Origin of the sequence: Ureibacillus sp. FSL E2-3493 (assembly GCF_038077515.1) — a bacterium.
Taxonomy (GTDB): Bacteria; Bacillota; Bacilli; order Bacillales_A; family Planococcaceae; genus Ureibacillus; species Ureibacillus halotolerans.
The window spans coordinates 3,303,700-3,361,370 of the sequence record NZ_JBBOPK010000001.1 but is presented as its reverse complement, the minus strand read 5'-3'; the positions used below and the strand labels follow the sequence as shown (position 1 = coordinate 3,361,370).

General features: G+C 34.8%; 57 protein-coding genes and 1 pseudogene (2 of these 58 only partly in view). 43 read left to right on the top strand and 15 right to left on the bottom strand.

The genetic code is table 11. From position 1 onward, the window contains the following. From MHH69_RS17255 to MHH69_RS17195, 12 genes and pseudogenes are all read left to right on the top strand, one after another. Positions 1-201, top strand: partial view of a hypothetical protein gene (locus MHH69_RS17255; RefSeq protein ID WP_341362835.1) — the 3' portion only. 360 nt of this gene lie to the left of the window's left edge; 201 of the gene's 561 nt are visible here — the last part of the coding sequence; its start codon lies beyond the left edge, outside the window; its stop codon occupies positions 199-201. Between the two features lie 154 nt (positions 202-355). Then, the gene (locus MHH69_RS17250; RefSeq protein ID WP_341362834.1) at positions 356-1,612 is read left to right on the top strand and encodes a cytochrome P450; all 1,257 of its coding nucleotides are present in this window, start codon (positions 356-358) and stop codon (positions 1,610-1,612) included. Between the two features lie 99 nt (positions 1,613-1,711). Beyond that, positions 1,712-2,140, top strand: coding sequence for a hypothetical protein (locus MHH69_RS17245; RefSeq protein ID WP_341362833.1), 429 nt, complete (start codon positions 1,712-1,714; stop codon positions 2,138-2,140). 73 nt (positions 2,141-2,213) lie between these two features. Next, entirely contained in the window at positions 2,214-2,690 is a 477-nt protein-coding gene (locus MHH69_RS17240) for a DinB family protein (protein ID WP_341362832.1), read from the top strand. A 30-nt stretch (positions 2,691-2,720) separates the two neighbouring features. Beyond that, positions 2,721-3,383 (top strand): type 1 glutamine amidotransferase, encoded by a 663-nt coding sequence (locus tag MHH69_RS17235; RefSeq protein ID WP_341362831.1) that lies wholly within the window; start codon positions 2,721-2,723, stop codon positions 3,381-3,383. A 43-nt stretch (positions 3,384-3,426) separates the two neighbouring features. Continuing rightward, the gene (locus MHH69_RS17230; RefSeq protein WP_341362830.1) at positions 3,427-3,945 is read left to right on the top strand and encodes a YfiT family bacillithiol transferase; all 519 of its coding nucleotides are present in this window, start codon (positions 3,427-3,429) and stop codon (positions 3,943-3,945) included. A gap of 67 nt (positions 3,946-4,012) precedes the next feature. Further along, the gene (locus tag MHH69_RS17225) at positions 4,013-4,420 is read left to right on the top strand and encodes a VOC family protein (protein WP_341362829.1); all 408 of its coding nucleotides are present in this window, start codon (positions 4,013-4,015) and stop codon (positions 4,418-4,420) included. Positions 4,421-4,438: 18 nt separating this feature from the next. Beyond that, the gene (locus tag MHH69_RS17220; RefSeq protein ID WP_341362828.1) at positions 4,439-4,879 is read left to right on the top strand and encodes a VOC family protein; all 441 of its coding nucleotides are present in this window, start codon (positions 4,439-4,441) and stop codon (positions 4,877-4,879) included. A 357-nt stretch (positions 4,880-5,236) separates the two neighbouring features. After that, positions 5,237-6,871 (top strand): ribosomal protection-like ABC-F family protein, encoded by a 1,635-nt coding sequence (gene abc-f, locus MHH69_RS17215; protein WP_341362827.1) that lies wholly within the window; start codon positions 5,237-5,239, stop codon positions 6,869-6,871. 53 nt (positions 6,872-6,924) lie between these two features. Then, positions 6,925-8,631 (top strand): spore germination protein, encoded by a 1,707-nt coding sequence (locus tag MHH69_RS17210; RefSeq protein WP_341362826.1) that lies wholly within the window; start codon positions 6,925-6,927, stop codon positions 8,629-8,631. Continuing rightward, a pseudogene (locus tag MHH69_RS19365) lies at positions 8,621-9,720 on the top strand (GerAB/ArcD/ProY family transporter). Before MHH69_RS17210 ends, MHH69_RS19365 begins: the two are co-directional and overlap by 11 nt. Further along, on the top strand, positions 9,717-10,790 hold the full coding sequence (locus MHH69_RS17195; protein WP_341362824.1) for a Ger(x)C family spore germination protein: 1,074 nt from the start codon (positions 9,717-9,719) through the stop codon (positions 10,788-10,790). Before MHH69_RS19365 ends, MHH69_RS17195 begins: the two are co-directional and overlap by 4 nt. 17 nt (positions 10,791-10,807) lie before the next feature. Here MHH69_RS17195 and MHH69_RS17190 read toward each other — a convergent pair. Next, positions 10,808-11,955 (bottom strand): IS3 family transposase gene (locus MHH69_RS17190; protein ID WP_341361749.1). Its coding sequence is split into 2 segments (ribosomal slippage): positions 10,808-11,682 and positions 11,682-11,955, totalling 1,149 coding nucleotides; the frame shifts between segments, so codons are not numbered across the junction. A 66-nt stretch (positions 11,956-12,021) separates the two neighbouring features. Here MHH69_RS17190 and MHH69_RS17185 point away from each other — a divergent pair. Beyond that, complete coding sequence (locus MHH69_RS17185; protein WP_341362823.1) at positions 12,022-12,198, top strand: Ger(x)C family spore germination C-terminal domain-containing protein; 177 nt, start codon at positions 12,022-12,024, stop codon at positions 12,196-12,198. 145 nt (positions 12,199-12,343) lie between these two features. Here MHH69_RS17185 and MHH69_RS17180 read toward each other — a convergent pair whose 3' ends face one another. Further along, a complete protein-coding gene (locus MHH69_RS17180; RefSeq protein ID WP_341362822.1) occupies positions 12,344-13,114 on the bottom strand; it encodes a TSUP family transporter in 771 nt (256 codons plus the stop codon). Positions 13,115-13,292: 178 nt separating this feature from the next. Between MHH69_RS17180 and MHH69_RS17175 the strand changes: the two genes are divergently transcribed. From MHH69_RS17175 to MHH69_RS17110, 14 genes are all read left to right on the top strand, one after another. Beyond that, positions 13,293-13,640, top strand: a complete 348-nt coding sequence (locus tag MHH69_RS17175) for a PadR family transcriptional regulator (RefSeq protein ID WP_341362821.1) — start codon at positions 13,293-13,295, stop codon at positions 13,638-13,640. Beyond that, a complete protein-coding gene (locus MHH69_RS17170; RefSeq protein ID WP_341362820.1) occupies positions 13,627-14,622 on the top strand; it encodes an HAAS signaling domain-containing protein in 996 nt (331 codons plus the stop codon). The genes MHH69_RS17175 and MHH69_RS17170 overlap by 14 nt, the downstream gene beginning before the upstream one ends. Positions 14,623-15,164: 542 nt before the next feature. Further along, entirely contained in the window at positions 15,165-16,784 is a 1,620-nt protein-coding gene (locus MHH69_RS17165; protein ID WP_341362995.1) for a peptide ABC transporter substrate-binding protein, read from the top strand. 98 nt (positions 16,785-16,882) lie between these two features. Then, positions 16,883-17,812, top strand: a complete 930-nt coding sequence (locus MHH69_RS17160) for an ABC transporter permease (protein WP_341362819.1) — start codon at positions 16,883-16,885, stop codon at positions 17,810-17,812. After that, positions 17,812-18,747, top strand: coding sequence for an ABC transporter permease (locus MHH69_RS17155; protein WP_341362818.1), 936 nt, complete (start codon positions 17,812-17,814; stop codon positions 18,745-18,747). Before MHH69_RS17160 ends, MHH69_RS17155 begins: the two co-directional genes overlap by 1 nt. 15 nt (positions 18,748-18,762) lie before the next feature. After that, complete coding sequence (locus MHH69_RS17150; RefSeq protein WP_341362817.1) at positions 18,763-19,818, top strand: ABC transporter ATP-binding protein; 1,056 nt, start codon at positions 18,763-18,765, stop codon at positions 19,816-19,818. Beyond that, positions 19,808-20,722 (top strand): ABC transporter ATP-binding protein, encoded by a 915-nt coding sequence (locus MHH69_RS17145; RefSeq protein ID WP_341362816.1) that lies wholly within the window; start codon positions 19,808-19,810, stop codon positions 20,720-20,722. The genes MHH69_RS17150 and MHH69_RS17145 overlap by 11 nt, the downstream gene beginning before the upstream one ends. A 570-nt stretch (positions 20,723-21,292) precedes the next feature. After that, entirely contained in the window at positions 21,293-22,915 is a 1,623-nt protein-coding gene (locus MHH69_RS17140) for a peptide ABC transporter substrate-binding protein (RefSeq protein ID WP_341362815.1), read from the top strand. A gap of 124 nt (positions 22,916-23,039) precedes the next feature. Then, positions 23,040-23,969, top strand: coding sequence for an ABC transporter permease (locus tag MHH69_RS17135; RefSeq protein ID WP_341362814.1), 930 nt, complete (start codon positions 23,040-23,042; stop codon positions 23,967-23,969). After that, positions 23,969-24,904 (top strand): ABC transporter permease, encoded by a 936-nt coding sequence (locus MHH69_RS17130; protein ID WP_341362813.1) that lies wholly within the window; start codon positions 23,969-23,971, stop codon positions 24,902-24,904. Before MHH69_RS17135 ends, MHH69_RS17130 begins: the two co-directional genes overlap by 1 nt. A gap of 15 nt (positions 24,905-24,919) precedes the next feature. Beyond that, positions 24,920-25,978 (top strand): ABC transporter ATP-binding protein, encoded by a 1,059-nt coding sequence (locus MHH69_RS17125; protein WP_341362812.1) that lies wholly within the window; start codon positions 24,920-24,922, stop codon positions 25,976-25,978. Next, entirely contained in the window at positions 25,968-26,876 is a 909-nt protein-coding gene (locus MHH69_RS17120; protein ID WP_341362811.1) for an ABC transporter ATP-binding protein, read from the top strand. The genes MHH69_RS17125 and MHH69_RS17120 overlap by 11 nt, the downstream gene beginning before the upstream one ends. A 360-nt stretch (positions 26,877-27,236) precedes the next feature. Next, positions 27,237-28,307: a ribosome small subunit-dependent GTPase A gene (gene rsgA, locus MHH69_RS17115; protein ID WP_341362810.1), complete on the top strand. Its 1,071-nt coding sequence runs from the start codon at positions 27,237-27,239 to the stop codon at positions 28,305-28,307. Positions 28,308-28,510: 203 nt separating this feature from the next. After that, a complete protein-coding gene (locus tag MHH69_RS17110; RefSeq protein WP_122972144.1) occupies positions 28,511-29,119 on the top strand; it encodes a DedA family protein in 609 nt (202 codons plus the stop codon). A 40-nt stretch (positions 29,120-29,159) separates the two neighbouring features. Here MHH69_RS17110 and MHH69_RS17105 read toward each other — a convergent pair whose 3' ends face one another. Then, positions 29,160-30,368, bottom strand: a complete 1,209-nt coding sequence (locus MHH69_RS17105) for an MFS transporter (RefSeq protein WP_122972143.1) — start codon at positions 30,366-30,368, stop codon at positions 29,160-29,162. Between the two features lie 428 nt (positions 30,369-30,796). On the opposite strand from MHH69_RS17105, the gene MHH69_RS17100 reads away from it, so the two are divergent. Further along, entirely contained in the window at positions 30,797-32,026 is a 1,230-nt protein-coding gene (locus tag MHH69_RS17100) for an MFS transporter (protein WP_341362809.1), read from the top strand. Between the two features lie 55 nt (positions 32,027-32,081). Here MHH69_RS17100 and MHH69_RS17095 read toward each other — a convergent pair whose 3' ends face one another. The 5 genes from MHH69_RS17095 to MHH69_RS17075 all read right to left on the bottom strand — a co-directional run bounded on the left by MHH69_RS17095 (position 32,082) and on the right by MHH69_RS17075 (position 36,721). Continuing rightward, a complete protein-coding gene (locus MHH69_RS17095; protein WP_122972141.1) occupies positions 32,082-33,266 on the bottom strand; it encodes an NAD(P)/FAD-dependent oxidoreductase in 1,185 nt (394 codons plus the stop codon). Between the two features lie 37 nt (positions 33,267-33,303). Beyond that, positions 33,304-33,726 carry a DUF1641 domain-containing protein gene (locus MHH69_RS17090; protein WP_122972140.1) on the bottom strand — a complete coding sequence of 141 codons (423 nt, stop codon included), beginning with the start codon at positions 33,724-33,726 and terminating at the stop codon, positions 33,304-33,306. A gap of 401 nt (positions 33,727-34,127) precedes the next feature. Beyond that, the gene (locus MHH69_RS17085) at positions 34,128-34,643 is read right to left on the bottom strand and encodes an isoprenylcysteine carboxyl methyltransferase family protein (RefSeq protein ID WP_241559312.1); all 516 of its coding nucleotides are present in this window, start codon (positions 34,641-34,643) and stop codon (positions 34,128-34,130) included. A gap of 55 nt (positions 34,644-34,698) precedes the next feature. Continuing rightward, positions 34,699-35,781 carry a type III polyketide synthase gene (locus MHH69_RS17080; RefSeq protein WP_341362808.1) on the bottom strand — a complete coding sequence of 361 codons (1,083 nt, stop codon included), beginning with the start codon at positions 35,779-35,781 and terminating at the stop codon, positions 34,699-34,701. Between the two features lie 175 nt (positions 35,782-35,956). Next, positions 35,957-36,721: a MerR family transcriptional regulator gene (locus MHH69_RS17075; RefSeq protein ID WP_341362807.1), complete on the bottom strand. Its 765-nt coding sequence runs from the start codon at positions 36,719-36,721 to the stop codon at positions 35,957-35,959. A 182-nt stretch (positions 36,722-36,903) separates the two neighbouring features. Here MHH69_RS17075 and MHH69_RS17070 point away from each other — a divergent pair, with 182 nt between their 5' ends. The 5 genes from MHH69_RS17070 to MHH69_RS17050 all read left to right on the top strand — a co-directional run bounded on the left by MHH69_RS17070 (position 36,904) and on the right by MHH69_RS17050 (position 41,744). Then, positions 36,904-37,536, top strand: a complete 633-nt coding sequence (locus MHH69_RS17070) for a TrkA C-terminal domain-containing protein (protein WP_122972137.1) — start codon at positions 36,904-36,906, stop codon at positions 37,534-37,536. A gap of 179 nt (positions 37,537-37,715) precedes the next feature. Further along, entirely contained in the window at positions 37,716-38,915 is a 1,200-nt protein-coding gene (locus MHH69_RS17065; RefSeq protein WP_122972136.1) for a quaternary amine ABC transporter ATP-binding protein, read from the top strand. Then, entirely contained in the window at positions 38,908-39,759 is an 852-nt protein-coding gene (locus tag MHH69_RS17060; protein ID WP_122972135.1) for an ABC transporter permease, read from the top strand. The genes MHH69_RS17065 and MHH69_RS17060 overlap by 8 nt, the downstream gene beginning before the upstream one ends. 13 nt (positions 39,760-39,772) lie before the next feature. Continuing rightward, positions 39,773-40,666 carry a glycine betaine ABC transporter substrate-binding protein gene (locus MHH69_RS17055; protein WP_122972134.1) on the top strand — a complete coding sequence of 298 codons (894 nt, stop codon included), beginning with the start codon at positions 39,773-39,775 and terminating at the stop codon, positions 40,664-40,666. A gap of 157 nt (positions 40,667-40,823) precedes the next feature. After that, entirely contained in the window at positions 40,824-41,744 is a 921-nt protein-coding gene (locus MHH69_RS17050) for a glycine betaine ABC transporter substrate-binding protein (protein WP_341362806.1), read from the top strand. 61 nt (positions 41,745-41,805) lie between these two features. Here the strand turns inward: MHH69_RS17050 and MHH69_RS17045 are convergent, their stop codons facing one another. Continuing rightward, positions 41,806-42,792: a YeiH family protein gene (locus tag MHH69_RS17045; RefSeq protein WP_341362805.1), complete on the bottom strand. Its 987-nt coding sequence runs from the start codon at positions 42,790-42,792 to the stop codon at positions 41,806-41,808. Between the two features lie 106 nt (positions 42,793-42,898). On the opposite strand from MHH69_RS17045, the gene MHH69_RS17040 reads away from it, so the two are divergent. Continuing rightward, positions 42,899-43,771 carry a LysR family transcriptional regulator gene (locus tag MHH69_RS17040; protein ID WP_341362804.1) on the top strand — a complete coding sequence of 291 codons (873 nt, stop codon included), beginning with the start codon at positions 42,899-42,901 and terminating at the stop codon, positions 43,769-43,771. 15 nt (positions 43,772-43,786) lie between these two features. Here MHH69_RS17040 and MHH69_RS17035 read toward each other — a convergent pair whose 3' ends face one another. From MHH69_RS17035 to MHH69_RS17010, 6 genes are all read right to left on the bottom strand, one after another. After that, positions 43,787-44,236 (bottom strand): hypothetical protein, encoded by a 450-nt coding sequence (locus tag MHH69_RS17035; RefSeq protein WP_122972130.1) that lies wholly within the window; start codon positions 44,234-44,236, stop codon positions 43,787-43,789. A gap of 323 nt (positions 44,237-44,559) precedes the next feature. Further along, positions 44,560-44,802: a hypothetical protein gene (locus MHH69_RS17030; RefSeq protein ID WP_341362803.1), complete on the bottom strand. Its 243-nt coding sequence runs from the start codon at positions 44,800-44,802 to the stop codon at positions 44,560-44,562. 89 nt (positions 44,803-44,891) lie between these two features. Beyond that, positions 44,892-45,260 carry a hypothetical protein gene (locus MHH69_RS17025; protein WP_341362802.1) on the bottom strand — a complete coding sequence of 123 codons (369 nt, stop codon included), beginning with the start codon at positions 45,258-45,260 and terminating at the stop codon, positions 44,892-44,894. Next, the gene (locus MHH69_RS17020) at positions 45,257-46,105 is read right to left on the bottom strand and encodes an ABC transporter ATP-binding protein (protein ID WP_122972128.1); all 849 of its coding nucleotides are present in this window, start codon (positions 46,103-46,105) and stop codon (positions 45,257-45,259) included. Before MHH69_RS17020 ends, MHH69_RS17025 begins: the two co-directional genes overlap by 4 nt. Positions 46,106-46,251: 146 nt before the next feature. Continuing rightward, a complete protein-coding gene (locus tag MHH69_RS17015) occupies positions 46,252-47,202 on the bottom strand; it encodes a LytTR family transcriptional regulator DNA-binding domain-containing protein (protein ID WP_341362801.1) in 951 nt (316 codons plus the stop codon). 137 nt (positions 47,203-47,339) lie between these two features. Then, entirely contained in the window at positions 47,340-48,206 is an 867-nt protein-coding gene (locus MHH69_RS17010) for an AraC family transcriptional regulator (RefSeq protein ID WP_341362800.1), read from the bottom strand. 180 nt (positions 48,207-48,386) lie between these two features. Here MHH69_RS17010 and MHH69_RS17005 point away from each other — a divergent pair, with 180 nt between their 5' ends. The 9 genes from MHH69_RS17005 to MHH69_RS16965 all read left to right on the top strand — a co-directional run. Continuing rightward, the gene (locus tag MHH69_RS17005) at positions 48,387-49,640 is read left to right on the top strand and encodes an MFS transporter (RefSeq protein WP_341362799.1); all 1,254 of its coding nucleotides are present in this window, start codon (positions 48,387-48,389) and stop codon (positions 49,638-49,640) included. Positions 49,641-49,701: 61 nt separating this feature from the next. Next, a complete protein-coding gene (locus MHH69_RS17000; RefSeq protein WP_122972124.1) occupies positions 49,702-50,541 on the top strand; it encodes a putative RNA methyltransferase in 840 nt (279 codons plus the stop codon). Between the two features lie 77 nt (positions 50,542-50,618). Beyond that, entirely contained in the window at positions 50,619-51,173 is a 555-nt protein-coding gene (locus tag MHH69_RS16995) for a lysophospholipid acyltransferase family protein (protein ID WP_122972149.1), read from the top strand. 52 nt (positions 51,174-51,225) lie between these two features. After that, entirely contained in the window at positions 51,226-51,684 is a 459-nt protein-coding gene (locus MHH69_RS16990) for a low molecular weight protein-tyrosine-phosphatase (protein WP_122972123.1), read from the top strand. A 125-nt stretch (positions 51,685-51,809) separates the two neighbouring features. Further along, the gene (locus MHH69_RS16985) at positions 51,810-52,529 is read left to right on the top strand and encodes a YebC/PmpR family DNA-binding transcriptional regulator (RefSeq protein ID WP_122972122.1); all 720 of its coding nucleotides are present in this window, start codon (positions 51,810-51,812) and stop codon (positions 52,527-52,529) included. Positions 52,530-52,697: 168 nt separating this feature from the next. Further along, positions 52,698-54,446, top strand: coding sequence for a methyl-accepting chemotaxis protein (locus MHH69_RS16980; protein WP_341362798.1), 1,749 nt, complete (start codon positions 52,698-52,700; stop codon positions 54,444-54,446). 162 nt (positions 54,447-54,608) lie between these two features. Further along, positions 54,609-56,306 (top strand): M3 family oligoendopeptidase, encoded by a 1,698-nt coding sequence (locus MHH69_RS16975; protein ID WP_122972120.1) that lies wholly within the window; start codon positions 54,609-54,611, stop codon positions 56,304-56,306. Between the two features lie 141 nt (positions 56,307-56,447). Next, complete coding sequence (locus MHH69_RS16970) at positions 56,448-57,527, top strand: AI-2E family transporter (RefSeq protein ID WP_122972119.1); 1,080 nt, start codon at positions 56,448-56,450, stop codon at positions 57,525-57,527. Between the two features lie 30 nt (positions 57,528-57,557). Beyond that, positions 57,558-57,671: the beginning of a hypothetical protein gene (locus MHH69_RS16965; protein ID WP_341362797.1), read on the top strand. 345 nt of this gene lie beyond the right edge of the window; the window shows 114 of its 459 coding nt (coding positions 1-114); the start codon lies at positions 57,558-57,560; its stop codon lies off the right edge, out of view.

The following is a 57,671-nucleotide window of genomic DNA, read 5'->3' as shown; positions in this document are numbered from 1 at the left end:
AGAAAGAGAGCTTACTTTTGTTCCGAGTTTGTTGCAAAAGCTTTAAATGAAGGAGAAATTATTCATTTCCATAAACCAATCTCCCTTGTTTCTCCCCATGATTTGCAATCAATAGAAAATTTACAATTAGAATTTGAAGGACAGCTACAACATTTACTTGCAAAGGATATGGTGAAAAATGCGTATCCGGCTATTTTTTAATATCCTTTATCATTCAACACCACAATTGTTTAAAAATGAAAACAGTTGATGGTGTTTTATTTTGTTTAAAAGACGTCTGAAAAGGAATAGAAGAAGTATAAACTATTTTTGTTAAGAAAGACTAATAATAGTGAAATTAAAAGAGGTGACAAAGTTGGAAAATCAAATGCCCCGAGAAGAAGGTATTGATCATAGTATTAGTTTATTAAAAGAAGGTTATCATTTTATATTAAACAGAAGTAGAAAGTTTCAATCGAACATTTTTGAGACACGAATTTTAGGTAAAAAAGCGATATGTATGATTGGAGAAGAAGCGGCAGCCGTTTTTTATGACCCAGCTAAATTTCAAAGACAAGGTGCTGCACCAAATCGAATCGTTCAAACTTTATTTGGGAAAAATAGTGTTCAAACATTAGATGATGATGAGCATAAACAAAGAAAAGAAATGATTATGTCTGTTATGACGCCGGAGCAGTTAAATGCATTGATGGAAATGACGAAGCTGCAATGGGAGCAATCTCTCGATAAATGGACTCAAATGGATCAGATTGTCTTTTATGAAGAAGTAAAAGAATTGCTATGTAAAGTGGCATTTAAGTGGATTGGCTATCCGTTACATGAAAACGATGTTAAGAAAATGACAAAAGAATTAGCGTCCATGTTCGAAACACCTGCTGCTATTGGACCTTCCCATTGGATAGGAAGAACATATCGGAATTTGGCAGAAAAGAAAATTCAAGAGCTAATACAAAACACGAGGGAACATAAAGTAAAATTTCCAGTCGATACAGTATTGCATCAATTTGCTTTTCATAAAGACAAGGACGGCCATTTACTGGACGTTGAGACAGTAACGGTGGAAGTGCTGAATATGTTAAGGCCAATTGTTGCCATTTCGATTTATATTAATTTCTCCCTTTTAGCACTTCATCAATTTCCTAAACAAAAGGAAAAATTAAAAGCCTTTAAAGATTATCCTAAAATGTTTGTGCAAGAAGTAAGAAGATATTATCCGTTCTTCCCTTTTGTAGCAGCAAAAGTGAAACAAGATTTCACATGGAAGGGTTATCAGTTTAAAGAAGGGACGTTAACCCTTTTAGATTTGTATGGTACAAATCATGATTCGAATCAGTGGGACAAACCAGAGGAATTTTACCCTGAACGATTTGCCCAGTGGAAAGGAAGTCCTTTTAGTTTTATACCTCAGGGTGGGGGAGATTACTACTTAGGACATCGTTGTGCAGGGGAACAAATTACGATTGAACTGATGAAAATTAGTTTAGACTTTTTAGTAAATCGAATGGAATATGAAATACCCGAACAAAATTTAAACTTTAATTTAGATGATATACCGAGTATTCCAGAGAGCAAAATAATCCTTGAAAAAATAGTAAGAAGTCGAAGTCACTAAGTGATTTCGGCTTTTTTATTTATGTAGGTTTGTATTTATTATTAGATAGTTGTTCGCTAAAATGAAATTTACATAACAGTTTTTTGAAGGAGTACCTATATGAATGAATTAGATTATAAAAAGGCATTGGAACTAGAACAATACAAAGAAATTAAAGCATCTAGAAGACATTATAGTAATTTAAGATTTGCCCTCTTTCCGGTTTACTTTGTCGTACAATTCGGATTAGTGCAGCTTGCTGTGAAAAAATCGTCGGATGCTCTTTTATTTGCAGAATATATTATGCCGATTTGTGGTTTATTAGTGACGTATGTCTTTTGGACAATTGAGACGAGAATTACAATATATTACAAAGATTTAGAACAAACGGGAGACTTTATTGAAGAGTATTTAGGATTTGATAATAAAGTGATGGTTAATTATAGTAAACAATCATTCCTTAGTAACACGAAATTATCTATCAAAGCCGTTTATACGATTTTCCTTTTGTACTGGATCGCTGTTCTCATAAAACAATTATTTTTTTAACGTATAAGAAGGACTTTCAACAATTCTCTCGAACATTAAATAAAAATAGTGAACGTTGTAGGAGCTGAAATTCTTGCATAAAAATAAAGAACAATTATTAATGCATTACGAAAATTCGATTGAGTGGGTAAAAACGTTGCTAAATTTATCAGAAACTCAATGGAGAACGCCTATTGCAAAAGATAAATGGACAATTGCAGAAATTATCGGGCACTTTCCAGCTTGGGATCAATTTGTATTAAAAAAACGTATTCCTTATTTTTTTACACATCAAGAATTACCAAAAGCTCCAGACGAAAATGAATTAAATGATCAATCATCTAAAGTGAGTAAAGAAAAATCAAAAGAGGAAATTATCGAAGACTTTATAGCTGAGAGAAGAAGGATGGTTATTGCTATCAATAATATTGAAGACGAATTGTGGGATCAGCAAATAAAAATTGGCGAAACGTCCTTAACGATCTCGGATTACTTACGTGGGTTTATTGAACATGATATACACCATTTTAAACAAATTGAAGAATTACTACTCGCTATAGATGGTAACTAAAAAGGAAACGTTGATAAGGGAGTTTTAAGATTGACTACATATATTATTCAACATGTCCCCTTTGAATCACCAGGAATTCTTGAGAAGATTCAAAACTACGAAATGATTAAGATGTTTGAATCATTTCAGTTTCCAAAACTAGAGGAAGTTGATTTATTAATCATTTTAGGTGGACCGATGGGGGTCTATGACGATATTGAATGGCTTCAAGAGGAAAAGCAGTTTATAAAAGCAGTCATACAACATAATCGAGCTGTCCTTGGAATTTGCTTGGGGGCTCAGTTAATTGCAGAAAGCATTGGTGGCAAAGTAATGCCAAATCCAAAGGGAAAAGAAGTTGGTTGGTGGCCTATTTACAAAAGACAAGATGTCGATGCCCTTAATTTTTTACCTGAGAAATTAGAAGTGCTTCATTGGCATGGAGATACATTTACACTTCCGGAAGAGGCAACGACTTTTTATTCAACGGAACTATGTAAAAACCAAGCATTTCTATATAAAAATAATGTTGTTGGTTTGCAATTTCACTTTGAAACAACAAAGGGTAGCTTAAAAACAATGGTGGAAGCAGATGCCTCTTATATTTCAGGAAAAGGTATGATACAGAGTAAAGAGGCGATTTTAGCTAAAACTCCTCCAGAAGAAAATGCAGATATTCTATTACAACTTATTCAGTTTATAAAAGGTAATTAATAATAAATTTCAAATTTCAAATAGAAATTGGAGGCAAGGGTTAATGGAAGAGCGATATCCGATTGGGAAATTTAGAAGTGTTGGTGGGATTACAAAGGATCAAATAAAGGAATGGATTGCAGATATTTCTTCTTACCCAACAAGGTTAAAAGATGTAGTTGCATCATTAAATGAAGAAGAACAGCAATTTACGTATCGCCATGGCTCATGGACAGTGAAACAACTTGTACACCATATAGCAGATGCCCAAGTAAACGTTTATACACGCATCAAATTAGCATTAACAGAAGATCATCCAACGATTAAACCTTTTGAAGAAAATGGATGGGCACTGTTACCGGATGTGGATCTTCCGCTATCCCAATCTTTGCAACTTATTGAAGGGTTACATAGTCGATTAGCTTATTTATTGGAACATTTAACTGACGAACAATTAAAAAGAACGTATCAGCACCCTGAAACAGGTGATCAAACAGTGGAAGGGACATTGGAATTTTGTGTATGGCATGTCAATCATCATCTTGCCCATATTCAAAATGCGTTAGCAACGAAGAATAATTAACATAAACGACCTCGTTTTGAATGCTTTCTAAAGTACAAAATGAGGTTTGTTTTTTAGGAGGGGAAAGATGTTAACAGGATTGATAAGAGTTGGGACGATTTACATTCCAGTAAAGGAAGTAGAAGTTTCTGCAAAGTGGTATGAAGAAAAAATCGATGCGGTTATATCATATATTGATACAGATAAAGCGATTGTTAACTTTGCTAATCAAAGCTTCTTTTTAGTGAAATCTAAAAATACAAATGCAAACTTCATTGATTTTGCTGGGAATGAACAGTTTTCTGTTACTTTTGAAGTAGACGGATTACAAGCCCTTCTTAGTCTACATAGCGAATTTAAAAACAAAAATATCCAGGTTGGGGACATTGAAGACCGGGGTCATGTAGGAAAGAACTTTGTTTTTACTGATATAGATGGCAACAAGTTTGATGTATGGAGTGAATTAAGCCCCCAATTTAAAGAGAAATTTTTATAAAGAAAATAGGAGGAATATATGAATCGTTTAAATTTAGTTACATTAGGTGTAAAGGATATGAAAGAGTCTCTTCGTTTTTATCGTGATGGTTTAGGCTTTGATGTTAAAGTATATGGAGATGAATCGAATCCCGAAGTTATTTTCTTTAATAACAATGGGACAAAAATTTCATTATTCCCTATTGAAAATTTAGCGAAAGATATAAATGAAGAAAATCCTCCCACTATTGGACATGGATTCGGTGGAATTACTTTAGCTTATAATGGTAAATCTAAGACTGAAGTCGATGAAGTCTTTCAATTAGCTGAAAAAGCAGGGGCGAAAATTGTTAAAAAACCGGAAACAGTTTTTTGGGGTGGTTATAGTGGCTATTTCCAAGATCCAAACGACTATTACTGGGAAGTAGCGTACGGGGAAATGTGGAAGTTTGATTCCAATGACATGTTGATAGTTGAGTGAATTTGCGATGGAATTCATGAAATGACTCCATTTATGATATAATAATTTAAATTGAAAAGAAGGGAAGATGGGTGGACGATGATTTTATAATCTTATTTTTATTTTTGAAGTACTTTTATATTTCAAGAAATTAAAATAGGATTAGTCTGCCCATTTTTCTAACATACGTGTAGTAGCTATTGATTACCAATAGTTTATTTAATCATGTGAAAATGCGACTAATCCTTCCAAAAATATTTGGGAGGATTTTTTTCTTTAAAGATTTGGCTATTATCATGGAATCGATTCCAAATATAGAGTTTGAGATCGTTACCCTTGGCCAGATAGAGTCCTCCCTTCAAGAAGGGATGAGTTTTGATGCAAGAAATTTTAAAATTACAAAATATCCAGTATGAAATTATGGAAAACGTTATTTTTGAAAGTGTAAGTTCTACGGTACATCAAGGAGATATTATAGGAATCATCGGGAAGAATGGGGTAGGGAAATCTACTCTACTCCAAATTATATCAGGTAACATAACACCAAGTAGTGGTGAGGTTTACCAATTACAAAATTTAACGATCGAATCGGTGGAACAAGAAACGGCATGTTTTACATCAAAAATGTTAGAGAAAGAAGAAGCGCTTTTACTATCAAAATGGAATGTACCTTCTAATGACTACAATCAATTAAGCGGAGGGGAAAGGTTAAAGGTAAGACTTGCAAAGGGCTTTTCAAAAAATGCCCAATTATTATTATTAGATGAACCAACTAATCATTTAGATGAAGAAAGTACTCAACTTCTCATTGAACAGATAAAGCAATTTAAAGGAACGATTATTTTAGTTTCTCACGATCGTTATTTTTTAGATAAAGTGGCAACGAAAATATGGTCTATAGAGGATAGACAGTTATTAGAACATAAAGGAAACTATACAAGTTTTATGAAAGCTCGGGAAAAACGGAGAGTTTCCCAACAACGGGAATATGAAAAGCAGCAACAAATGATTCAAAAAATTGAAAGTCAATTAAATGAACTATCGGCTTGGTCACAAAAAGCCCATGCCCAATCAACAAAACAAGAAGGCTTTAAAGAGTACCACCGAGTTAAAGCAAAGCGAACAGATGCTCAAGTTAAGTCAAAACGTAAAAGGCTTGAAAAAGAATTGGAAAAGTCCAAGGTAGAAAAAGTAAAACCTGAATATGAAGTGAAGTTTTCTTTAAAGTCGAAGGGCAAAAATGGGAAACGTTTTTTAGAAGTAAAGCATTTAACAAAGAAATTTAATGATAGAACTTTATTTAAAAATGTTCATTTTACAATGCTACATGGGGAAAAAATTGCATTAATAGGCCCTAATGGTAGTGGTAAAACAACTTTATTAAAAATAATTATGGGCGAGGAACAAGTTGAAGGAGACATCTGGATTTCTCCTTCTGCAAACATCGGCTACTTAACTCAGGAAGTATTCGATTTACCTTTAGACAAAACACCGGAACAATTATTCTACCAAGAATCTTTTGAAGAACGAGGAAAAGTACAAAATTTAATGAAACATTTAGGATTCACGACAGCGGCGTGGAAAGAGCCAATCCAACATATGAGTATGGGGGAACGGGTTAAATGTAAATTAATGAAATATATATTAGAGGATAAAGATGTTCTAATTTTAGATGAACCGACCAATCATTTAGACCTTCCATCCCGGGAACAGCTAGAAGACACTTTGCAAAAGTATGATGGAACGCTTTTAATTGTTTCCCACGATCGTTATTTCCTTGAAAAGACTACTAATTATCAATTAGTCATTAGGGATGGTGGAATCTTTAAAGAGACGAAGGAGTTGCCGAGGGAGCAAGATTCAACTAATGAATTGCTGTTGAAATTGGAGACGGAACGGCAAGAAGTACTTGGGAAGCTTAGCTTTTTAACGTCAAAAGATAGTGAATATGCTGAACTCGATTCTAAATTTAATGCACTAACGAAACAGATTAATCAATTAAAAAAGAACTAACTCATAAAGTCCTAAACGAAACAAACATTCGTTTAGGATTTTTTTATGTTGAAATGAAAAAAGAAATTTTATGTATGGAAATTATTACACATCACATACTATCTATGTATGTTTTCTTAAATTTGAAGCAAGCAGGTGATAATATGTCACCGTTCTTTAGAAAAAGGACGAAAAAAAAGAAACAAGAAAGTATTCCAACAATACCTGATAGTGAAATGATAAAAAGTAATCAAGATAAATTCATTAGTGCAAATCTTGAAGAAAATATGAGCAAAATAAATGCCATTTTTCAAAATGATATGGACTTTTCCAATCGAAGATTTAAGTTGTTTGGAACCATACCTGCTTCCCTTATTTGTTTAAAGTCACTAGTGAGCAACGAAATAATCGATAGAGATATTATAAAACCATTACAAGAATTAAGTTTGCCAAAGGGTTCTGATAATGTGGGAACCGATTTTATATTAGAACAAGTTTTATACTACTCTGATACAAAGATAATAGAAAATTATTCTAAACTACTTCAATCTTTAACTCTTGGAAAAACTATCGTTTTTATAGAAGGAATTAGTAAAGCGTTAGAATTCGATGCTGTACAAATAGATAAACGATCAATTGAACAGCCTGAAACCGAGAGGGTCGTCATCGGACCGCGGGATGGATTTATTGAGCAGATTATTACAAATATTGGACTAATAAGATATCGTCTTCCTGTTCCAGAATTCCGAATTGAACAGACAGAAGTTGGAACAAGATCCCATACAAAAGTCGCTATTTGTTATTTAGATGATATTGCAAATCCGACACTTGTCCAGGAAGTGAAAAATAGGATAGATGCGGTTGAAATAGATAGTATTTTAGATGCCGGTTATTTAGAGCAGTTTATTCAAGATAATCCTTGGTCTCCTTTTCCGCAAGTCCTTAATACGGAACGACCTGATAAAACTATTGCGAACATTTTGGAAGGAAGAGTTGCTATCTTAGTGGATGGGAGTCCCTTTGCGTTAATTGTACCTGCAACTTTTCATCAATTTTATCAAACAAATGAAGATTATAATGTGCGATGGCTTATTTCCTCTTTCATTAGAATCATTCGTTTTATAGCACTTGTTTTTTCTTTAACCTTTTCTTCTTTCTATGTAACTGCTTTATCCTTTCACCCTGAATTAATACCGGCAAGCTTTGTAGTAGCTGCTTCAAGCGGTAGACAAGGAGTACCTTTCCCTGTTTTTGTAGAAGTATTAATAATGGAAATTGCAATGGAAATACTCCGAGAAGCAAGTGTACGAATGCCGCAACAAATCGGTGGTGCCCTATCAATCGTTGGAGTGTTAGTTGTAGGACAAGCTGCTGTTCAAGCAGGGTTTGTTAGTCCTATTACAGTTTTTATAATCGCGTTATCGACCATTGGTTCCTTTGCAACACCGTCTTACAATGCAGCTAATGCCTTTCGTATGTTAAGATTTTGCCTTGTTATATTAGCTGGCATTTTTGGATTATTAGGATTAGCAATAGGAATTATTATTGTTCTTAATCATATGGTTAGCTTACGCTCCTATGGTGTTCCGTATATGGCACCAATTGCACCAGTAAACTTAAAGGCATTAAAGGATGCGATTATTCGAGCACCATTAGATTGGTTAAAGGAACGACCTAAAACTTTGAATCCTCAAAATACAAAAAGGGTTGGAAAAAGAGTGAAAGAAAAGGCTGAAAACAACTTTGTGGAAGAGGGTAGAGGAGGAGAAGATGAAACATAGTGACTCAATAACCTCTGTACAATTGGTTATTATTATTATAGGGACAGTTCTTGGTATAACGATACTGCCCATTCCTAGATTTATTATAGAAGGATCGAATACTGCTGCTCCACTAGTAACTTTAATTGGAATAGCAATCTGTATGATAGGAATTCTCGCCATTGCTGCATTAGGGAAAAAGTTTTCTAAAAGCACGTTAATTGGTTATTCACAAAAAATTATCGGTAAACATTTAGGAAATTTTTTCAATATGATTGTTATTCTTTTTTTTATTATATTAATGGGTCTTGAAACTTGACAGTTTGCGGAAGTATTAAAGGGAGGGCTTTTACCAGATACCCCAATTCAAATATCTATACTGCTAATTATTTTCATTTGTATAGCCATTCGTTTTAATAACGTATCAACATTTGCATATATACACTTTTTCTATCTTCCGTTTATCATCGTAGCTATTCTACTCGTAATAATCCCTTCTATTGGAGATGTGGAAGTATACCGTTTACTACCTATATTAGGTCATGACTTGAATTTTCAGGATTATTTAGGAAGTGCTCGTTTTGCCATACAAGCGCTCGCCAATTTCCTCGTTATTTCAATGGTTATTCCTTACATGAAAAATCCGAATAAAAGTATGAAAAGTAGTTTTTGGGGTTTACTTATTGGAGGTTTTTTTTATGGGGAATTGTTACGATGTCATTAGCAGTTTTTGGAGATAAAGAAGCGGCAAACGTTTTTTGGCCGACATTAATTTTAGCTAGGATGGTGCAAGTTCCAGGGGATGTCCTTGCAAGGATAGATGCTATTTTTATTATTGCATGGATTTTTGCAGTATTTACAACGCTTCTTTCTTATTATTTCCTGTTCGTTAGAGGGGTTGCTGAAATATTCGGTACGAAAAAATACAGACTTATTTCTTATATAGGATCACCCTTAGTATTTGTTATCGCCATCATACCTGAAGATATTTATGTATTATATGACTACATTGTAATGATTACTTTTTTTGTATCCTTTAGCACAATTGTATACCCTATCCTTTTGTTACTTATAGCAAAACTCCGGAAAATTAAAGGAGATGCGACATGAATAAGAAACTGTTGATTATTTTAATTTTGTTATTTTCTCCAATTTTAACAGCATGCTGGGATCGATATGAACTGGAAGAGCGGGCCAATATTTTAGGATTGTCTATCGATATAGCAGAACGAGAAAGTGATACGCCCGAGTTATCTTATTCAGAAGATAAATTTCCTGGTGGAGAGCAAAATGCACTTTATCGAGTTACGGCCCAATTGGCAGTACCGGGGAAAATTAAACTTGGTCCTGAAGGTGTAGGAGGGGATGGCTCGGGGCAAACGGCATGGGTACTTGAAACGGTAGGTCATACGTTAGATGATGCCATGTCAAATTTACAGCAACAATTAGCTGAAAAATTATATCTTGGTCATTTGCAAATTGTTATTGTGAACGATGAAGTGGCAAGAGAGGGAATGGATATTATAAATGATTTTTTAAAGAGGAATTACGAAGTAAGAAGAACAGCTTGGATGGTGATTAGTGAAGATGTAGCCTCAGATGTACTAGAGGCTGCTCCTCCTATTGAAACGGTTCCTGCTTTATATTTATCTGAAACATTAGAAAATGCAGCACGTTTAGGTCAGTTGCCAACGGAATATTTAGGTAAATTTTGGGTAGATTTAGAAGAAGAAGGTGTGGATGCTAAATTACCTTTAGTTAAAGTCCTTGAGAAGGAAAGAATATTAATTAACGGACTTGCTTTTTTTAATGGAGAGAAAATGGTTGGTACGATGACCCCAATTGAAATTGGTGCGTATTTAGCTATGAGGGAGAAAAATCCTGGGGGTTATCCGATTGCAGTATCTTCTAAAGACGGGGAAGTATACTTAGTAGAATCACTAAAAAGGGACTCGAAAATTAAAGTCAATGTAAAAAATGGACAACCAAAAGCTTTCATTGATGTTGAAATTGATTCGAGTATAGATGAAGAAATAGGTGCGAATGATTTAAGTAAACAAAAAGTTGATGAACTTGAACAGGAAGCTTCCCGAGTTGCTGGAGAAAGGTTTGAAGAAACATTGAAGAAGTGGCAGGAAAAGGAATCGGATATTCTAGGTGGTACTGACCATCATTTTTGAGACAATAAGAAAACACCCTACTTTACAGTTAGTTGACGGTATTTAACCGGCGATTGGCTGTTTAGTTTCGTTTGAATACGGATATTGTTATAATATTTTATATAGTTTTCGACGATTTGGATCACATGCGCATTCGTTGTGCGATTGATTCCGTCGAGATAGAACGTTTCAGACTTTAGCGAGGAGTGAAACGTTTCAATTGGAGAATTATCAGCGGGCGTGCCTTTACGAGACATGCTCATGGTAATTCTTTTTTCTTTTACTGCCTTTTGATAGTCATAGGACGTATATACAGAACCTTGATCGCTATGCAGGATACAGCCTTCAGGTAATTCTGGTAGCTGATTTAATGTATCTAAAACAAACTCTGTATCTTGAGTAAATCCGATTGTACGCGCTACAATCTCGCCATTAAAGACATCTAGAATACTTGAAAGATACATCATTGATTGACCAAAAGGCAAGTAGGTAATATCTGTTACTAACTTTTCAAATGGTGCTTCCGCTGTAAATTCACGATTTAATAAATTCGGTGCGACGTATGCTGGTTGTCCAGTGCGTTTACGTTTCTTCACTTTTACTCGACACTGCCAACCATATTTTTGCATTACTTTTTGTACTGTATTTTCACTTATCGGTTCTCCATAAATGCTTGTGATTTTTCGGTATCCGTATCGATATTTATGAAGTTTACACAACTCACCAATTCTCTTATCCCGAATGTCTTTCTTTGTTTCAACGTTATTATTCTTTTTCCAACGATAATAAGATGATCTACCTACCCCCAAGTGGTCACAGATTTCGCCAATTGTCATGACTTCTTTTAGTTCTTCTACCAATTGCACAACTATTCTTGGTACCACTTCCTTTCCCATTCTGCGTACTTTTTTAAAACTTCAATTTGTTGCTTTAAATAACGGTTCTCAGCCTTTAATTTAGCTGTTTCATTTTCATATTCTGGTCCTTTACCATAGGTATATTGCTTTCCAACTGGCTGTTCAAGGCGATGAAGTTCTCCATTTCGATACCACTTCATCCACGTTTTTAGTTGTGTATAATTTCGAATATTCAATTCTTCTAAAACTTGATTAACAGGTATTCCTGCTAATCTCATTTCGATTGCTTTCATTTTAATTTCTACTGGATAACTAACTCTTGTTCCCATAGAAAAAACACCTCCACGTTGGATTTATAGGTTTAATACCCGTTTTTCAACGAAAGGTGTTTTTATTTGTCTCATTTTTTTAAGTCAGTGCGAGGTTTAGGGGGACGAGTAAGAGCTTTTTATCCAAAGTATTGGGATGAAAATGTAAAAACAGATGAGAAATGGGCAGAAGTTTATAAAAAAATGACAATTAAAGTGAATGTAAAATATCGTATTAAACATGCGGGGATGCAATGGGAATAGATGATATTAACATAACAAATTGAAAAGTAACTAGATAATACGAGAAAATTCACTGTTCCACTTTATGTACCTTGAATATTTGGTTCCGTATTAGAAGGGAATTGAAAAAAATCGAGATTGCCTAATAGCAGTCTCGATTTTTTTGTCAATTAGCGAAATAATCATATGTATTTTTAGTAAGCAAAAGAACAGTTACAACGATAAAGAGTATACGTACATATCCACTGCCTTGTTTAATGGCAAATTTAGAACCACAAATGGCGCCAATAATTTGAGCAATTCCCATAACTAGACCGTAGGCAAAATTAATCTGCCCTAAGAATAGGAACATTACAAGGGCACCGATATTACTAGCGAAATTTAGTAGCTTTGAATTTCCTGCCGCTTTTAAAAAGTCAAAACCAATTAAAAGAAATGCGAAAATGAGAAAAGATCCTGTTCCAGGACCTAAAAATCCATCATAAAACCCAATCGCGGCTACTAGGAATATAAAGCCTATGTATTTTTTAGGGGAAAGTTTTTTATAGGTTGAAATACTACCCCAATCTTTTTTAAAGAAAGTATAGATAGCAACTGCGGCTAACATGACAAGCATTAATGGTTTTAAAACATTGGGATCCATTAAATGGACCGTCCATGCTCCAAACATCGATGCAATAAATACAATAGGAAATATTTTTGCTATAGGTTTTAAGTCAATATTTCCTGAACGATAAAAAGTAATTGTACTCGTTAAAGAACCTAAAGTACCAGCCAATTTATTTGTTGCCACTGCAGCTGATGGGCTTAGTCCTGTAAACATTAGGGCTGGTAGTGAAATGATTCCCCCACCACCAACTACTGAATCAATAAAGGCGGCTAAAAATCCAAAAAGAAATAAAATGACAATGAGTGATAAATCTAAATCAAATAGCATGAACTAAACCTTCTTTCTCTTTACAACAGAAATCGTATAAGAAAATCAAGAGGAAGTAAATAGCTAAACGTTCAAAATTTCTAAAACATTTCCAAAAATTGAAATAATAATGTTCGCGTTATAATACAGTATCATATATACTGTATGTTACATAGTATAAGAGGGAGGAGGTGTTCCGTTGAACAATATACTGGATTCATTAAGCACAGAATTAAGAAGAGGTACATTGACTTTGGCCGTTTTAAGTCAATTGCAAACGCAGCAGTATGGTTATTCGTTAGTCCAGTTACTGGAAGACTCGGGGATAACAATTGAACAAAGTACGTTATATCCATTACTTCGTCGATTAGAAAAACAGGAACTTGTTGAAAGCAGTTGGGACACGACAGAATCAAGACCAAGGAAATATTATATATTAACAGATTACGGGTTGAAAATTTATAAGGAATTAAAAGAAGAGTGGCTGACGAATTCTAAACAATTGTATAAATTGCTGAAAGGGGATGGTTTAAATGAATTTGATTGATAGTTACATTCATGAAGTAACGCGAAGGTTACCTCAAAAAAGTCGTGAAGATATTGGGCTAGAGTTAAAATCTACTATAGAAGATATGCTACCACTGGAATATACGGAAAAGGATGTAAAACAAGTATTGCAACAACTGGGGAATCCGGTTTCTTTAGCAAGTAGTTATAATGACAGACCAATGCATCTTATCGGTCCAAAGTATTTTGATTTATATGTTTCATTTTTGAAAATGATTGTTCCTATTGCAGCTGTAATTGCGTTTATTTCCGTAGCAGCTATTCAAATTATTGAGTTTGAACAAGGGGAAACGGTTTTGACAACCGGTTTAAATATTTTAACTCAAAGTATTTGGAACATTGTTAGCATCTTTATTCAAGTATTCTTTTGGCTAACATTAATTTTTGCTATAGTGGAGCGGATCGATGGGATAAAGGATAATCAGCCCCGTACGATGAGTCTCAATGAATGGACGCCAGACGACTTAAAAAATATACCTTTTATTCCAAAGAAGAGAGCTATTTCAAAGAGGCATGTATTCGGTAGTTTACTTTGGACTGCTATTTGGGGAACGTTCTACTTTTATGCAAGTCATTTAGTAGGGGTATATGAAAAAACGGATGACGGTCTTACCTTTATAATGCCTTCCTTGAACCAAACTATTTTAAACTCGTATTGGCCATTAATAGTACTTGTTATTGGAATGGAGATTGGGTTAGCACTTTATCAGTTATTTAAGGGGCAATGGACGAAGAAGGTTGCTATTTTTAATGTTTTACGTGAAGTGATTGGGGTTGTTACTTTAATTATTGTTATAATCAATCCTAACTTATTCAACCATGAATTTTTAACATATCTGGCAAATATTTTTGATATTTCAAGTGAAAAAGTAAGACAATTTATTGTCATGGCAATTATGTTAGTACCTTTGTTCTCCATTTGGAATTGCGTGGATGGTTTTAGAAAAGCAAATAGTCGTTAAAAAAACGGGATGTCTTAATTATTTAAGACATCTTTTTTATTTTTAAAAGGGATTGATTCCGTACTAAAATAAATCATTACATTTCTTTTTGACTAGTTTTGTTCCATTTACACTAAATACTTTTTCTTAATAAAGTGCTAAAAATTTTTAAAAAAATGTATTTTTCTTAATAAAACATTTCTTTAGTACTAATTTACATTATTTTACATAAACAAGGTAAATAATGCGGCTGTATTAATTGAATGAATATTCTGAAATTAGAATGAAAACCCCTATTTAATCGTATGTTTTAAAGAATTTGCTTTTTAAGATATAGTTTTATTTCTTGTTTATATTTTCAATTCAAAGTAATAGCTAGGAAAAGTGTTTAAATAATCACGATTATATTAGAATAGTGATTTATCTAAATTTTCCTAGAAAAATGAATTTTTAGTTTATTTATAAAAAAATCTTTGCTATGATGTTTATGTTAATCCTATTATCTGAAAATAGGGAATAAACAAAAAAGGGGGATTCTCGTGAAAAAACGAAATCTATTTTTAATGCTGATGTTACTAGCTTTAACTCTAGTATTAGCGGCTTGTAACTTCGGTTCTGAAAAAGAATCTACAGATGATACAAAAGAAGGAGCTTCTGAAGAGGGCGGTTCAAAAGAGCTAAACTTAGTCATTCCATCAGAACCACCTTCATTACATCCACAATTAGCAACAGATAGTACTTCGAATGCGATTTTACAAAACGTGTTTGAAGGTTTAACAACTGTTAAAGATGGTGAAGTTGTCGAGGCAGCTGCAGAAAAGATTGACGTAAGTGATGATCAATTAACTTATACATTCACTTTAAAAGATGCAAAATGGTCAAATGGTGACCCTGTTACTGCTGAAGATTTCGAATATGCTTGGAAATTTGCTTTAGATCCTAAAAATGCATCTGAATATGCATCAATTCTTTACCCAATTAAAGGTGCACAAGCTTATAACCTTGGTGAAGGTTCAGTAGAAGATTTAGGAATTAAAGTAGTAGATGAAAAAACTTTAGAAGTTACTTTAGAAAACCCAACTCCATATTTCTTAGAGTTAACTGCGTTTAAAACATACTATCCAATTCACAAAGCAACTGCAGAAGCAAATGATACTTGGTATGCAGAAGCTGGTGATTCTTATGTAACAAACGGTCCATTCAAATTAACGGACTGGCAACATAGTGGTTCTATTACTTTAGAGAAAAACGAAAACTATTGGGATGTTGATAATGTTGCTTTAGATAAAGTTAACATTTCAATGGTTGAATCTGAAACAACTGCTTCAACAATGTTTGACGCTGGTGAAATTGACTGGTTAGGTTCACCGTTCCAAACAATTGGATTAGATGTAATCGATCGTTATAAAGAAGAAGGAATTTTAAAAATTTCCGATTATGCTGCTATCTATGTGTATAAATTTAATACAACAGAAGGACCAACAGCGAATGCAAACATCCGTAAAGCATTAACACTTGCGATTGACCGTCAAGGTTTAATTGATAACGTTACAAAAGGGGAACAAACTCCTGCATTAGGTATGGTTCCTTCAGCGGTTAAAGGTTTTGAAGAAGATCGTGGCTATATGAAAGATAATGATATTGAAGAAGCGAAAAAAGCATTAGATGCAGGTTTAAAAGAACTTGGTCTATCTGATCCAAGCGAACTTAAACTAAGCCTTTCATTTAATACAAGTGAAGCTCACGCAGCTATTGCTCAATTCATTCAAGAAGGTTGGCGTACAAATCTAGGTATCGATGTAACTCTTGATAACTCAGAGTGGCAAGTATACTTAGATAAAGTATCTAACTTAGATTACAATATCGCTCGTATGGGTTGGATTGCTGACTACAACGATGCTTACACATTCTTAGAAATGTACAATTCTGCAGAAAATGGTAACAACGATACTGGTTGGGAAAATGCAGAGTATACTCAGTTACTTGAACAATCTAATACTGAAACAGATCCTGCTAAACGTCTTGAATTGTTAAAACAGGCTGAAAGTATTATCATGGCTGAAACTCCAGTTGCACCAATTTATTACTACACAAATCTTTCAGTGAAGAAAGACTATGTTAAGAATATGGAACAAGATTCACTTGGTAACATGTATCTAAAATATGTAGATGTTGAAAAATAATCTATTTAAATTAGGAAAAGGTTACTAACATTTGAGGCTGCTTTCTATCGAGTAATCGATTCAGAGCAGCCTTTTAATATGAAAAGGAGGGGAAAACAATGCTGCGATATATTTTTAAGCGATTAATTTATATACTTATTGCTTTATTTATTATCGTTTCAGCTACATTCTTTTTAATGAAATTAGCACCTGGTAGTCCGTTTGCTAGCGAACGGGATTTTCCGCCGGAAATAGAGGCCCAATTAAACGCAAAATATGGATTAGATAATCCTTGGTATGTTCAATATAAAGATTATTTAGTAGATACGATTAGCTTTGATTTTGGTGAATCGATGAAATATAAAGGTCGTTCTACAAATGATATTATTTCAGAAAGTTTCCCTATTTCATTAACATTGGGAATTGAAGCAATGATCTTATCAATCGGTTTAGGTGTTTTACTTGGGGTAATTGCAGCGCTATATCATAACCGTTGGCCGGATTATTTAGCGACAACCATTGCAGTTTTAGGTATTTCAGTACCTTCATTTATATTAGCTGGTTTAATGCAATATTTTTTAGCGTATAAGTTAGGCCTCTTCCCGGTAAGCGGATGGAAAGGGTTTATTTATAGTGTTTTACCGGCCTTTGCCATTGCCATTACTCATGCAGGTTTCATTGCGAAACTTATAAGATCAAGCATGCTTGAACAAGGAAATAGTGATTATGTAAAAATGGCGCGTGCAAAAGGTCTTGGAAAATGGACAACGGTATTCCGACATACGTTAAGAAATGCATTGCTACCAGTTGTTACATATTTGGGACCCCTTACAGCTGGAGTTGTAACGGGAAGCTTTATTATTGAACAAATTTTTGCTATCCCAGGATTAGGAAGACACTTCGTAACGAGTATTACAAACCGTGATTATACAGTTATTATGGGGACAACCGTTTTCTATTCTATTATTCTATTATTTGCTGTTTTAATCGTTGATATTTTATACAGTGTAATTGATCCGCGGATAAAGCTGAAAGGAGCGAAAAAGTAATGGCACAAAACAACCAATTATTTGAACAAATTTCACCGGATAAGTTTAAAATTGTCGGTGGCCGTTCGGATGAAAGTGAAAAATTAGCTGATAAATCCGTGTCCTTTTGGAAAGAAGTAGTGCTTCGATTTTCTCAAAATAAATTAGCGATTTTCGGGATAATAGCGTTAGTCATTATTACGTTATTAGCTATATTTGTACCTATTTTTTCACCTTATAGTTACCGTGAACAATTAGGGGTTTATAATGCAGCGCCATCAGCTGCCCATTGGTTCGGTACAGATGATTTAGGACGAGACATTTTCGTTCGTGTATGGCAAGGGGCACGTATTTCCTTATTTATCGGAATTACTGCCGCAATTATTGACTTAATTATTGGTGTATTATGGGGAAGTATTTCCGGGCTAGCTGGCGGAAGACTGGACAACATTATGATGCGTATTGCCGATGTTTTATCTGCAGTTCCATATTTGCTAGTCGTTATTATTTTACTAGTTGTACTTCAACCAGGTTTACTACCAATGATTATCGCGTTATCGATTACAGGTTGGATTAATATGGCCCGTATCGTTCGCGGTGAAGTATTATCAATTAAAAATCAAGAATATGTATTAGCTGCCCGTACCCTTGGAGCGAATACTTGGCATTTAATTAAAAGACATCTTGTACCTAATGCATTAGGGGCCATTTTAGTTACGATGACTTTAACGATCCCGTCAGCTATTTTCACAGAATCATTTTTAAGTTACTTAGGCTTAGGTGTTCCTGCACCAATGGCAAGTTGGGGAACGATGGCCTCCGAAGGGAATAAGGCATTAACTTCAGCGCCGTGGCGACTGTTCTTTCCAGCGTTCTTTATTTCATTGACAATTTTCGCATTCAATGCTGTTGGGGACGGATTACGAGATGCACTAGATCCAAAATTACGTAAATAGAAGAAGGTGAAAAGGATGACAAAAAAGTTACTAGAAGTAAAGGACTTAAAAATAAATTTTAAAACGTATGCGGGGGTAGTACAAGCAGTTCGGGGAGTAAGTTTTGAATTGTACGAAGGTGAAACGTTAGCCATCGTTGGAGAGTCTGGATCAGGGAAAAGTGTCACAAGTAATGCGATTATGAAGCTCATTCCGCAGCCTCCGGGTATATATGCTGGTGGACAAATATTATTAGATGGCCGGGACTTAATACCATTATCTGAAAAGGAAATGTCAAAGGTTCGAGGAAATGATATTGCGATGATTTTCCAAGATCCGATGACAGCTCTAAACCCTACAATGAGAGTGGGAAGACAAATTACAGAAGTGATTTTAAAGCATAAAAAGATTTCGGGTTCTGAGGCGAAGGATAGAGCGTTGAAATTGTTAGAGTTAGTAGGAATTCCAATGCCAGAGAAACGTTTCCGTCAATATCCCCATGAGTTTAGTGGTGGGATGCGCCAGCGGGTTGTCATTGCCATTGCGTTAGCGGCGGATCCAAAATTATTGATCGCCGATGAGCCAACAACAGCCCTTGATGTAACGATTCAAGCCCAAATTTTAGAATTAATGAAGGATATTCAAAAGAAAAGTAAAACATCGATTATTTTCATTACCCACGATTTAGGTGTTGTAGCTAATGTGGCGGATAGGGTAGCCGTTATGTATGCCGGGCAGATTGTTGAGTACGGAACAGTAAATGATATTTTCTATAATCCGAAACATCCATATACGTGGGGTCTATTAGGTTCAATGCCAGACTTGAAAAACAACGTGAAAGAAGAATTACGTACAATTCCAGGTTCACCACCGGACTTAATTCATCCACCACAAGGAGATGCTTTTGCGCCGCGTAATGAATTTGCGATGGCGATTGATTATGAAATGGAACCGCCGATGTTCCAAGTTTCCGAGACTCATTATGCAAAAACATGGTTATTACATCCGGACGCTCCAAAAATACCTGTTCCGGAAGAAATTGCTCGTAGAATAGAAGGGTATTTAAAGGAGGAACAAGATCATGGTAAATAAGTTGCTTGAAGTAAAAAACTTAAAACAGTATTTTGGTTCTTCTAATAATCCGATAAAGGCTGTAGATGGTATTAGCTTTGATATATATGAAGGGGAAACTTTAGGGTTAGTTGGTGAATCAGGATGCGGTAAATCTACAACGGGGAGATCTATTATCCGTCTTTACGATATAACAGATGGTGAAATTTTATTTAAAGGTAAAAATATCCACGAAGGAAAATCTCGTAAAGAGTTAAAAGAATTTAACCGAGAGATGCAAATGATTTTCCAAGATCCATACGCTTCATTAAACCCTCGTATGACAGCCGGGGAAGTAATTAGTGAAGGCTTCGACATTCATGGTCTTTATAAAGATAAAAATGAGCGACGAGAGCATATTGGAAATTTATTAGAGGCAGTCGGTTTAAATCGAGAGCATGCGAACCGTTATGCCCATGAGTTTTCTGGTGGTCAACGTCAACGTATTGGAATTGCACGGGCATTAAGTTTAAATCCGAGCTTTATCATTGCCGATGAACCGATTTCTGCTCTAGATGTATCGATTCAAGCACAAGTCGTCAACTTATTGAAAAGATTACAAAAGGAACGTAACTTAACGTACTTATTTATCGCCCATGATTTATCGATGGTGAAGTACATAAGTGATCGTATCGCGGTAATGTATAGAGGGAAAATTGTAGAGCTTGGAGAATCAGATGAGATTTACAATAATCCAATCCATCCATATACAAAGTCGTTACTTTCCGCTGTACCGCTACCAGATCCGCTAACAGAAAGAGTACGTGAAAGAATTCCGTATGTCCATGAGGAAACAGATGAATCTGCAAAACTTCGTGAAGTCCTTCCAAAACATTTTGTTTATGGAACGGAAAGTCAAATAAATAAATGGAATAAAAGACAATAGTGGAAAAAGCTTTTAAAGAATATAGAAGGAAAAAATCATTCCTTTCGTGTTATATGTATGGAAACATACATTGCCAAAGAGGAATGATTTTTTTATGTTTTTTTCAATAGAAAAAAGACTATGATGGGCAAATTTACTTAATAGCGTTAAATTGTATAGGTTAATTTTAATTGAAAAGAAAATAGTATTAAAGACATCCTTATTTGAGAGAAAATTACTAGAGTTGAAGGTTAAAAAAATCGCTGATAGATAGTAGAAAATTATTATTATTCTGATAATTTATTATCAAAAATTTGAATGATTCATTATATTCAGAAAACAATAATAACTATTATAATTGTAATATTCTGAATTATTCGAGACAGAAAATGGTAAAAAAAGAAGAAAAAACAATGTTTACAGAGAATTTTTTAATAATTATTTAGAAAAATAAAATTTTTGTTTATTTAACAATAATTTTTTGTTAATATAATATTTATTGAAGCGCATATTTTCTGAAAAATGAAAATTACTAGGCAAAGTTTACTGAAAAATGGGAAATATATTACTAGTCAGTTAGGAGGAATTTTTATGAAGAAAAATAGTTTTCTACTATTATCAATGTTATTAGCTCTATCTTTAGTATTAGCAGCTTGTAACTTTGGAGGTTCTGAAGAAAACAGTGGTAGTGAATCAGAAGAAAAAGAACTAAATTTAGTCATTGCATCTGAGCCACCTTCATTACATCCACAATTAGCAACAGATAGTACTTCAAACGCAATTTTACAAAACGTATTTGAAGGTTTAACGACTATCAAAGACGGTGAAGTTGTCGAGGCAGCTGCAGAAAAAATTGACGTAAGTGATGATCAATTAACTTATACATTCACTTTACGTGATGCAAAATGGTCAAATGGTGATCCTGTTACTGCCGAAGATTTTGAATACGCTTGGAAATTTGCATTAAACCCAGAAAATGCATCAGAGTATGCTTCAATACTTTACCCAATTAAAGGGGCACAAGCTTATAACCTTGGACAAGGTTCAGTAGAAGATTTAGGAATTAAAGTAGTAGATGAAAAAACTTTAGAAGTTACTTTAGAAAACCCAACTCCATATTTCTTAGAGTTAACGGCTTTCAAAACATATTACCCAATTCATAAAGCAACTGCAGAAGCTAACGAAACTTGGTATGCAGAAGCTGGTGATTCTTATGTAACAAACGGTCCATTTAAATTAACGGACTGGCAACATAGTGGTTCAATCACTTTAGAGAAAAATGAATCTTATTGGGATGCTAAAAATGTTGCATTGAGCAAAGTTAATATCTCAATGGTTGAAAATGAAGCAACTGCTTCAACAATGTTTGACGCTGGTGAAATTGATTTCTTAGGTTCACCATTCCAAACAGTTGGATTAGATGTAATCGATCGTTATAAAGAAGAAGGAATCTTAAACATTTCAAATTATGCTTCTATTTATGAGTATAAATTTAATACAACAGAAGGACCAACAGCTAACGCGAACATCCGTAAAGCGTTAACACTTGCGATTGACCGTCAAGGTTTAATCGATAACGTTACAAAAGGGGAACAAACTCCTGCATTAGGTATGGTTCCTACGGCAATTAAAGGATTCGAAGAAGATCGAGGTTACTTCAAAGACAATGATATTGAAGAAGCGAAAAAAGCATTAGATGCAGGTTTAAAAGAACTTGGTTTATCTGATCCAAGTGAACTTAAACTAAGCCTTTCATTTAATACAAGTGAAGCTCACGCAGCTATTGCTCAATTCATTCAAGAAGGTTGGCGTTCAAATCTAGGTATTGATGTAACTCTTGATAACTCAGAGTGGCAAGTATACTTAGATAAAGTATCTAACTTAGATTACAATATCGCTCGTATGGGTTGGATTGCTGACTACAACGATGCTTACACATTCTTAGAAATGTACAATTCTGCGGAAAATGGTAACAATGATACAGGTTGGGAAAATGCGGAGTATACAAAATTACTTGAACAGTCTAATACTGAAACAGATCCTGCTAAACGTCTTGAATTGTTGAAACAGGCTGAAAGTATTATCATGGCTGAAACTCCAGTTGCACCAATTTATTACTACACAAATCTTTCAGTGAAGAAAGACTACGTTAAAAATATGCAACTAGATGCACTTGGTAACATGTATCTTAAATATGTAGATATTGAAAAATAATCAATATTTTTTAAAGTTACTATTTACTATGTAATAGTACTTAGGCTGCTTAATTCGAATATCGATGAAAAGCAGCCTTTTGTACCTTTTTTATTTTCAACTATCCTAAAAGGAGGGGACATATTTGCTAAAGTATATTTTAAAAAGATTAGTATATATCTTAATCGCGCTATATATTATCGTAACTGCAACATTTTTCTTAATGCAACTTGCTCCGGGTAGTCCGTTTGCAAGTGAACGTGATTTCCCACCAGAAATTGAAGAACAACTGAATGCGAAATATGGATTAGATAATCCTTGGTACATTCAATATAAGGATTATTTAATCGATACTGTGACGTTTGATTTCGGAGAATCAATGAAATATAAGGGTCGCTCAACGAACGATATGATCTCAGAAAGTTTCCCTATTTCATTAACATTGGGAATTGAAGCCATGATCTTATCAATTGGTTTAGGGGTTTTACTAGGAGTAATTGCAGCTCTTTACCATAACCGTTGGCCGGATTATTTAGCGACAACCATTGCAGTTTTAGGTATTTCGGTACCTTCGTTTATATTAGCTGGTTTAATGCAATATTTTTTAGCGTATAAATTAGGCATGTTCCCTGTAAGTGGATGGAAAGGGTTTATTTATAGTATTTTACCTGCCTTTGCCATTGCCATTACCCATGCAGGTTTCATTGCAAAGCTGACTCGCTCAAGTATGTTGGAGCAAAATAGCAGTGATTATGTGAAAATGGCACGTGCTAAAGGTCTTGGAAAATGGACAACGGTATTTAAACATACATTACGAAATGCTTTATTACCGGTTGTTACTTACTTAGGACCGTTAACAGCTGGGGTTGTAACAGGTAGTTTCATTATTGAACAAATCTTTGCTATCCCAGGATTAGGAAGACACTTCGTAACGAGTATTACAAACCGTGACTATACAGTCATTATGGGTACTACTGTCTTCTATTCTATTATTCTATTATTCGCTGTTTTAATCGTTGATATTTTATACAGTGTAATTGATCCACGAATTAAATTGAAAGGAGCGAAAAAATAATGGCACAAAACAATCAATCTTTTGAACAAATTTCACCGGATAAGTTTAAAATTGTCGGTGGTCGTTCGGATGAAAATGAAAAATTAGCTGATAAATCCGTGTCCTTTTGGAAAGAAGTAGTGCTTCGCTTCTCTCAAAATAAATTAGCGATTTTTGGATTAATTGCGCTAGTTGTTATTACGTTACTAGCGATTTTCGTACCAATTTTCTCTCCTTATAGTTACCGGGAACAATTAGGCATTTATAACGCAGCACCGTCAGCTGCCCATTGGTTCGGTACAGATGATTTAGGACGAGATATTTTCGTTCGTGTATGGCAAGGGGCACGTATTTCCTTATTTATCGGGATTACTGCTGCGATTATTGACTTAATTATTGGTGTGTTATGGGGAAGTATTTCGGGTCTAGCAGGTGGAAGATTAGACAACATTATGATGCGTATCGCCGATGTTTTATCTGCAGTTCCATATTTACTAGTCGTTATTATTTTACTAGTTGTACTTCAACCAGGTTTACTACCAATGATTATCGCGTTATCGATTACAGGTTGGATTAATATGGCTCGTATCGTGCGTGGTGAAGTATTATCAATTAAAAACCAAGAGTACGTTTTGGCTGCGAGAACATTAGGAGCTAATACAGGACATTTAATTATGCGTCATTTAGTGCCGAATGCACTTGGTGCGATTTTAGTTACAATGACTTTAACGATTCCGTCAGCTATTTTCACAGAATCCTTTTTAAGTTACTTAGGTTTAGGTGTTCCTGCACCAATGGCGAGTTGGGGAACAATGGCCTCCGAAGGGAATAAGGCATTAACTTCAGCGCTATGGCGACTGTTCTTCCCAGCGTTCTTTATTTCATTAACAATTTTCGCATTCAATGCTGTTGGGGACGGATTACGAGATGCACTAGATCCAAAATTACGTAAATAGAAGAAGGTGAAAAGGATGAGAAAAAAATTGTTAGAAGTTAATGATTTGAAAATTAACTTCAAAACATATGCAGGAATTGTACAAGCTGTTCGTGGGGTTAGCTTTGAACTGTATGAGGGTGAAACGTTAGCCATCGTTGGAGAATCAGGTTCAGGGAAAAGTGTAACGAGTAACTCTATTATGAAATTAATTCCTCAACCGCCTGGTATTTATGCTGGTGGACAAATATTATTTGATGGCCGCGACTTAGTTCCATTGTCTGAGAAAGAAATGGCAAAAGTTCGAGGAAATGATATTGCGATGATTTTCCAAGATCCAATGACGGCTTTAAATCCGACAATGCGAGTAGGACGACAAATTACGGAAGTTATTTTGAAACATAATAAAGATGTTTCAAAGGCTGAAGCAAAAGAGCGAGCGATTAAATTGTTAGAGCTAGTTGGGATTCCAATGCCAGAAAAACGTTTCCGCCAATATCCCCATGAGTTTAGTGGTGGGATGCGCCAGCGGGTTGTCATTGCCATTGCGTTAGCGGCGGATCCAAAATTATTGATTGCCGATGAGCCAACAACAGCTCTTGATGTAACGATTCAAGCTCAAATTTTAGAATTAATGAAGGATATTCAAAAGAAAAGTAATACATCAATTATTTTCATTACCCACGATCTAGGTGTTGTAGCTAATGTTGCAGACCGAGTTGCCGTTATGTATGCAGGGCAGATCGTTGAGTACGGAACAGTAAATGATATTTTCTATAATCCGAAACATCCATATACGTGGGGTCTATTAGGTTCAATGCCAGACTTGAAAAACAACGTGAAAGAAGAATTACGTACAATTCCAGGTTCACCACCGGACTTAATTCATCCACCACAAGGAGATGCTTTTGCGCCGCGTAATGAATTTGCGATGGCGATTGATTATGAAATGGAACCGCCGATGTTCCAAGTATCCGAGACTCATTATGCAAAAACATGGTTATTACATCCGGACGCTCCAAAGGTTCCGGTTCCAGAAGCAATTCAACAGAGAATTGAAGGCTATTTAAAGGAGGCTGAAGAGAGTGGCAAATAAGTTATTAGAAGTAAAAAACTTAAAACAATATTTCGGTTCTTCAGCTAACCCTATTAAAGCGGTTGATGGTATTAGTTTTGACGTGTATGAAGGGGAAACCCTTGGTCTAGTAGGGGAATCTGGTTGTGGGAAATCTACTACAGGTCGCTCAATTATTCGTCTGTATGATATTACGGATGGTGAAATTTTATTTAAAGGTAAAAATATTCACGCAGCGAAATCTCGTAAAGAGTTAAAAGAATTTAACCGAGAGATGCAAATGATTTTCCAAGATCCATACGCTTCATTAAACCCTCGTATGACAGCCGGGGAAGCGATTAGTGAAGGTTTCGACATTCATGGTCTTTATAAAGATAAAAAAGAACGTCGTGAACATATTGGAAATTTATTAGAGGCAGTTGGTTTAAACCGAGAACATGCAAATCGTTATGCCCATGAGTTTTCTGGTGGTCAACGTCAACGTATTGGGATTGCACGGGCATTAAGTTTAAATCCAAGTTTTATCATTGCCGATGAACCGATATCCGCTCTGGACGTATCGATTCAAGCACAAGTCGTCAACTTATTGAAAAAATTACAAAAGGAACGTAACTTAACGTACTTATTTATCGCCCATGATTTATCGATGGTGAAGTACATAAGTGATCGTATCGCAGTAATGTATAGAGGGAAAATTGTAGAGCTTGGAGAAGCGAATGAAATTTACAATAATCCAATCCATCCATATACAAAATCATTACTTTCAGCGGTACCCCTTCCGGATCCGTTAACGGAGAGAAAGCGTCAAAGAATTCCATACGTACATGAAGAAACAGACGAACAATTAAGTGTTCATGAAGTATTACCTGGCCATTTTGTACTTGGCTCTGATAGTCAAATTAAAAAATGGAGTAAGTAAACATTTTCGAAAGGGACATTCTCGTAAAGAGATGTCCCTTTCTTTATTAGGTAGCTAATTGGTATACCAACATTAAATTGACATTTTTTGAAAATCGGAATATAATAAACAGAATAATAAGAAAAGAGAGGTGAAGTATCATGGCAACTGTATATGCGATTGTTCAAAAGCGATTTGGTTTGTCTAATTTCACTCACCTCAATAATGGATATTAAAGATCCTTGCCTATTAGGCTTGGAAGTATTTTAATTTACCTCTTGAACGTGATGAACCCTTATGACTGCCAAATCGCAGCTCATAAGGGTTTTTAATTTACTGCGGAAAATAACCGCTAAATTATCATTTTAGGAGGTCCATCCATTGAATTTAAAATCTTTAGGTTTTACAACATTTTTTGAAGAACAATATACGTCTTTTTTAAAAGAAGAAAAATATAAAAACTGTGTTCCTGCCCGCGTTCTTTTAGAGCATAAACATTCCTATCGGGTATTGTCAGAGCAAGGGGAGTGGTTATCAACAGTAGCAGGACATTTTGTTTACGAGTCCTTTTCACAAGCAGATTTCCCTGCGGTAGGAGACTGGGTGTTAGTGGAAAAAATGGATGGTGAGGAAAGAGGGATCATCCATAAAATTTTTAAACGGAAGTCACAGTTTTCACGGAAAATTGCCGGAAGAAAAGTGGAAGAACAAATTGTAGCATCGAACGTTGATATTGTATTTCTAGTTATGAGTTTGAATGCGGATTTCAACATTCGGCGATTAGAGCGGTATTTAATAGCGGCTTGGGATTCCGGTGCCACTCCTGTCATCGTTTTAACGAAAGCGGATCTATGTGAAGATGTTGACGATTATTTAAGGGAAACAGAGTCTATTGCAATAGGTGTTGATATATTTGTTACGAGCTCTTATACGGGTGAAGGAATAGAACAAATCCGAGCATTTTTTAATGAAGGGGTAACAGGTGCTTTGCTTGGTTCCTCTGGTGCAGGAAAATCTACTTTAATGAATGCTTTATATGGTGAGGATATTATGAAAGTATCCGGTATTCGGGAAGATGATGCAAAGGGAAGACATACAACAACTCACAGGGAGCTAGTATTTTTACCTGGCTGTGGGTGTTTGATTGATACACCAGGAATGAGAGAGTTGCAGTTATGGGATCAAGGTGAGAGCTTAGCATCAAGTTTTCAAGATATTGAAGAGCTATCAATTAGTTGTCGTTATCGAGATTGTACCCATAAAAAAGAACCGGGTTGTGCGGTCGTCCAGGCCATTGATAACGGTGATTTAGAATTTTCCAGATTGCAAAGTTATTTTAAACTCCAAAAGGAATTAGCCTTTATGGAAAGAAAGACAAATACACAAGAAAAATTAGCTGAAAAGAGAAAATGGAAGCAAATCTCGAAAGGGCTTAAGAAAAAGTATAAGTAATTTTTATCCCTTTTCTTAGGAACCATTTTCCTTCTATAAAGTCATATACAATAAAGCCAATGTAGTTTTCGTTGGCTTTTTTCATTTTATTTCACGAATGTCTTAAAGAAAATTTGAATAGGGTTGTATAATAGAGTAGCATTATATTGGAAATAAGATAATAAATGAAAGAAAAAATATGAAAGAATATAAGGAGAGTATGAATGGAAAATTGGATTACTACGGTGATGGAGGAATTTGGATACATAGGTGTTTTCTTATTAATCATGTTAGAAAATTTATTTCCTCCAATACCGTCAGAAGTTATCTTAACCTTTGGTGGGTTTATGACGACACAAACGGATTTATCCGTCTTTGGAGTTGTTGTCGCATCTACGATTGGTTCAGTAGTAGGGGCTATTATTCTTTATGGAATAGGTGCCCTTGTCGGTATTAAAAGAATTGAACGGTTTGTGGATAGATGGGGGAAAGTTCTACGTCTCACTAGTAAAGATATTCATAAAGCGAATTCTTGGTTTGAAAAGTATGATGTATGGACTGTATTTTTCTGCCGCTTTATTCCTTTAATTCGTAGTTTAATTTCATTACCAGCTGGATTAGCTAAAATGAACTTTTTTACATTCCTACTACTTACAACGTTAGGTACATTAATTTGGAATTTGGTTTTAGTTAACATAGGTGCTGCTGTGGGAGAATCGTGGGAAACGATTGTTCACTACATGGACATCTATTCCAATATTGCGTATGCGGTCCTTGCGATTATTTTCATTGTTGTGGTCGTTCGATTTTATCAAAAAAAGATGCGAAGTTAAAAGTATGGAGGCACCTTATGAAAGGATGCCTCCATATTTTTTATGCTGTTTTTTCGACTTTATCTTTCGGTAAGAAGAATGCAACAATTAGCAGTATAGGTAAGACGGAAACGATTTGAATTGTCGTTTCAATCCCAATCTTATCGAGTAAAAAGCCGATAACGACAGCACCAATTGCGCCCATTCCAAAGGCAAATCCCGTTGTAAGTCCAGCCATCGTCCCAATTTTACTTGGAACTAATTCTTGGGCATATACAACTGTAACGGAGAAACTAATCATAATAAGCGTACCGATAATAATTAAGAAAATAAGAACAACCCAAATCGGCATATATGGTAATAGTAAACAGAAAGGAAGGGGTCCTACTACCGAAAGAATGATCACGTTTTTTCTACCGATACGGTCAGAAAGTGACCCTCCAAAAAAAGTACCTAATACACCAAAAGCCATAAAAATAAAAATAAACACTTGTCCGGTTTTTAAATTTAAATCATAATGATCCATTAAGTAAAAGACATAAAAGTTCGTAATGTTCGTTGTGTAAAAAGAGCGAGCAAAAATAATGGTAAGTAATAAACCTAACGCAATCCCAACTTGTTTTTTAGTTAAAGGCGGTAATGAGGAAATTAATATTTTCTTTTTCTTTTGTTGTGATTTTTCTGCCTCTAATTGGCGTATATACCATCTAGATATTTGGAGAAGAAGGGCAATTCCAATGGTTGCTAAAAGCAGTACAATGGCTGCTCCATGCTGACCGTAAACATCTAAAATAAAAGCACTAATTAAAGGGGCAAGGGCTTGTCCGGAATTTCCGCCTACTTGATAAATCGACTGGGCCAGACCCCGTTTATTTCCAGCTGACATAAAGGATACCCGTGAGCCTTCGGGATGAAATACAGCTGAACCAAAACCTAAAAATAGGACGGAAATTAAAATAAGCCAGTAACTTTCTGCCAATACAAGGAGTAATAAGCCGACGAAGGCACTCATCATCCCAATAGGTAATGCAAAGGGCATTGGTTTTTTATCACTAACGAATCCTACTACAGGTTGTAAAGCAGAGGAGAACATATTTAAAACAAAGGAAATAATGCCCAACTCAGTAAAGGATAAACCTAAATCCCGTTCAAGTAATGGAAACATAGCTGGAACAACGGATTGCATCGTATCATTGATTAGATGGGCTACTCCAATTGCAATCATAACTGGATAGATTGGATTATTTAAAGCTGCTTTTGTATCACTCATTGTTTATTCACACCTTCATATTTGACTCGTATTTACAATTATACCCCTCTCATCTTATTTTCATATAGATATTTATAGTTTTGGAAAATATTATGCTATAATGGGCTTACTTAAAGGAATGGAGGGTTTTCAAAATGCAATCAGTTAGACTACGTTTCCAAAATTCGAACCGTTAATGCAATACGTTCAAACCTCAATGAATTTGTGGGGTAAATGGAATTGGTCTAACTTAAATCGAGTAACTTATTCAATTTTTCATATAAACGGAATCCTTAGAATAAGTATGAGCGACTGACATTTTGTTAATCAATAGCCATTTACTAAATTTGAAATTTCCACCTGTATTTTGGTTTCTGACTCGTATAGTAATTAACGTTTCTAAGCGATTTGAAAAAACAAAATCAATTAGAAAAGGATGTAATATCTAAATGAATCAAAAAGAACAGGTTACCAATGAAAAGTGGAAGAAAAACATTACGCTCTTTTTAGGGAGTCAAACGATATCGTTATTCGGTTCTTCCCTTGTACAATATGCCATCATGTGGTATATCACATTAACAACTCAGTCGGGAATTATGATGACGATTTCGATTATATGCGGATTTGTTCCTACTTTTTTCCTTGCACCTTTTGCAGGAGTGTGGGCAGATCGATTTAATCGTAAATATTTAATTATGATTGCGGATTCAATGATTGCCATTTCAACGTTAATTTTAGCCATCTTGTTTTTAAATGGTTATAATTCGATGTGGTTATTGTTTGTTATGTATGCAATACGAGCGATAGGCACAGGAATACAAACACCTGCTGTTGGCGCCATTTTGCCTCAAATCGTACCGGAAGAAAAACTGACAAAAGTAAACGGAGCAAATGGTAGTATACAAGCTTTTGTTATGTTGTTATCACCGATGATTAGTGCTGGACTATTGTCAGTGACTACATTAGAGATGATATTCTTTATCGATGTGATTACAGCTGCTATAGCAGTACTAACGTTACTATTCTTTTTGAAAATTCCCCTTCATGCAAAGGCAATGGAAACACAAAAAGTTGGGTATTTTAATGACTTTAAAGAAGGTTTAAACTACATTAATCAGCATGCATTTTTAAAGAAATTTTTTATGTTTTTTGCCTTTTTCTTTGTGTTAGCTGCACCTGCCTCATTTTTAACACCATTACAGGTAACGCGAACCTTTGGAGCGAATGAATGGCATTTATCTGCTATTGAGGTTGCCTTCTCTATTGGAATGATAGTGGGTGGGATTGTAATAGCTTCTTGGGGAGGATTTAAAAACAAAACCCATACGATGGCTTTATCCGCCTTTGTTTTTGGTCTTTGTACATTGCTATTAGGAATTGTTCCAGTATTTTGGATTTACTTAATATTTATGGGAATCATTGGATTGATAATGCCGTTGTTTAATACGCCGGCAACTGTCTTACTTCAAGAAAAGGTTGAACCGGATTTCTTAGGCAGAGTTTTTGGTGTATTAACGATGATCTCAACTTCTATGATGCCTTTGGGAATGTTAGTATTTGGACCGATTGCGGATATAATTGCGATTGAATGGCTTTTAATTGGTACAGGAATATTAATTTTCATATTAAGTTTCTTCTTATTAGGAAGCAAAGTTTTATTAGAAGCAGGAAAAAATTAAATGAATATACAAAAAAGAAGATTTCGTTTAATACGAAATCTTCTTTTTTGTTTAATTAATATGCTAAACCGTATAATGCTTTAATATGTGCTAAGTAACGAACGTGACTTGCTTCTTTCATTAATGAAGCAGGAAGACCTTTTAATGGAATATTGTTACCACCAACTGTTGCTACACCATCTTTGCGTCCAAGGCTAGCAAGAGTACCGGAGTTAACAGGATTAAATACTTCTAGTTTTTGACCTTCGATTGTTGCATATAAATTGTAACCAGCAGTTTCACCCATTTGCCATGCAATTTGTGCTGTAGGTGCGAATAGTGGACGACCACCATCTGCTGGTAAAGCAACAGAAGCATCACCTACAACAAATACTTCTGGATGAGAAGTAGATTGTAAGTATTCGTTAATGATCGCTTTACCACGGTCACATGCTAAACCTGATTCTTGAACTAGAGGAAGAGCAGCAACTCCACCTGTCCAAATGAATGTGTTTGCTTCGATAACCGTACCGTCTTTTAATGAAATTTTGTTACCTTCAACACCAGTAACAGGAAGGCCAGTTAAGAATTCAACACCACGAGCTGATAAGCTTTCAGTAGCGCGTTGGATTAAGTCATCCGGAAGTACTGGTAAGATTTTCGGACCTGCTTCAACTAGCTTAATGTTTAGATCTTTAAAGTCGATACCGTATTTTCTAGCAACTTTAGGGAAGTTATCAACGATTTCACCAACTAATTCAACACCAGTTAAACCGCCACCGCCGATCACGATAGTTGCATCTGCAGGATTTTTGGATTTAGCATAAGCAGCAATTTTACTTTCGATATGTTTGTTGATGCGATTAGCATCATCAACAGATTTTAATACCATGCTGTTTTCTTCTAATCCAGGAATTCCGAAGAAACCAGTTTGGCTACCAAGGGCAACAACTAGGTTGTCGTATGATAAGACAGAACCATCTGCTAAATAAACTTCTTTATTGGCAACTGAGAATGATTTCACTTCTTGGATAACTACGTTAACATCTTTATCTTTAAATAGTTTAGTTAATGGGAATGAAATTGCAGGTTCTGAAATTGTACCACCTGCAAGACGGTGTAATTCTGTAATCAATTGATGAGTTGGATATTTATTTACTACAGTAACTTTTGCTTCATCTTTATTTAAATATTTACGTAATGTTAGAGCAGTTAGTAATCCACCATAACCTGCACCTAAGATGACGATTTCTTTTGACATGATTAATCCTCCGTCCATACTATTGTTTAAAAGTGAACTATTCTTGAGATTTACGTTCTGCTTGGATTTCTAAAAAGGCATTGGCGAAACGGAAAAGTTTTTGAGCTTCTGGATCTTTCATTAATTTTAATAACCCAAATATACCGATGTTTTCGTTCGTTGCATCTGCACGATCTTTCGCTTCGATTGCCGTTGCAGCAAGAGTTTTAACCGAACCGATAACAGGCTCTGACATTTCTTTAATAGCATTTACAGTATCGCTCTTTAAGACTTCATCAGTTGCAACTAATTGAGCAAAGTCATAAGCTTTTGTTAATAGAGTAACAACCTCAGTTAACTTTGGTAATTGTTCAACTAAAGTCGTTAACGATTCTTGAACTTCAGGTTTTAATAATTGATCAAGTAAATCTTGTTTTCCTTGGCTTACTGCTTGTTGAGCTTGAGTCAATTCTTCTGACATATCCAATTCTCCTTTACATTTTGCATTTTATGCATTTTGTTAGTTAGAAAAAGTTTGAAAATCATTTCACATATAGTCACACATTAATAGAAATCCAACTATTATTTCCACGATGTGAAATTTGTATCATCGTATATCATGATAGTATAAATATGTTTTAAATCATAGTTCTTTCTAAAAAATGTAGTTGGAATGGAACAATTATGAATTTTTTTCTAAGAAAAGTAATTACTAAGAAGTATATTCAAAATGAAAATTTATTTATAAATATTAAATTGGTAAAATGGGTGTGAATAAGTCACTATGTGTGCTGTATAGTTTGCATTATACGACTTTTCCCATGGAATTTCTAATAAATATATATTATTTATGATTATTACATGATATAGTCCATAAAAAATTTAACATTCATTAGATGAATCATTTGGAACCGAAGACGATACTTTCCTATTAAAAGTTTTACTATAGTTGGTTGCTTCTATTAATGCCTTTTCTTCGGTAGGAATACGTATCGATAGCATAATAAAATTCAAAATCGTAAAACAAACAGCTGTAAAATAAGCTTGAAACATTAAGGGAAGAAGTAAAATTTCCGTACATACGACGAGATAATTTGGATGTCGAACAAATAAATAAGGTCCTTTTTTAACTACTTTGGCTGATGGAAGAATAATGATTTTCGTATTCCAAAAAGGTCCAAGGGAAATTAAACACCAAATTCTTAAAGCTTGGACTAGTAAAAAGACGATAAAAAGTAATAAAAACCACGGTGATATGGTACGTTCAAATAGGATGACTTCACCAATTAAACTAATAAAAAAACTAACGTGGAGGGCAATCATAAATGGATAATGGGAACCTCCCACTTCGTAGGCACCGGCCGATAACATTTTTTTCTCATTTCTTTTAGCAACCATCACTTCAATAATTCTTTGTAGAATGACAATCGAAACAAATAGTAAAAAGAACAAGTTAATCCCTCCATTGAAGTAATACTGCTTCTCCGCTAAAGCCAGGTCCAAGGGCAACTAATAAGCCAAAAGCATCTGATTTTGTTTCTTTTAGCATAAATTGTTCCAATACATAATGGACAGTAGGAGAAGACATATTTCCATTTTTCTGAAGAACTTCCCGAGAAATAGCAGTATGTTGTTCTGTCATGTTTAACGTTTGTTCATAAGCCTTTAATACTTTTTTTCCACCAGGATGAGCGACAAGATATTCTAGTTGTTCCTTTGACAACTGTTGTTCCTGTAAAAAGTCATCAATAAATGGTCCCAACCATTTACTTATAATAGAAGGAATATCTCTCGAGAAGATAACGTGTAACCCATCATTTTTTAAATCCCATCCCATCACATCCTCAGAATTAGGCATCCATTTTGAAGCCGTATTTAAAATATAGGGCACCATTTTATTCGTTTTTACGAACGCTTCATCACCACATACTAAAAGGCAAGCGACACCATCAGCGAAAAGGGATGCCCCAACTAAATTACTTTTTGAATAATCATTTTGTTGAAAGGTTAAACTACAAAGCTCAACACAAACGACGAGTACTTTTTCCTTTGGATGGGCTAAACAATAGTCATAAGCACGACTTAAACCGGATGCTCCACCGGCACAGCCTAATCCCCATATCGGTAATCGTTTTATGCGATCTGAAAAGTTTAGCTTATTCATTATTCTTGCATCAATACTAGGTGTGGAAATACCCGTACTGGATACAAAAATAATGGCATCAATATCGGGTGGCGTAAGGGGGTGTGTTAAAAATTGGGTGTTTTGAAGACAAGATTCAATGGCCTTTATACTATATTCAGTCGCTAACTGAATATATAAATCATTTCGCTCTTCAAAGGTGTGTTTTGTTCGGTGCCACTCTAATGGAACAGAGAAATGGCGTTGTTTTATCTCTCCATTTTCGAATACTTTCAATAACCGATCGAGTTGCGGTATTTTATCTCGAAAAAGTTCTTTAGTAAGTTGTTCTATATTGACTTGTTCTAATGTATAGGGTGGATTATATGTACTAACAGAAGCAATTTTTGGCATACTGAATCTCCTTTTTAATAATAGTCTTTCCATAGGAAAATCAAATATGCAAAATGAATGGGATATTCAACTTTATAAAAATTTCGTTTCATTCTATATTTGTGCAAAAAAATGGGTGCCAACAATGGATTGACACCCGTGTGCTCGTGGTTTTTTATTACTTCAAACGATTGATTTATTTTTGTTGTTTGATGAAATGGACAATAGCGTCTCGTAAAAATTCGGTTCCACCATCAACGACTTTATCGTAATAAGCTTTGAAACGTTCGTCCGCAACATACATTTCCGCTAATCCGATATGGGCTTCTTTAGAGTAAGAAGGCCATGTAAAGGTTAACCACTCTTTATGTTTTTTTGCGAGCTCATTTGCTAATGGCGAGGTTGGCTCATTTGTTGCGAAAGCTTTCGGAAGAAGTTCAAGAATTTCTTCTCCTAATCGAGTCATCGCATCATAATCTTCCTTTGACATATTTTTAAACTTGGCATTGGAATTTTCCACGACATCGTTACCATATTTTTGACGTATCTCATCACCATATTGTTGTTCATTTTCTGCAATTAATTGATCTTTGAACGCTTCAAACTTTTCATCATTTTGCATAATAATTTCTCCTTTCTCGTGAGCAATCGTTTTCTTAACGGTCTCGATTAATTTATCCAGGCGAGCACGTTTTTGTACAAGTTCCTTGTAATGGCGCTGTAATGCTTCTGTTTGATTGAAGTTTGGATTATTCATTATAGTAGTAATCGTTTCTAAATCGACATCTAATTCTCGAAAGAAAAGAATTTGTTGTAGACGATCTACTTCTTTTTGTCCGTAAATTCGGTAGCCTGAACTATTTACTCTTGCTGGTTTAAGCAAATTTATTTCATCGTAATAACGCAATGTTCGAGCACTAACATTCGCTAATTTTGCTAATTTACTAATGGTGTACTCCACTTTTATCCCCCCTGTTAACATCATCATAAAGGTTGACGTAACGAGAATGTCAACAAAAAATAATCTCTTTTTCAATAAGTGAAATAAAATACTAGCTACTTGACCTAATTGTCGATTACTATAAGATTCAAAGACCATACTGTGGATTAATAAATGAATAAAGCTTCGGAAGGTAAATCAAAATGGAAAATAAAAAACTACAAGTAAAGCAACCTAAATATCAAAAGATTGCTGCAGATATTGCATCTAAAATTGTAGAGAAAAAATATTTAGTTGGTGAAAAAATATATGCTAGATCTTCATTGGCAAGTCAATACGGAGTATCTGCTGAAACAGCTAGGCGAGCCATTGCTATTCTGCAAGATTTAGAAATTGTGGAAGCTACAAAGGGAAGTGGGGTTGTCATTAAATCATATGAGAAGGCAGCCCAATTCGCTCACCAATTTTTAGAAGTACAATCAATTTATCAAGTTCAATTGGAAATGCTTGAAAGTATTAAAAGACAAAAGGAAGAACTAAATGTGTTGCAAGAAACGACCGAATTACTTGTAAACCGTACAGAACGTTTTAAATCTGTAAATCCCTTTGTTCCTTTTCAAGTCGAAATTGAAGAAAGTTGCCCCTATATTTCCCAATCCATTGGGATGATTAACTTTTGGCAAAATACAACGGCTACTATTGTAGGTATACGGAGAGAGAATGATTTAATTATTTCACCAGGCCCATACGCTACTTTTCAACATCACGATATCATATATTTCATCGGAAATGATGAATGTCTAGAACGCGTTCAAAAATTTTTATATCCCAATTAATGTAAGCTGCAGATGCTAATGACTTAGCATTTGTAGCTTTTTTAATGAATTTTGCTATTTTCTTCTTAATAGTTTACGAGATTGTTAATTTGACACAAGTAACAACCTTTTGTTAACATTAAGTTGTCACTTTTGTTGTAATCTATTTGTAACATACAAAAATAGGAAAGGAGATTGGTATGGAGAAGATTAGAGTGGAGCACGTCACAAAAATTTTCGGTAAGCATGTAAGTAGTGCCTTAAAGCTTGTCGAAGAGAAAAAAAGTAAGACGGAAATTTTAGAAAAAACAGGAGCAACGATTGGAGTATATGATGCAAATTTCACTGTCAATGAAGGTGAAATATTTGTCATTATGGGCCTTTCTGGTAGTGGAAAATCTACGTTAGTAAGATTGCTAAATAACCTCATTGAGACTACAAGCGGCAGTATTTACATAGATGGTGAAGATATCTCCAAAATGAATAAACAACAGCTCAGAAAAATTCGACGTGAAAAAATGAGCATGGTGTTTCAAAACTTCGGTTTATTCCCTCAACGTACAGTTCTCGCCAATACAGAGTATGGATTAGAAGTGCGAGGCATTTCTAAAGAAGAGAGAAGATTGAAAGCAGAAAAGGCTTTAGATAACGCTGGATTATTACCATATAAGGATCAATATCCGAGTCAACTTTCAGGTGGTATGCAGCAACGGGTCGGTTTAGCAAGAGCATTAGCGAATGACCCTGATATTTTATTAATGGATGAAGCTTTTTCTGCTCTCGATCCACTTATACGTAAAGAAATGCAAGATGAATTATTAGATTTACAACAAAAAGTGAAGAAAACGATTATTTTCATTACCCATGATTTAAACGAAGCATTGCGAATTGGCGACCGCATTGCCCTCATGAAGGATGGTAAAATTATTCAAATTGGTACGGGAGAGGAAATATTAACGAATCCGGCTAATGATTATGTCAAAACATTCTTGGAAGATGTTGACCGTTCAAAAGTGTTAACAGTTGAAAATGCGATGATACGTCCAATTACAGTCAATATTGAACTAGATGGACCGAAAGTAGCGCTTCAACGTATGCGAGAAGAAGAGGTTAGTGTTTTACTAGCTATTGACAAAAAGAGAGAGTTTAAAGGTTATATTACTGCAGACGATGCGTTGGAAGCTGCAAAACGTGGTGAAAAAAGTGTTGTTAGTTTCTTGAAAACAGATATGCCTACAGTACCGAAGGATATGCTTATTCAAGATGTGTTAGGTCTTATTTCGGAATCACCGACTCCTATTGCAGTTGTCAATGAAAATAAATTAGTCGGTGTGTTAATTAGAGGCGTTGTCATTCAATCACTTGCTTCTGAAAATGAGGGGGTGACAAAGGATGAGTAAATTGCTAGATAGTATTCCTACATTACCTGTAGCAGAAACTGTTGAAAATATAATGGACTGGTTAACTGGAAGTTTTTCACCTCTCTTTGACTTTGTTCAAAATGGTGGTAAAACAGCAATGGAATTCATTACTAATATGCTTGTTGCAATTCCACCAGTTATATTTATTTTAATTATTGCGCTAATAGCGTTCTTTGCAACAAAAAGGAAATTTGGTTTAGCAGTATTCTCAATAGTCGGTTTGCTCTATATATACAACCAAGGCTTATGGGATGAGCTAATGAATACGATAACTCTTGTCATATTTGCAAGTATTATTGCCATCATCATTGGTATTCCATTTGGGATATTAATGTCTAAAAGTTCAATTGCAGAAGCCATTATTAAACCGGTACTAGATTTTATGCAAACAATGCCTGGTTTTGTTTATTTAATCCCTGCTGTAGCTTTCTTCGGTATTGGTGTTGTACCAGGGGTTTTTGCTTCAGTAATTTTTGCACTACCGCCTACAGTTCGTTTTACCAACCTAGGTATTAGACAAGTACCAAAGGAATTAGTAGAAGCTGCAGATTCTTATGGTAGTACAGGATGGCAAAAGTTAATAAAAGTAGAACTGCCACTAGCAAAATCTACAATTATGGCAGGTGTTAACCAAACCGTACTTCTATCATTATCGATGGTTGTTATTGCATCAATGATTGGTGCCCCTGGATTAGGACGGGAAGTTTTATCTGCTTTGCAACGTGCTCAAGTTGGAAATGGCTTTGTTGCAGGACTTAGTCTTGTTGTATTCGCCATTATTATTGACCGTTTAACGCAAAGCTTAAATAAAAAGAAATCATAGAGAGGGAGATTGGATGAACTTAAAAAAATTGAAAATAATGGGTTTAGCATTAGGTATGGGTGCATTGCTCGCTGCTTGTAGCGGTTCCGATGAAGGAGCAAAGGATTCAGAGAATGCGGCTACAAAAAACGAATCAAAAGAAATTAATTTGGCCTATGTTGAGTGGGATACAGAAATTGCTTCAACCCATGTAGTAGGAAAAGTGTTAGAAGACTTAGGTTATGATGTATCACTAACTCCACTTGATAATGCGATTATGTGGGAAGCTGTTGCAAACGGGGAAGCCGATGCGATGGTAGCAGGATGGTTACCGAATACCCATGGCGCACAATATGAACAATATAAAGATAGTTTAGTAGAATTAGGCGAAAATTTATCCGGTGCTAAAATTGGCTTAGTCGTTCCTTCTTATATGGATGTTGATTCGATCGAAGATTTAACAGATGAAGCAAACAAAACGATTACTGGTATTGAACCAGGTGCAGGGGTTATGGCCGCAACGGAACAAGCGTTAGAAGAGTATGAAAACTTAGCAGATTGGGAGCTACTGCCATCTTCTTCTGGTGCAATGACTGTAGCTTTAGGTCAAGCAATAGAGAATGAAGAAGACGTAATTGTTACAGGCTGGTCTCCACACTGGAAATTTTCATCATATGATTTGAAATATTTAGAAGACCCTAAAGGTGTATTTGGTGGCGAAGAAACAATTAACACATTTGCCCGTCAAGGGTTAGAAGAAGATATGCCTGAAGCTTATCAAGTATTGGATGCTTTCCATTGGACAACAGAAGATATTGAATCCGTAATGCTTGAAATTAATTCAGGGGTTGATCCAAAAGAAGCTGCTGCAAACTGGGTTGAAGAAAACGCAGACACAGTAGCTGAATGGACAAAAGGCGTAGAGTAATAGAGTAATAGAGTAACTTATACAAAGATACATGATTAGTTTCCGATAAAAAATCTATATTCATTGCGTATGATAAGAAAATGACTGTCATTGCAAAAAAATAAAAGGAGTTATCTAAACATTAGATAACTCCTTAAATTATAAGGAGTTAGAAAAATTGAAGAAATTAAACTTATTGAATATAACCCTTGGTATATTTGTTACTCTGCTATTGACTGGCTGTGGCAGTGATTCAGCGACAGACACAAAAAATAATGGAGAGGTACAAGGAAGTAGTTCGAATCTAGGCGAACAGTTAAACTATAAAATTACAGGAATAGAACCTGGAGCCGGAACGACAGAGCTTGCTCGAAACACTTTAGAGGAATATGAAAACTTGGATGGGTGGGAACTTTTAGAAAGCTCCACTGCAGGTATGTTATCCTCATTGGATAAAGCCATAAAAAATGAAGAACCAATTATTGTAACAGGTTGGACTCCCCATTGGATGTTTGCTAATTATGATTTGAAATATTTAGAAGATCCAAAAGGTACATTTGGCGGAATTGAAAATATCAATACAATTGTAAGAAAAGGTTTCAAAAAGGAGATGCCAGATGCTTATAAAATAGTCGATCGATTTTATTGGGAACCAAAAGATATGGAAGAAGTCATGTTTGCTGCTCAAGATATTTCATTTGAAGAAGCAGCAAAAAATTGGGTTGAAAAAAATCAAGATCAGGTTGCTGAATGGACGGAAGGAACAGAGAAAGTAGACGGTAAAGAGATTGAATTAGTATCAACACCATGGGATACTGAACGTGCCTCGGGTAACGTGTTAAAAACAGTATTGGAACAGCAAGGGTATAAGGTAACATTAACACCTGTCGACCCGGTTATTATGTTCCAAGCGATTGCGACGGGGGAAGGCGATGTATCGGTTGCTCCTTGGTTACCGGCAACTCATGCTTCTTTTTATGAACAATATAAGGAAGATATCGTGGATCTAGGTGAAAACTTAACAGGTGCAAAGATTGGTATGGTTGTACCTAAATATATGCATATTGATTCAATCGAAGATTTACAGCCTAAAGAATAATTAATCAACTAACAATAATGAGATAAAAAATGTACTTTCCGATTTCGGAAAGTACATTTTTTTATACAATCCACCATGTGAATAAAGTTAATAAAATGGAAGTAAAGAGCAGGGTGAGAAATGGTTTTAATGCATTTTTCTTTATTTTTCTTAAATCAACGGACATCCCTAAGGCGGCCATTGCCACCGTTAAAAGAAAGGAAGCAATAGCGGCAATGTTTTCTTGAAAGGATATTGTCATCCAACCTTTTTGTAACCCGATGGTACTGATAATAGAAACAAGAATGAAACCGAATAGAAAGTATGGGAAGGATGCTTTCTTTTTAGCGTTTTTCCTTTTCATTGAAACAATGAAGACAATAATCAACGTTATAGGAAAAAGAAGTAACACACGACTTAACTTACTTAAAATTGCTGGTGTTAACGATTCATCTCCGTAGGATGAACCAGCAAGTAGTGCATGGGCAATTTCATGGAGACTAAATCCGACCCACTGGCCATATATATCAGGGGGCATATTGGTTAACGTTGCTATAACAGGTGCAAACAAAGCAAATATCGTTCCTACACAAGCAATCATTCCAATAGCTAGTGCTGTATCCTCTTCATCCGAATCAAGGATGGAAGATACTGCGCCGATTGCAGCAGCTCCACATATCCCAGTGCCAGATCCTAGTAAAAGTAAAAGTTTATGATCGACTCCAAAGGCTTTACCGATAGTAAAAGTCATAAAGAGAGCAAAAATAATGACAATCGTTGCGCGGAAAAGTAGAGGAAATCCTTCATCGACAATCATTTGAATATTTAGTCGTACTCCATATAAAATAATCGCTAAACGTAAAATCATTTTGGAAGAGAATTGAATACCGCTTCGAAGGGTTTCGGGATATTGAAATACATTACGATAAATAATAGCTAGTAAAAGGGCAATTGCCACTGGCCCTATAAAAGAAAAAATGGGGATTAAACTTATGCTATAAGCTAAAAAAGTAATAAAAACCATCAATAAAATGCCTAAATAAAATCCAGTCGTTGTATATTTGGTCATACAATAATGCCTCACTTTCAACTACAATGGTAATATGGATGGAGTATAAACAAAAATTAATTATATTGATGAAATATATAAGTGATTGCTTATGATAGGGGAATTTATGAATCAAAAAATAACGGTATTTTTAAAAATTGTTGAGCTTGGCAGTTTTTCAAAGGCTGCAGAATCTTTATATATGACCCAACCGGCTGTCAGTCAATTTATTAAGAGTTTAGAAAAGGATTTAGGGGTTATTTTGTTTGATCGGTCGTCTAAGTCGTTACATTTAACCGCAGCAGGGCTAGTAGCCTTTCAGTATTGTTTGGAAATGAAGAAACTATCCGATAATATGACTCAATCTTTAAACGAATTAATGAATGTAGTTAAAGGTCCACTCATGATAGGAGCTAGTTATTCCTACGGAGAATATATTCTTCCTTCTAAATTAGCGGAATTTATAAAACGGTATCCGTTAGTAAAACCGAGTGTCCAAATAAAAAATACATCGGAAATCGCCCAGGAAATGATAAATAAAAAAATTGATATTGGAATTATAGAGGGGATCATTGAACCATCTCGTATTGTATGTGAAAAACTTACAACGGATAGAATGGTTGTTGTCTCAAATGAACCGAATACAGAGATTGGCCATGAAACAACTTGGATAGCACGGGAAAATGGTTCAGGTACCCGTTCTGCAACAGAACGTTTTTTTGAGAAACATCATTTGGAACCGAACAAAGTGTTGGAATTTGGTAGCACCCAATTAATAAAAGGCGCAGTAGAAGAAGGGGTAGGAGTAACGTTATTATCGAAATGGACTGTACAGCAAGAAGTGGCAAATAAAAAGTTATTTATCGTGGATGAAGAAAAATTTTTTTACGAACGGGATTTTTATATGATTTATTTAAAAACACCTTTTCAATCAAAAACGACCGAAATGTTTTTAAAATTTATACGAGAAACATCAAAAAAAGGTGATGAATTAGTTTAAATTCATCACCTGAACTTATTTATTAATGTGATCATAACCAACTACAGTCCATATACCAGTAGGATCTTGTCGAACTAGTCTTTTTAAATAAACGTATTTAATTAATGTTTGTGTATCGTTGACTTCAACAATGGCTGAATCCATTGTGCTGTGTAAAAGCTTAAGACTTTCTTTTGGAATCGGATAATCTCCCTCTATACCTTCAGGGGATATTTTTAAACTAACAAAAACTTGTGTCGTAGCTATAGGATCTAAGCGCCAAGGAGAATGTCCCTCATCTACACTTTTTTGAGTATTTTTTTCTTCCGTTAAATCATAGGGTACCTCTACTTGTGGGTTGATATCATATTCTTTCGCTTGAACAGGAAAGATAATATTATTGTATATATCGACACTTTCTAGTTCAATGATGAGCTGATTAGATTCAAGATATGCAGGAATAGCATTTCCCTCTATAATGTCCACAGTTAAAACCTCCGTCTTTATTAGGAATGTTAAGACATTACCGTTATTATTTACAGTAAGTTCTTTTTTATGAATGACCTTCTTACAAAAGACTGTTGTTGCTTCTCATAGTATCAATCGAATCCGCATTTTATGGAGTAGTCATTATGATATAAAACAAACATCCCGATATATAGTTGAAGGTTATATGGAATTAAAGTGAATTATCCTTTTCAAGTATTGTGCCAATATATTAGGAAATAATACATTATTAGATTCATGTATTTTTTTATTCTTTTATAAAACGTGATTTGATAACAGTTAAAGATGGTTTTTGTATTCGTTTAATCAACCATTCGCCTTTTATAAAGGAAGAAGGTAAATAACCATGTGATGATTGCCCAAATAAGTATCGTCATAATGGGAATTAGAACATCAAAAGACGTATAACTTCCTTCTATTGACGCTGCTAATAATATGATTTGAGTACTCGGTAACCATTCTGCCACCTGTAATGCAGGAATTTTTTCAGCTAATACCGTTACAAAAGGACCGAAGGAAAACAATAATATAATTGGTAAAATCACAACGGAAGCTTCTAAAATTGTTTTTGTAAAAAGTGCACCTAGTGTTCCTAAGCCAGTATAAAAAACAATCGAAAGGAATAACGCAATTCCTAAAATAAGCCAATTTCCAGGTTATATCCGACTAGAAAAATCGAAAGTAAGACCGTAAGAGCTGAAATGGACAATACGAGTAAACTTTTTCCTAATAATATATCCAACAATGTAGCCGGTGATAACATTAAACTACGAAGAGTATTTCGTTCTTTTTCTTCTGCGATTAAACAACATTGTACAAAGGCAGTAACGGAAGAAAAGGTTAAATTAATGGGCAAAAAGTATGCCTGTAAATTATTTACACCTGTTTTGTTGTAAATAAAAGCCATAATTAGAGGTAAAAGAACCATTATTGAAACGGCATAATTCCGTGAAAACTCTTTATAATCTTTAATGAAAATTGCTTGAATACGAGAAAAATTCATATTAAATCACTCCCAGTCACTTGTAAGAATATGTCCCCAAAAGTCGGTTCGTTCGTATAAATACGAGAGATCAATCCACTTCTCATCCAATCGTATACTTTTTTTGCTTCATCCTTACAATTTTCAATACAATGGACACTACCATCTACTAACTCTACGGTAATCGTGTCATTACCAAACTGTTTTTTTAATTGCTGGGGTGAACCAATCGCTCGGATTTTCCCTTTGTGTAAAAAAGCAATTCGATCACATAAAGTTTCTGCTTCACTCATATCATGGGTTGTTAGAAAAATCGTCGTACCCATTTCGTTAAGTTTCCTCAATCCGTTATAAATATGTTGTGTATTTACGGGATCAAGGGCAGAAGTAGGTTCATCTAAAAATAACAATTCAGGTTTATGCATAATCGAACGAGCTAACGTAACCCGTTGAATCATACCTTTCGATAATTGGCTTACCTTTTTCTTTCTCTCATCGTATAAATTGACAAATTCTAATGACTCTTTCACGGAACTAATTGGTAAGTTATACAACTTACTATAAAGTTGTAAATTTTCCTCCACTGATAACCTTAAATATAGTCCACTATTATCTGTTAAAATACCAAAACGTGCTCTATTGGAACTTTTTTGCATTTCTTTAGCATCTTTTCCAAATACAATTGCTTGCCCTTTTGTTTTTGTTAATTGGGCGGTTAAAATTTTGATAGTAGTAGTTTTACCTGATCCGCTAGGTCCTAAAAATCCGAATATTTCTCCTTTTTTAATACTAAACGATACATCGCGTAATGCAGCTTCTTGGTGAAAATGTTTTTGTAAATGTTGAACATCAATTACGTACGTCATTCTCGTTCCTCCTATTAGGTTGAATTAACCTAACAATAAATAGAAACAACGAATATTGCAGTATATTTCCGGTGAAAGGAGTTATTTTTTGATAAAAGGTGTCAAAATTTCTATAAATGGGCGATGAAAATTTCCCAGGAAATTGGTCAAATCCCTATAATACGTTTTAATTCGACTAATTTATTTTTAGACAATGGGACAATGTTTTCTTCGGAAGTATGAAGAGATAAACTGTAACTATTACGTGTCCAGGTAATGATTTCTCTAACCTTTTGCAAGTTTACAATATAGGAACGATGGCAACGGAAAAAGCCGAAAGGTGTTAATTTCTGTTCTAATTCATTCAAAGTCATAGAACAAGGATAACCTTCTCCGCCAACATAAACCGAAACTTCTCCTTCAACACTTTCAATATAATCAATTTCAGGAGGATTAAATAAAATGATTTTTTCATTTCGCTTCGTTGGTATTTTTTCAAAGTGAATTGGGCCCGTCTCCGATTTTTCAATCATTAATGGTTCTTCCTCTTTTACGTCTAACTTATGTAAGCCTTTAGAATCTAATCGGAATACGAAATCACTCGCTAAAAAAACATCTTCCATATTATTTGATAACAATATGACAGTTTTTTGTTTTTCTTTTAGTGACAGAAGGCAGTTCAAGACAGTCCTTTTAGAATGTTCATCTAAGTTTTGAAAAGGTTCTTCAATTACCTGAATTGGCTTTTCGTTTATGTAACAAGGGATTAATCGCAACCTTTGTTTTTCACTATATGTTAATTTTTCTAATCTTACATTTCTTCGATCAATGAAATCTAGCAATTGTAATAAACTGGTATTCTCTACTGATGAATGGTAAAGACCTTTCACAAAATTAATGTATTCATTAACAGTTAAGCGATGATACATCCCATTTTCTCTTAGCTCGATATGTATTTTTGAATAAGAAGCAAGTTGTTTTGTTAAATAGTTAATTTTTGCGACATCTGAGTAAATCCCGAAGATGGACTCTTTCTCCAGTTGCATTTCAATCTTTGGGGAGATTAAATTCCCTTCTATAGCAAAGGCATCAATTGTAATAGCCAAATTTTTTTCCATAGTAAGGCCTCCGATTTTTATAAAAGTTAGACTCTAATATGATTATACACAAAAGGAAATAACGGGAAAGTTTACTATTTCTTGATAAGTAAAAGCATAAAGACGCCCGTTAAAAGGAAACGAGCGTCTAGTCATGATTATTTTATTGGAATCCAAATTTCTGAGTAACAATTTGGATCGTTTGGATCATCATCTGAATATACTTCTAACTCAGTAGTTCCTGCTTGTTCGTATGGGTTGGAAGGGAACCATTCAGAATAAATTTTCTTCCAAGTATCTTGCATTGCATGGGGCATTGGTCCATGAACTTCAAAAATAGCCCATTTAGATGAAGGCACTTCGTAAGTTTCGAATCCTTCTGGTACTTCGCCATTATAGGCAGTTGCAATCCAATAATCCATTAATTTTTCATCTTGTTTATATTTCTCTATACTACAGACTCCAAGAATTCCTTTTACTTCTCCGTTATTTAATTCAAACAACCGATCATTCGTTCCATCCTTGTGTACATCATTCCAAAACTGAGGTATGTTTTGGGTGTTCTCCCCGTTTTCATAATTATACGTTCGTTTTACACCAACAATTTGAAATGCTTCTTTTTCAATAATACGGTAGTTCATAGGTACTGCTCCCTCCAATTGAATTTTAATAACGAGGCGATTATAGGATTGTAGCGTTCCCTTTTTCTTACGTGCTTCTGATGGAGAAATACGATGTTGCTTTCGAAAAGCTTTTGTGAAGGACTCAGGTGTTTCATATCCATATTTAAAAGCGATGTCGATGATTTTCTGATCTGTATTGATCAGTTCTTGTGCTGCTAGTGTTAAACGCCGTCTACGTATATAATCGCTAACAGTAATATCTGTTAATATTGAAAATGTACGCTGAAAATGAAATACAGAAGAATTAGCAGCTCGAGCAATTGATTCGATTGTCAGTTCATTGTCTAATAAATTCATTTCTATATAATGTATTGCTTTTTGAATGGACTCTAGCCACCCCATAATGCTCACCTCTATTGTTATCATAATTTGTAATAAATACGTATTCTTGTCTTTTTGTGCTTTCATCGGACAGGTTTAAAATAATAATGAACTACCCGAAAAAGATAATTTAGAATTTTCTATCAATATTATATATGACTTCGTGTACAATGGAAGAAAACTATTTTTAAGGGTGGAGAAATGAGAAAAATCCATTATAGTTGGATTATTCTAACGGTTACATTTATTGCAATTATTGTAGCGGGGATAATTCGTTCATCTTCGGGGATATTTATCGATCCATTTGAAATGGAGTTTGGTTGGGATAGGCCAACGATCTCTTTTGCCTTTGCTATATGCTTGTTTTTATATGGTTTTTCAGGACCTTTTATGGCAGCCTTTGTAGATGTTTTTGGTTTGAAGCGGATGATGCTTTATTCGATGGCTCTATTAGCAGTAGGATTAGGTTTAACGTTTGTTATGCAAAGCAAATGGCAATTAATACTCATTTGGGGCATCATGTTAGGAGTCGGCTCTGGATTATTTTTAACAGTCCTAAGTACACAAGTAGCGAATCGATGGTTCGTGAAAAGAAGGGGACTTGCTGTCGGTATCTTAACAGCTGCTACGGCTACAGGGCAATTAATTTTATTACCGGTCTTAGCCGCATTTGTAGACAATTATTCGTGGCGCTCTGCCATTGCACTTATTTTCTTTTTAAGTATCGTGATGCTTGTTGTAATTGCGATTTTTATGAAGAGTTGGCCAGAGGAAATAGGAATCGTCCCTTATGGTCAAGAAAAACAGTTAGAACCTGCCCGTTTATCAACAAATCGAAATCCTTTTAAGATGGCGATATTTTCATTGATTGAAGGGTTAAAGATGAAGGAATTTTGGTTGCTTGCAGGAAGTTTCTTTATATGTGGTTTATCTACAAGCGGTATTATTGGAACTCATTTTATTTCCTATTGTGTTAGTTTTGGTATTCCTTTAGTGACAGCTGCGGCAATGTTATCATTTATGGGAGTATTTGATTTAATTGGAACGACTATCTCCGGTTGGTTATCCGATCGTTTTGATAATCGCTGGTTATTATTTTGGTACTATTTGCTTCGAGGGTTTTCTCTAGTCTTTTTACCCTTTGCCCTTGCACAAGGTTCTTATACATGGCTTGTCATTTTTTCCATTTTTTATGGTTTAGATTGGATTGCTACAGTACCACCAACGATAGGTCTAACCCGGCAAAAGTTTGGGATTGAGAAAAGTGCAATGATGTATGGATGGATTACTGCGGCACACCAAGTGGGAGCAGGGGTAGCGGCTTACTCAGGTGGTGTCGTATATAAAGTGTTTGGTTCTTACATGTGGGCGTTCGCCTTGGCAGGAGCTTTTTGTTTATTAGCTAGTTTATTTGTTATTCTCATAAAAAAACAAGCGCCAAAGGAAATTGTTTAGTTTTTCATTCTATAGGAATAGATGATATGATACTTACAGCAACTTAAAAAGGAGCATGAATGTGGGGAAAGTATCAAAAAGAGCTGCAAGCATTTTATATATGAAAGAACATGAAACACTTTTTTCTTGTCCGATTTGCCAAAAGGAGATGCATGTAAGTGACGATGGCCATGTGTTATGCCGTAATCATCATTCCTTTGACATTGCAAAACAAGGCTATGTAAATTTCATGATTAAACCTTTCACATCCATGTATAGTAAAAGTTTATTTGAATCTCGTCAGGAAGTTATGAATAGTGGTTTATATGAGCCAGTACAAAAGGCCATTGCGAAATATGTAGGGAACCAGAGTGAGACGATATTAGATACCGGCTGTGGTGAAGGTTCTCACTTAAATAAAATAATAAATGAATTGGAACAACAAGTTATAGCTGTCGGAATTGATATTTCAAAGGAAGGCATCCAGTCTGCAGCAAAGTTTTATGAACAAAAAATTTGGTGTGTAGGGGATTTAGCTAATAGTCCGTTTAAAGAACAATCCTTTGATTGTATATTAAATATTTTATCCCCTGCGAATTACGGTGAATTTAGCCGTTTGTTAAAAGATAAGGGGAAATTGATAAAAGTAGTGCCCCAATCAGACTATTTAAAGGAAATTCGTAGACAAGCCTTTGCGAATTCAGAAAAAGAATATTATACGAATGAGCAAACGGTAGAGAGATTTAAAGAACATTTTGCTAATGTCCAACAGGAGCGTATTACATATACAATGCCACTAGAAGAACAGCTCGTTCCAAAACTTCTAGAAATGACGCCCCTTGGTTGGCACTTAGAAAAGGATATTTCTTTAAATGAAATTACAATTGACCTTGAAATATTAGTTGGAGAAATAACAAAATAAACTATAGATATAATAAAAAAGGTAGGAATGTAGAAGTGTTATATGATATTGGAGCTAAACTTGTAAATGTATTTTTAATGCTTAATGGCTCAAAGGCAAAGGTATATGGTAAAGAAAATTTACCAAAGGAAGGCGGATATATTATCGCCTGTACTCATAATGGTTATGTAGATATTTTAAACTTAGGAGTGTCATTATACCCTCGGCACATTCACTTTATGGCTAAGAAACAATTGTTTGAAGGGAAGTTTGGCTCAATTATTGCCAATTTGAATGCTTTCCCTGTAGATCGCGAAAACCCGGGTCCAAGTGTTATTAAAATTCCACGTCAACTAATAAAAGAAGGAAAAGTGGTCGGGATCTTCCCTAGTGGAACACGATCAACGGAAAATACGGAGTTAAAACAAGGGGCGATTACAATTGCCCAATTATCAAAAGCTCAAATTGTTCCAGCTGCCTATGTTGGACCAAGAAACGTTGGCGAAGTATTTAAACGTCAAAAAGGTTATCTTATTTATGGGGAACCATTTACAGTTGGAAGTGGTAAAGAGGCAAGGGACGAATCAACTCAATTTCTAGAAAAAGAGCTGGAACGTTTAACAGAACAATTAAACTCTAAAATTAAAAAATAATGTACATGCACTTTCCATCATAGGAAAGTGCTTTTTATAAGGAGGAATAAAAATGAAACGGGTTCTTTTTGTTTGTTTAGGGAATATTTGTCGTTCACCAATGGCTGAGGCGGTTATGCGTCACTTAGTGGAGAAGAAAGGATTAAGCGATCAAATTAAAGTAGATTCGGCAGCAACAAGTTCTTGGCATATCGGAGAGCCTCCCCATAAAGGAACTAAAGCTAAACTGAAAGAGTTTGGTATATCAACTAGCGGTATGAAGGGAAGACAACTCGATAAAGAAGATTTTGAAACATTCGATTACATTATAGGAATGGACAATAGTAATGTGAGTAATATTCGACAAATGTTAGGCCAGCCTGACCATCCGAAAATCTTTAGATTTTTAGATTTAACAGATCACAAAAAGGATGTACCAGATCCTTACTATACAGGGGATTTTCAAGAAACTTATGAACTGGTAGTGGATGGATGCGAAGCACTACTAAATAAGATTTTAAAAGAGAAGTAGGTTGGAATATGATACCTTTCTCTTTGTCAATCGAATGGTGTATAATATTACAGTCTCATATCATTTAAAGGTTTATCATATATGCCTTAAAATATAGTTATTAAAATGGAAAGAGAGTGAATCCAATGGGTCGTAAATGGAATAACATTAAAGACAAGAAAGCCGAAAAAGATAAAAATACAAGTCGTATTTATGCAAAATTTGGTACGGAAATTTATGTAGCAGCTAAAAAAGGTGAACCAGATCCGGAATCTAACTCAGCTTTAAAATTTGTATTAGAACGTGCCAAAACATATAATGTGCCAAAACATATTATCGATAAAGCAATTGATAAAGCAAAAGGTGCCGGCGGAGAAGATTATGACGAGTTACGCTATGAAGGATTTGGGGTTGGCGGAACGATGGTTATCGTAGATGCTTTAACAAACAACGTTAACCGTACTGCTTCAGATGTACGTGCTGCTTTCGGTAAAAATGGAGGAAATATGGGTGTAACAGGTTCTGTTACTTACATGTTCGATTCAACAGCAGTATTCGGTATTGAAGATAAAACAGCAGATGAAGTATTAGAAATATTATTAGAAGCAGACGTAGATGCTCGTGACGTATTCGAAGAAGAGGGTACAGTTATCGTTTATGCAGAGCCAGATCAATTCCATGTAGCACAAGAGGCTTTAAAAGCAGCGGGTATTAGTGAGTTTACAGTTGCTGAGTTAACAATGCTTCCACAAACAGAAGTGACGTTAACAGGAGAAGATAAAGCGAAGTTTGAAAAAATGATTGATGCATTAGAAGACTTAGACGACGTACAACGTGTCTACCATAATGCCGATTTAGGTGAATAAGTACAGGTATAGTTTTATAGTTAAAAAGAAAAGGAACCGGTAGCTACTTGCTACTGGTTTTTTTGTGGAAAAGAGTAAGATTTGCTTAATTGAAATGCTTTTGTTTAAATTTCATCGAAAAGGGTCGATAAGAACTTTGAGTAATTTATTTAAAGGAGTTTTTATACTATGAACAAGGGGAAACGGTTATCAAGACAGATTCTCTTCATTATTATCGTTGTTTTTGTTTTATTATTAGGCATTTATACTTTTACAATGATGTATAATTCGAGAGAATCAGTACAGGAAGCGGTCGGGGAAAGAACGGTTGAAATCGCTAATAATATGTTGAACTTTATCGATGTTGAACAATATAAAGAATTAGCGGCGAATCCGGAGGAAAACGACTTATATTGGGAGTTAAGAGAACAATTAAACAGTTTACGTGAAATGAATGGTGTTCTTTATGCCTATACATATGCAGTTCCTGAAAAAGGGGAAGAGGTCACATTTTTAGTAGATGGTATGCCTGCAGATGATACGGAAAATGCAGCTGCTATTGGTGATAAGTCTGGATCAACTACCTACGAACATTTACAAAAAGCATTGAAAGATGGATCCTACCATTCTGATTTATTAAGTAGTGATTTCGGTGAATATATTTCAGGTACAGTACCGATGAAAGATAAAAATGGTGAAGTCGTTGCCTTTTTAGGTGTTGATATTGATGCTTCCTATGTGGATGAAGTAAGTTCAAATGTAATGATGGGAATTGTTCCAAAAATCGGAGTCATCTTTTTAATCATTATATTGGTAGGGTTATATATTGTTTATCGTTATGTAAATAAATCTTTAAAACCATTAGATGTGTTAAAAGAAGCATCGAATCAATTATCCGAAGGAAATTTAAAAGGTGTCAATGAAACACTATCTACTTTAAAGTTAAAACAAAATAATGAAATTGCCATCTTTTCTAAAACCTTTTCGCAAGCTTTAAACAATTTGTCCCAATCATTATTGAAAATAAATAGTAAATCAAAAAATTTGGAACAAGTAGTTGTAGAATTGGAAAATGCAGCGACTCAAGTAGGAAAGTCGACTACGACCATTGCTTCTAGCATTATTGAAATTGCTTCTAGTAGCGACCAACAAGAAGAAAGTAATAAAGAAGTGACACAAGCGATGAATGAAATGTCCATTGGTATTCAACGGTTGGCGGATACAACTTCTGAAATTGCCGAGTCATCTACTGAAATGACAAGTTTAGTAACTACAAGTGTAGAACATGCCCAACAAGTTGTCTCTCAAATTCAAAATGTGGAGACATCCGTTGTACATACAGAAAGCTATGTACGGGAAATGGGAGAAAAATTCAGTTCTATAAAAGAGATGGTTTCGATTATTACGAACATTGCTGATCAAACGAATCTCCTTGCATTAAATGCTGCTATTGAAGCTGCGCGGGCAGGAGAAGCTGGGAAAGGCTTTGCTGTCGTTGCTGATGAAGTTCGAAAACTTGCGGAAATGTCGAAAAGCTCTGCCGATGATATTCAAAACCATCTTCAAACATTCGTGCTAATTAGTAATAAAGCTTTAGAAGAAATGGAAAATAGCACAGAAGAAGTAAAAATGGGGAACCAGTCGGTTATGGAAATTGGTCAAATGTTGAATCAAATTTTAACAGTTGTATCCGCAGTAAACTCTAAAATACAAGATGACTCAGCCGTAATTGAACAAATGTCTGCAAGTTCAGAGGAAATATTAGCATCTACGGAAGAGATGAATAAACTTGTATCCAATACGACGAATCAAACAAAAGAAGTGGCAGGATCAACGGACGTTCAAGTTAATATGGTCGATAAACTTGAAGAAGTTGTTGCGTTACTTGAATCAACTTCTAAAGAAATGATTGAAGAAATAAGTAAATTTAAAATTTAATTATTTGAAAAGTACATTCATTTTTAAATGAGTGTACTTTTTATCTTGTAGGTAGAAAACGATTCTATTAAGTTTAAAAATTATCAGAATAGTTGCTCTTTTGGAAGAAATCGTTAATAATAGATAATGAAGTGAATTGTGAAAAGTAGAGGGGTGCAAAAGATGGTTACATTCAAGGATTATGAATATAAAAGACCAAACTTAGATGAACTAAAGAAAAATATTCGAGAATTAATCGAACAGTTTAAAAATGCTAATTCTGTTGAAACTCAAAGTGAAATTATTAAAAAAATTAATGCTTTCCGAAATGATTTTTCTACACAAGCCAATTTAGTATATGTACGGGCTTCAATTGATACAAATGATGAATTTTATCAAAAGGAACGGGATTATTTAGACGAAATTTCACCCCAATTTGAAGAACTTACTTTTGAATACTATAAAGAACTTGTTAATTCGCCTTTCCGAAAGCAATTAGAAGAAAAATGGGGAACACAGCTATTTGCGTTAGCTGAAAATCAAATTAAAGCCTTTTCTCCAGAAGTCATTGAGCTAATGCAACAGGAGAACAAACTTGTTTCCGAATATAACAAGTTAGTAGCTTCTGCACAAATTGAATTTGATGGTAAAACATTAACACTTGCCCAACTAACACCATATGGTGAATCTACTGATCGAGAAGTCCGTAAAGAAGCGATGAAAGCACGTTTTAACTTCTTTGCAGAAAATGGGGAAAAGTTTGATGAAATTTATGATAAGCTAGTTCATCTTCGCCATCAAATCGCAACGACCCTCGGTTATAAAAATTACGTTGAATTAGGCTATATCAATATGGATCGTATTGATTACAACGAAGAAATGGTTGCGAATTTCCGTGATCAAGTTCAAAAACTAATTGTACCTTTAGCAACAAAACTTTATGAAAGACAAGCAAAACGTATAGGAATTAGCGATTTTAAATTTTATGATGAAGGACTAAATTTTCTATCAGGTAATGCAAAACCACAAGGTGATCCTGCGTGGATCGTGGAAAACGGCAAAAAAATGTATGAAGAACTTTCCAGTGAAACAGGTGAATTTTTCAATTATATGATTGACCGTGAACTAATGGATTTAGAGGCGAAAAAAGGGAAAGAAAGCGGAGGTTATTGTACATTTATCGATAATTACGATTCACCGTTCATTTTCTCTAACTTTAATGGTACTTCCGGAGATATCGATGTATTAACACATGAAGCGGGTCATGCGTTCCAAGTTTATTCTAGTCGCAATATCGGGATACCAGAATATTTATGGCCAACATATGAATCTGCTGAAATTCATTCCATGAGTATGGAGTTCTTTACTTGGCCATGGATGGAATTATTCTTTAAAGAAGAAACAGAAAAATATAAATTCACCCATTTAAGTAGTGGATTACTATTTTTACCATACGGTGTTGCAGTCGACGAATTCCAACATGTAGTCTATAAAAATCCAGCAATGACACCTGCTCAACGGAAGCAGGCTTGGAAAGAAATCGAAGACAAATATTTACCTCACCGTGATTATGACGGTTATGAATATTTAGAGGCAGGTGGATTCTGGCAACGTCAAGGCCACATTTATGGTAGCCCATTCTATTATATTGATTATACATTAGCTCAAGTATGTGCGTTCCAATTTTGGAAACGTTCAAGGGAAGACTTTGAAGCAGCGTGGAAGGATTATCTTCACCTTTGTAGCTTAGGTGGTTCCATGTCATTTACTAAACTAGTAAAAGAAGCGGGATTAATTTCTCCATTTGAGGATGGTTGTGTGGAATCGGTCATCGATGCCATTGAAGAATATTTAAACTCCGTAGACGATGTGGCATTATAGTTTAAAAAACTCTCGAAAGTTAATCTTTCGGGAGTTTTTTTGTAGTTTCTTTCTATTTCATATTATAAAATCAAAAATAGTATATAATGGTTGAATAGGAAATTATGATTGTTGGAACAATGTGGAAAGGAGGTTGTGTAAATGACAAAAAAAGTATGGTTTCAAGTTGGTATAGGAATTATCATAGCACTTTTAATTATTAAATATGTTGTCGAAATTCATTGGATTTTTAATCCGATTTTTATCATTATTAAAACGATATTTATTCCGTTGTTGTTAGGCGGTGTACTTTATTACATATCTGAACCATTACAAAGAATTATGGAAAAAAAGGGTGCTCCAAGATGGGCGAGCATTTCTACAATCATCTTATTATTAGCAGGTATCGTAACAGGAATTCTTTTATTAATCGGTAATCCGATTTCGGAACAGGTAAACAATTTAGTGAAAAACGCTCCTTATATAGGAGATAAAATAATGGATACAGCAGACATAGTACTAGATAACAAAGATAATTTGCCTCCACAGGTAGAAAATTTTGTTGACTCTATTTCTAACTCGATTCAAGAAATTGCTATGACAGGGAGTAAATATATCGTCTCTTTTGTCAGCGGAACGTTTTCAGCAGTGTTTACTTTAATTTTAGTACCGTTCTTCTTTATTTATATGTTAAAAGACCATGAAAAGTTTGCGCCAAATATTTATAAAATCTTTTCAGGAGAAAGACGTACATGGGTAAAGGAAACTTTATCAGATATCGATAATGTATTAAGAAATTATGTTCAAGGACAAGTATTAATTAGTTTAATTTTAGCTTCGATGATGTTTATTGGATACTTAATTATCGATCTAGATTATGCACTATTACTATCGATTTTTGCATTCTTTATGAATATGATTCCATTTATCGGACCATGGATATCATTAGCGCCGGCTCTTGTCGTTGCAATTGTACAAGACCCAATTTTAGTTGTTTGGGTTGGGGTGATTACTTTAGTTGCTCAACAAATAGAAAGTAACTTAATTACACCTAATATTATGGGGAAAACATTAGATGTACATCCGTTAACCGTTATTACGATTGTTTTAGCAGCAGGTAATATTGGCGGCTTTATTTTCATTATTATCGCCATTCCAACTTATGCGGTTATTAAAGTTATCGTAAAAAATATTTACGAAGAACGGAAAAAAATAAAAGAGGCTGCTACTAAGACGGTATAATTACTAGTAGATATACGAAGGAGTTCATACATGTTATCATTTGAACAAAAGCAATCAATCATTGAATCGTTTCCTGAATTAATGAAAAAGGAAATTTCATTAAAACGATTAAACTATCATTTTGAAGAAAGCCTATACGAAAAA

Bases quoted from the DNA above. Each gene is read 5' to 3' on its own strand.
- MHH69_RS17225 (WP_341362829.1), top strand. From the start codon at position 4,013: ATGTTAACAGGATTGATAAGAGTTGGGACGATTTACATTCCAGTAAAG.
- MHH69_RS17110 (WP_122972144.1), top strand. From the start codon at position 28,511: ATGGAAAATTGGATTACTACGGTGATGGAGGAATTTGGATACATAGGT.
- MHH69_RS16980 (WP_341362798.1), top strand. From the start codon at position 52,698: ATGAACAAGGGGAAACGGTTATCAAGACAGATTCTCTTCATTATTATC.
- MHH69_RS17040 (WP_341362804.1), top strand. From the start codon at position 42,899: ATGAATCAAAAAATAACGGTATTTTTAAAAATTGTTGAGCTTGGCAGT.
- MHH69_RS17065 (WP_122972136.1), top strand. From the start codon at position 37,716: ATGGAGAAGATTAGAGTGGAGCACGTCACAAAAATTTTCGGTAAGCAT.
- MHH69_RS17125 (WP_341362812.1), top strand. From the start codon at position 24,920: ATGAGAAAAAAATTGTTAGAAGTTAATGATTTGAAAATTAACTTCAAA.
- MHH69_RS17220 (WP_341362828.1), top strand. From the start codon at position 4,439: ATGAATCGTTTAAATTTAGTTACATTAGGTGTAAAGGATATGAAAGAG.
- MHH69_RS16995 (WP_122972149.1), top strand. From the start codon at position 50,619: ATGCTTAATGGCTCAAAGGCAAAGGTATATGGTAAAGAAAATTTACCA.
- MHH69_RS17155 (WP_341362818.1), top strand. From the start codon at position 17,812: ATGGCACAAAACAACCAATTATTTGAACAAATTTCACCGGATAAGTTT.
- MHH69_RS17045 (WP_341362805.1), bottom strand. From the start codon at position 42,792: ATGACCAAATATACAACGACTGGATTTTATTTAGGCATTTTATTGATG.
- MHH69_RS16985 (WP_122972122.1), top strand. From the start codon at position 51,810: ATGGGTCGTAAATGGAATAACATTAAAGACAAGAAAGCCGAAAAAGAT.
- MHH69_RS17090 (WP_122972140.1), bottom strand. From the start codon at position 33,726: ATGTCAGAAGAATTGACTCAAGCTCAACAAGCAGTAAGCCAAGGAAAA.
- MHH69_RS16990 (WP_122972123.1), top strand. From the start codon at position 51,226: ATGAAACGGGTTCTTTTTGTTTGTTTAGGGAATATTTGTCGTTCACCA.
- MHH69_RS17015 (WP_341362801.1), bottom strand. From the start codon at position 47,202: ATGGAAAAAAATTTGGCTATTACAATTGATGCCTTTGCTATAGAAGGG.
- MHH69_RS17020 (WP_122972128.1), bottom strand. From the start codon at position 46,105: ATGACGTACGTAATTGATGTTCAACATTTACAAAAACATTTTCACCAA.
- MHH69_RS17060 (WP_122972135.1), top strand. From the start codon at position 38,908: ATGAGTAAATTGCTAGATAGTATTCCTACATTACCTGTAGCAGAAACT.
- MHH69_RS17230 (WP_341362830.1), top strand. From the start codon at position 3,427: ATGGAAGAGCGATATCCGATTGGGAAATTTAGAAGTGTTGGTGGGATT.
- MHH69_RS17085 (WP_241559312.1), bottom strand. From the start codon at position 34,643: ATGGTTGCTAAAAGAAATGAGAAAAAAATGTTATCGGCCGGTGCCTAC.
- MHH69_RS16975 (WP_122972120.1), top strand. From the start codon at position 54,609: ATGGTTACATTCAAGGATTATGAATATAAAAGACCAAACTTAGATGAA.
- MHH69_RS17150 (WP_341362817.1), top strand. From the start codon at position 18,763: ATGACAAAAAAGTTACTAGAAGTAAAGGACTTAAAAATAAATTTTAAA.
- MHH69_RS17165 (WP_341362995.1), top strand. From the start codon at position 15,165: ATGCTGATGTTACTAGCTTTAACTCTAGTATTAGCGGCTTGTAACTTC.
- MHH69_RS17170 (WP_341362820.1), top strand. From the start codon at position 13,627: ATGAATTTGATTGATAGTTACATTCATGAAGTAACGCGAAGGTTACCT.
- MHH69_RS17145 (WP_341362816.1), top strand. From the start codon at position 19,808: ATGGTAAATAAGTTGCTTGAAGTAAAAAACTTAAAACAGTATTTTGGT.
- MHH69_RS17130 (WP_341362813.1), top strand. From the start codon at position 23,969: ATGGCACAAAACAATCAATCTTTTGAACAAATTTCACCGGATAAGTTT.
- abc-f (WP_341362827.1), top strand. From the start codon at position 5,237: ATGCAAGAAATTTTAAAATTACAAAATATCCAGTATGAAATTATGGAA.
- MHH69_RS17025 (WP_341362802.1), bottom strand. From the start codon at position 45,260: ATGAATTTTTCTCGTATTCAAGCAATTTTCATTAAAGATTATAAAGAG.
- MHH69_RS17080 (WP_341362808.1), bottom strand. From the start codon at position 35,781: ATGCCAAAAATTGCTTCTGTTAGTACATATAATCCACCCTATACATTA.
- MHH69_RS17140 (WP_341362815.1), top strand. From the start codon at position 21,293: ATGAAGAAAAATAGTTTTCTACTATTATCAATGTTATTAGCTCTATCT.
- MHH69_RS16970 (WP_122972119.1), top strand. From the start codon at position 56,448: ATGACAAAAAAAGTATGGTTTCAAGTTGGTATAGGAATTATCATAGCA.
- MHH69_RS17160 (WP_341362819.1), top strand. From the start codon at position 16,883: ATGCTGCGATATATTTTTAAGCGATTAATTTATATACTTATTGCTTTA.
- MHH69_RS17095 (WP_122972141.1), bottom strand. From the start codon at position 33,266: ATGTCAAAAGAAATCGTCATCTTAGGTGCAGGTTATGGTGGATTACTA.
- MHH69_RS17195 (WP_341362824.1), top strand. From the start codon at position 9,717: ATGAATAAGAAACTGTTGATTATTTTAATTTTGTTATTTTCTCCAATT.
- MHH69_RS17005 (WP_341362799.1), top strand. From the start codon at position 48,387: ATGAGAAAAATCCATTATAGTTGGATTATTCTAACGGTTACATTTATT.
- MHH69_RS17180 (WP_341362822.1), bottom strand. From the start codon at position 13,114: ATGCTATTTGATTTAGATTTATCACTCATTGTCATTTTATTTCTTTTT.
- MHH69_RS17010 (WP_341362800.1), bottom strand. From the start codon at position 48,206: ATGGGGTGGCTAGAGTCCATTCAAAAAGCAATACATTATATAGAAATG.
- MHH69_RS17210 (WP_341362826.1), top strand. From the start codon at position 6,925: ATGAAAAAAGAAATTTTATGTATGGAAATTATTACACATCACATACTA.
- MHH69_RS17245 (WP_341362833.1), top strand. From the start codon at position 1,712: ATGAATGAATTAGATTATAAAAAGGCATTGGAACTAGAACAATACAAA.
- MHH69_RS17070 (WP_122972137.1), top strand. From the start codon at position 36,904: ATGGAAAATAAAAAACTACAAGTAAAGCAACCTAAATATCAAAAGATT.
- MHH69_RS17055 (WP_122972134.1), top strand. From the start codon at position 39,773: ATGAACTTAAAAAAATTGAAAATAATGGGTTTAGCATTAGGTATGGGT.
- MHH69_RS17100 (WP_341362809.1), top strand. From the start codon at position 30,797: ATGAATCAAAAAGAACAGGTTACCAATGAAAAGTGGAAGAAAAACATT.
- MHH69_RS17105 (WP_122972143.1), bottom strand. From the start codon at position 30,368: ATGAGTGATACAAAAGCAGCTTTAAATAATCCAATCTATCCAGTTATG.